The sequence below is a fragment of the Eubacterium maltosivorans genome (assembly GCF_002441855.2).
Classification (GTDB): domain Bacteria; phylum Bacillota; class Clostridia; order Eubacteriales; family Eubacteriaceae; genus Eubacterium; species Eubacterium maltosivorans.
Genome location: NZ_CP029487.1, coordinates 3,163,304 through 3,220,974 on the forward strand (window position 1 = coordinate 3,163,304; position 57,671 = coordinate 3,220,974).

The 57,671-nt window shown below is 53.3% G+C and carries 53 protein-coding genes and 1 tRNA gene (1 of these 54 cut by a window edge); 46 read left to right on the top strand and 8 right to left on the bottom strand.

Going from position 1 to position 57,671, the window contains the following annotated elements; translation table 11 throughout:
• Positions 1–529 precede the first annotated feature (529 nt).
• Positions 530–892: a hypothetical protein gene (locus tag CPZ25_RS14625; RefSeq protein ID WP_133067063.1), complete on the top strand. Its 363-nt coding sequence runs from the start codon at positions 530–532 to the stop codon at positions 890–892.
• A gap of 78 nt (positions 893–970) precedes the next feature.
• Here CPZ25_RS14625 and CPZ25_RS14630 read toward each other — a convergent pair whose 3' ends face one another.
• The 4 genes from CPZ25_RS14630 to CPZ25_RS14645 all read right to left on the bottom strand — a co-directional run bounded on the left by CPZ25_RS14630 (position 971) and on the right by CPZ25_RS14645 (position 5,599).
• Entirely contained in the window at positions 971–2,482 is a 1,512-nt protein-coding gene (locus tag CPZ25_RS14630; protein ID WP_096919109.1) for an FGGY-family carbohydrate kinase, read from the bottom strand.
• Positions 2,483–2,520: 38 nt separating this feature from the next.
• Positions 2,521–3,411, bottom strand: a complete 891-nt coding sequence (locus tag CPZ25_RS14635; protein WP_058696045.1) for a class II fructose-bisphosphate aldolase — start codon at positions 3,409–3,411, stop codon at positions 2,521–2,523.
• Between the two features lie 41 nt (positions 3,412–3,452).
• Complete coding sequence (locus CPZ25_RS14640; RefSeq protein WP_096919110.1) at positions 3,453–4,493, bottom strand: 2-hydroxyacid dehydrogenase; 1,041 nt, start codon at positions 4,491–4,493, stop codon at positions 3,453–3,455.
• Positions 4,494–4,648: 155 nt separating this feature from the next.
• Positions 4,649–5,599, bottom strand: a complete 951-nt coding sequence (locus CPZ25_RS14645) for a sugar-binding transcriptional regulator (protein ID WP_058696043.1) — start codon at positions 5,597–5,599, stop codon at positions 4,649–4,651.
• Between the two features lie 159 nt (positions 5,600–5,758).
• Between CPZ25_RS14645 and CPZ25_RS14650 the strand changes: the two genes are divergently transcribed.
• The 15 genes from CPZ25_RS14650 (at position 5,759) to CPZ25_RS14720 (ending at position 18,233) form a co-directional block, all read left to right on the top strand.
• On the top strand, positions 5,759–6,544 hold the full coding sequence (locus CPZ25_RS14650) for an HAD-IIB family hydrolase (RefSeq protein ID WP_096919111.1): 786 nt from the start codon (positions 5,759–5,761) through the stop codon (positions 6,542–6,544).
• 864 nt (positions 6,545–7,408) lie between these two features.
• Entirely contained in the window at positions 7,409–8,338 is a 930-nt protein-coding gene (locus CPZ25_RS14655) for a transglutaminase-like domain-containing protein (protein WP_096919112.1), read from the top strand.
• 11 nt (positions 8,339–8,349) lie between these two features.
• Positions 8,350–9,402 (top strand): type II secretion system F family protein, encoded by a 1,053-nt coding sequence (locus CPZ25_RS14660; protein WP_096919113.1) that lies wholly within the window; start codon positions 8,350–8,352, stop codon positions 9,400–9,402.
• A gap of 30 nt (positions 9,403–9,432) precedes the next feature.
• On the top strand, positions 9,433–9,738 hold the full coding sequence (locus CPZ25_RS14665) for a hypothetical protein (RefSeq protein ID WP_058696038.1): 306 nt from the start codon (positions 9,433–9,435) through the stop codon (positions 9,736–9,738).
• 14 nt (positions 9,739–9,752) lie between these two features.
• Positions 9,753–10,268: a DUF4860 domain-containing protein gene (locus CPZ25_RS14670; protein ID WP_096919114.1), complete on the top strand. Its 516-nt coding sequence runs from the start codon at positions 9,753–9,755 to the stop codon at positions 10,266–10,268.
• Positions 10,265–10,702: a hypothetical protein gene (locus CPZ25_RS14675; RefSeq protein WP_058696036.1), complete on the top strand. Its 438-nt coding sequence runs from the start codon at positions 10,265–10,267 to the stop codon at positions 10,700–10,702. Before CPZ25_RS14670 ends, CPZ25_RS14675 begins: the two co-directional genes overlap by 4 nt.
• Entirely contained in the window at positions 10,702–11,142 is a 441-nt protein-coding gene (locus CPZ25_RS14680; RefSeq protein ID WP_096919115.1) for a hypothetical protein, read from the top strand. The genes CPZ25_RS14675 and CPZ25_RS14680 overlap by 1 nt, the downstream gene beginning before the upstream one ends.
• Before the next feature lie 3 nt (positions 11,143–11,145).
• Positions 11,146–12,213, top strand: a complete 1,068-nt coding sequence (locus CPZ25_RS14685; protein ID WP_058696034.1) for a type IV pilus twitching motility protein PilT — start codon at positions 11,146–11,148, stop codon at positions 12,211–12,213.
• Positions 12,214–12,283: 70 nt separating this feature from the next.
• A complete protein-coding gene (locus CPZ25_RS14690; RefSeq protein WP_013378785.1) occupies positions 12,284–12,646 on the top strand; it encodes an ArsR/SmtB family transcription factor in 363 nt (120 codons plus the stop codon).
• A gap of 187 nt (positions 12,647–12,833) precedes the next feature.
• Positions 12,834–12,908: transfer RNA gene (locus CPZ25_RS14695), tRNA-Gln, on the top strand.
• A 289-nt stretch (positions 12,909–13,197) separates the two neighbouring features.
• Positions 13,198–14,013: an ATP-dependent sacrificial sulfur transferase LarE gene (gene larE, locus CPZ25_RS14700; RefSeq protein WP_074618395.1), complete on the top strand. Its 816-nt coding sequence runs from the start codon at positions 13,198–13,200 to the stop codon at positions 14,011–14,013.
• Positions 14,010–14,759, top strand: a complete 750-nt coding sequence (larB, locus tag CPZ25_RS14705; RefSeq protein ID WP_058696032.1) for a nickel pincer cofactor biosynthesis protein LarB — start codon at positions 14,010–14,012, stop codon at positions 14,757–14,759. The genes larE and larB overlap by 4 nt, the downstream gene beginning before the upstream one ends.
• Positions 14,760–14,770: 11 nt before the next feature.
• A complete protein-coding gene (larC, locus tag CPZ25_RS14710; RefSeq protein WP_096919116.1) occupies positions 14,771–15,925 on the top strand; it encodes a nickel pincer cofactor biosynthesis protein LarC in 1,155 nt (384 codons plus the stop codon).
• A gap of 333 nt (positions 15,926–16,258) precedes the next feature.
• Complete coding sequence (locus CPZ25_RS14715; RefSeq protein ID WP_013378791.1) at positions 16,259–16,606, top strand: phasin family protein; 348 nt, start codon at positions 16,259–16,261, stop codon at positions 16,604–16,606.
• A complete protein-coding gene (locus CPZ25_RS14720; protein WP_096919117.1) occupies positions 16,572–18,233 on the top strand; it encodes an ABC1 kinase family protein in 1,662 nt (553 codons plus the stop codon). The genes CPZ25_RS14715 and CPZ25_RS14720 overlap by 35 nt, the downstream gene beginning before the upstream one ends.
• Before the next feature lie 156 nt (positions 18,234–18,389).
• On the opposite strand, the gene CPZ25_RS14725 is transcribed toward CPZ25_RS14720, so the two are convergent.
• Positions 18,390–18,872: a TspO/MBR family protein gene (locus tag CPZ25_RS14725; RefSeq protein ID WP_096919118.1), complete on the bottom strand. Its 483-nt coding sequence runs from the start codon at positions 18,870–18,872 to the stop codon at positions 18,390–18,392.
• Between the two features lie 157 nt (positions 18,873–19,029).
• Between CPZ25_RS14725 and CPZ25_RS14735 the strand changes: the two genes are divergently transcribed.
• The 18 genes from CPZ25_RS14735 (at position 19,030) to CPZ25_RS14820 (ending at position 39,164) form a co-directional block, all read left to right on the top strand.
• Positions 19,030–19,614 (top strand): sugar O-acetyltransferase, encoded by a 585-nt coding sequence (locus CPZ25_RS14735; RefSeq protein ID WP_096919119.1) that lies wholly within the window; start codon positions 19,030–19,032, stop codon positions 19,612–19,614.
• A gap of 194 nt (positions 19,615–19,808) precedes the next feature.
• Positions 19,809–20,432 (top strand): recombinase family protein, encoded by a 624-nt coding sequence (locus tag CPZ25_RS14740; RefSeq protein ID WP_058696027.1) that lies wholly within the window; start codon positions 19,809–19,811, stop codon positions 20,430–20,432.
• 189 nt (positions 20,433–20,621) lie between these two features.
• Positions 20,622–23,081 carry a helix-turn-helix transcriptional regulator gene (locus tag CPZ25_RS14745; RefSeq protein WP_096919120.1) on the top strand — a complete coding sequence of 820 codons (2,460 nt, stop codon included), beginning with the start codon at positions 20,622–20,624 and terminating at the stop codon, positions 23,079–23,081.
• A 95-nt stretch (positions 23,082–23,176) separates the two neighbouring features.
• Complete coding sequence (locus tag CPZ25_RS14750) at positions 23,177–23,800, top strand: HD-GYP domain-containing protein (RefSeq protein WP_096919121.1); 624 nt, start codon at positions 23,177–23,179, stop codon at positions 23,798–23,800.
• Positions 23,801–23,912: 112 nt separating this feature from the next.
• Positions 23,913–24,677 carry a hypothetical protein gene (locus tag CPZ25_RS14755; protein WP_096919122.1) on the top strand — a complete coding sequence of 255 codons (765 nt, stop codon included), beginning with the start codon at positions 23,913–23,915 and terminating at the stop codon, positions 24,675–24,677.
• Positions 24,678–24,707: 30 nt separating this feature from the next.
• On the top strand, positions 24,708–29,843 hold the full coding sequence (locus tag CPZ25_RS14760; RefSeq protein WP_096919123.1) for a hypothetical protein: 5,136 nt from the start codon (positions 24,708–24,710) through the stop codon (positions 29,841–29,843).
• 105 nt (positions 29,844–29,948) lie between these two features.
• Positions 29,949–30,620: a hypothetical protein gene (locus CPZ25_RS14765; protein WP_096919124.1), complete on the top strand. Its 672-nt coding sequence runs from the start codon at positions 29,949–29,951 to the stop codon at positions 30,618–30,620.
• A 42-nt stretch (positions 30,621–30,662) separates the two neighbouring features.
• Entirely contained in the window at positions 30,663–31,283 is a 621-nt protein-coding gene (locus CPZ25_RS14770; protein WP_096919125.1) for a hypothetical protein, read from the top strand.
• A 31-nt stretch (positions 31,284–31,314) separates the two neighbouring features.
• The gene (locus CPZ25_RS14775) at positions 31,315–31,950 is read left to right on the top strand and encodes a hypothetical protein (RefSeq protein WP_133067064.1); all 636 of its coding nucleotides are present in this window, start codon (positions 31,315–31,317) and stop codon (positions 31,948–31,950) included.
• A gap of 30 nt (positions 31,951–31,980) precedes the next feature.
• The gene (locus CPZ25_RS14780) at positions 31,981–32,649 is read left to right on the top strand and encodes a hypothetical protein (protein ID WP_096919127.1); all 669 of its coding nucleotides are present in this window, start codon (positions 31,981–31,983) and stop codon (positions 32,647–32,649) included.
• A 39-nt stretch (positions 32,650–32,688) separates the two neighbouring features.
• A complete protein-coding gene (locus tag CPZ25_RS14785; RefSeq protein WP_096919128.1) occupies positions 32,689–33,147 on the top strand; it encodes a hypothetical protein in 459 nt (152 codons plus the stop codon).
• Positions 33,144–34,394: a dockerin type I domain-containing protein gene (locus CPZ25_RS14790; RefSeq protein WP_096919129.1), complete on the top strand. Its 1,251-nt coding sequence runs from the start codon at positions 33,144–33,146 to the stop codon at positions 34,392–34,394. The genes CPZ25_RS14785 and CPZ25_RS14790 overlap by 4 nt, the downstream gene beginning before the upstream one ends.
• Before the next feature lie 19 nt (positions 34,395–34,413).
• Positions 34,414–36,147: an MBG domain-containing protein gene (locus CPZ25_RS14795; RefSeq protein ID WP_120785060.1), complete on the top strand. Its 1,734-nt coding sequence runs from the start codon at positions 34,414–34,416 to the stop codon at positions 36,145–36,147.
• Between the two features lie 249 nt (positions 36,148–36,396).
• Positions 36,397–36,780, top strand: a complete 384-nt coding sequence (locus CPZ25_RS14800; protein ID WP_074618159.1) for a hypothetical protein — start codon at positions 36,397–36,399, stop codon at positions 36,778–36,780.
• 364 nt (positions 36,781–37,144) lie between these two features.
• Positions 37,145–37,885 (top strand): phage antirepressor KilAC domain-containing protein, encoded by a 741-nt coding sequence (locus tag CPZ25_RS14805; RefSeq protein ID WP_096919130.1) that lies wholly within the window; start codon positions 37,145–37,147, stop codon positions 37,883–37,885.
• Positions 37,872–38,333: a hypothetical protein gene (locus tag CPZ25_RS14810; protein ID WP_096919131.1), complete on the top strand. Its 462-nt coding sequence runs from the start codon at positions 37,872–37,874 to the stop codon at positions 38,331–38,333. Before CPZ25_RS14805 ends, CPZ25_RS14810 begins: the two co-directional genes overlap by 14 nt.
• A gap of 58 nt (positions 38,334–38,391) precedes the next feature.
• Positions 38,392–38,589: a hypothetical protein gene (locus tag CPZ25_RS14815; RefSeq protein ID WP_074618161.1), complete on the top strand. Its 198-nt coding sequence runs from the start codon at positions 38,392–38,394 to the stop codon at positions 38,587–38,589.
• Positions 38,586–39,164: an RNA polymerase sigma factor gene (locus tag CPZ25_RS14820; protein ID WP_096919132.1), complete on the top strand. Its 579-nt coding sequence runs from the start codon at positions 38,586–38,588 to the stop codon at positions 39,162–39,164. Before CPZ25_RS14815 ends, CPZ25_RS14820 begins: the two co-directional genes overlap by 4 nt.
• A gap of 15 nt (positions 39,165–39,179) precedes the next feature.
• On the opposite strand, the gene CPZ25_RS14825 is transcribed toward CPZ25_RS14820, so the two are convergent.
• A complete protein-coding gene (locus CPZ25_RS14825) occupies positions 39,180–41,423 on the bottom strand; it encodes an ATP-binding cassette domain-containing protein (RefSeq protein WP_096919133.1) in 2,244 nt (747 codons plus the stop codon).
• A 133-nt stretch (positions 41,424–41,556) separates the two neighbouring features.
• On the opposite strand from CPZ25_RS14825, the gene CPZ25_RS14830 reads away from it, so the two are divergent.
• The 7 genes from CPZ25_RS14830 to CPZ25_RS14860 all read left to right on the top strand — a co-directional run bounded on the left by CPZ25_RS14830 (position 41,557) and on the right by CPZ25_RS14860 (position 45,647).
• Complete coding sequence (locus CPZ25_RS14830; RefSeq protein WP_167495246.1) at positions 41,557–42,444, top strand: AraC family transcriptional regulator; 888 nt, start codon at positions 41,557–41,559, stop codon at positions 42,442–42,444.
• A gap of 134 nt (positions 42,445–42,578) precedes the next feature.
• Positions 42,579–42,806, top strand: coding sequence for a DUF1659 domain-containing protein (locus CPZ25_RS14835; protein ID WP_074618162.1), 228 nt, complete (start codon positions 42,579–42,581; stop codon positions 42,804–42,806).
• Positions 42,807–42,824: 18 nt separating this feature from the next.
• A complete protein-coding gene (locus CPZ25_RS14840) occupies positions 42,825–43,055 on the top strand; it encodes a DUF2922 domain-containing protein (RefSeq protein WP_096919135.1) in 231 nt (76 codons plus the stop codon).
• Positions 43,056–43,105: 50 nt separating this feature from the next.
• Entirely contained in the window at positions 43,106–43,654 is a 549-nt protein-coding gene (locus CPZ25_RS14845) for a YcbK family protein (protein ID WP_096919136.1), read from the top strand.
• Between the two features lie 126 nt (positions 43,655–43,780).
• Positions 43,781–44,149 carry a GntR family transcriptional regulator gene (locus CPZ25_RS14850; RefSeq protein WP_058696008.1) on the top strand — a complete coding sequence of 123 codons (369 nt, stop codon included), beginning with the start codon at positions 43,781–43,783 and terminating at the stop codon, positions 44,147–44,149.
• Entirely contained in the window at positions 44,149–44,847 is a 699-nt protein-coding gene (locus CPZ25_RS14855) for an ABC transporter ATP-binding protein (protein WP_038350993.1), read from the top strand. The genes CPZ25_RS14850 and CPZ25_RS14855 overlap by 1 nt, the downstream gene beginning before the upstream one ends.
• Positions 44,841–45,647, top strand: a complete 807-nt coding sequence (locus CPZ25_RS14860; protein ID WP_058696007.1) for a hypothetical protein — start codon at positions 44,841–44,843, stop codon at positions 45,645–45,647. Before CPZ25_RS14855 ends, CPZ25_RS14860 begins: the two co-directional genes overlap by 7 nt.
• Before the next feature lie 62 nt (positions 45,648–45,709).
• Here CPZ25_RS14860 and CPZ25_RS14865 read toward each other — a convergent pair whose 3' ends face one another.
• Positions 45,710–47,119, bottom strand: coding sequence for an MATE family efflux transporter (locus tag CPZ25_RS14865; protein ID WP_096919137.1), 1,410 nt, complete (start codon positions 47,117–47,119; stop codon positions 45,710–45,712).
• A 239-nt stretch (positions 47,120–47,358) separates the two neighbouring features.
• Here CPZ25_RS14865 and CPZ25_RS14870 point away from each other — a divergent pair, with 239 nt between their 5' ends.
• From CPZ25_RS14870 to CPZ25_RS14885, 4 genes are all read left to right on the top strand, one after another.
• Entirely contained in the window at positions 47,359–47,898 is a 540-nt protein-coding gene (locus tag CPZ25_RS14870) for a DUF2284 domain-containing protein (protein ID WP_058696003.1), read from the top strand.
• A 363-nt stretch (positions 47,899–48,261) separates the two neighbouring features.
• The gene (gene glmS, locus CPZ25_RS14875) at positions 48,262–50,088 is read left to right on the top strand and encodes a glutamine--fructose-6-phosphate transaminase (isomerizing) (protein WP_096919138.1); all 1,827 of its coding nucleotides are present in this window, start codon (positions 48,262–48,264) and stop codon (positions 50,086–50,088) included.
• Positions 50,089–50,331: 243 nt separating this feature from the next.
• Positions 50,332–50,988: an HAD family hydrolase gene (locus CPZ25_RS14880; protein WP_096919139.1), complete on the top strand. Its 657-nt coding sequence runs from the start codon at positions 50,332–50,334 to the stop codon at positions 50,986–50,988.
• 179 nt (positions 50,989–51,167) lie between these two features.
• Positions 51,168–56,018 carry a SpaA isopeptide-forming pilin-related protein gene (locus CPZ25_RS14885; RefSeq protein ID WP_096919140.1) on the top strand — a complete coding sequence of 1,617 codons (4,851 nt, stop codon included), beginning with the start codon at positions 51,168–51,170 and terminating at the stop codon, positions 56,016–56,018.
• Between the two features lie 35 nt (positions 56,019–56,053).
• Here CPZ25_RS14885 and CPZ25_RS14890 read toward each other — a convergent pair whose 3' ends face one another.
• Positions 56,054–56,728, bottom strand: a complete 675-nt coding sequence (locus CPZ25_RS14890; protein WP_058695989.1) for a histidine phosphatase family protein — start codon at positions 56,726–56,728, stop codon at positions 56,054–56,056.
• 182 nt (positions 56,729–56,910) lie between these two features.
• On the opposite strand from CPZ25_RS14890, the gene CPZ25_RS14895 reads away from it, so the two are divergent.
• Positions 56,911–57,671: the 5' portion of a UDP-N-acetylmuramoyl-L-alanyl-D-glutamate--2,6-diaminopimelate ligase gene (locus CPZ25_RS14895; protein WP_074618175.1), read on the top strand. The gene runs 721 nt beyond the window's last position; the window shows 761 of its 1,482 coding nt (coding positions 1–761); its start codon is at positions 56,911–56,913; the stop codon falls past the right edge of the window.

The following is a 57,671-nucleotide window of genomic DNA, read 5'->3' on the forward strand; positions in this document are numbered from 1 at the left end:
CTCCCCAAATTTTACTCTCCCTTTTAAAAGTCTCCGGTCCTGAATCGGAGGCTTTTTTATTTCAGGCATAAAAAAAGACCAGACAGCGCTGGACATCAATCAAATCTAACAGGTTTGTCTCAGATGGCTGCGGTCTACTAAAAAAGATAGGGGTAGTACCGTGCTCTGAGAAAAACGTTAGACTTCTAATTACTTTTTTATTATACCACATCAGCGTCCATTATGCAAAAATTCTTAAGACATGCCTAAAAGAGATCAAAAAGAAGAGCGTATGTTTAAACGCCCAGGCCAGGGGTATAAATAGTTTTGAACACACATACCTCTTACTTAGATTAAGCGAAATACCTAATCTCCCCCAATACTTTTCCTTTCAAGCGCCCCCGGTTTTTAAGCCGGGGGTTTTTTGTTTGAAAAAGAGGCGCGGAGAGGACAGGAGGGTAGCTTTTTTATTAGGACAGATATAAAAAATGTGTTAAAATAACAGAAAAGGGGAGCGTTGACAGCGCCCTATAAAAAGGCGGTATACTTCATGAATTATAAGATCATTTATTTTGAGGGCGAGGGCTTTACCTCGCTGGCAGATTTTAAGAAGGCATATATCCTTGACATCGACCGGATGCCCACCATCATTGCCTATGACAAGGGACAGCGGCTTGAGTTGCGGAATATCCGCAGCGTTACCACCGAGGAGCTGAAGGATTTCGGCACCCTGCTCAAAATCACGACAAACCGCCAGAGTGTTTACGCGGCAGTTGTGATCGTCAGCTTTAAGGGCGGCCTGGCCGTGGCCCACAACGTCAAAACCGCCAACCTGAAGGTCCAGCTCGAAAAGCTGGCCGGTCTGGACGATTCGGTGGAGCGCTACGGGTATTATGAGGTCCGGAAGAAGTAGAATCAGCCTGAAGAAAGCAAAGAAAGCCACCATCCTGCCGCATGTGCAGGATGGTGGCTTTCTTTTTAGTATGAATTTTTATTGTTCGTTCCAGTAAATATTCATGATCTCAATCAGACGTGACCAGTTCTGGTAGCGCTTTTCATAGAGCTCGAAGTTTTCAGTGTGCGATGTGACAGGCGGGTTGATCTTAACGGCCTGCTCAAAAGCTTTCTCGTAGCTTTTGTACAGACCAGTGCCAACCCCTGCGGTGATGGCGCATCCCAGGGCACCTACTTCATTGCAGTCTACGGTCTCGATGGGAAGCTCGATAATGTCGGCAAAAATCCTTGCCCATACCTGACTTTTGGCGATGCCGCCAGTCAGACGCACCACATCCGCTTTACAGCCCGAGTCCCGCAGAAACCGTATGTGGTAGCGGTGCATAAAAGCAACGCCCTCGGCCAGAGCGTAGGCCAGCTCGGCATAGGTGGTGTTCTGGTCGATATTGAAAAATTCAGCCTTTGCATTTGGGTGGACACTTGGCTGAGCAACAAAAGGAAGGTACATAACTTTGGATGTCTCAATGGGAACTGATGCGATCAGCTCGTTTAAAACCTCGTAGTAAGAGCCGCCCTGCTTTTCGGCAATGTATTTTGCTTCCCCGCCCATAGCTTTGCAGAACCATTCATAATTTGAGCCGGAGGCACCTGTGAAGGCGCAGTTTAGATATTCCCCTTTTGTGAGGTAAGGCATATTTGCCGAAGCGCCTGGGATGATCTGCGTGGAATGAGTCTCATTGATACACCAGGTCCCCGCGACGGCAGTTACAATACCGTCTGCTGTGGCTCCAGCCCCCACCAGGCAGGCCAGGACATCCATCATACCGGCAACCACTGGCGTGCCTGGATTCAGGCCAGTTTCGTCTGCGGCCTTTTCGGTAACCGTGCCGACAATCTGTGAGGAGGCGGTTGCGAGCTCAGGTAAAAAAGGCTCAATTTCTGGGATACCGTACAGGTTCAGGAGCTCTGTGGAGTAGTCGGTGGTCGTCAAATCCAGCATGGCCGAGCCGCCAAAAATATTGGCGTCGGTTGCGAATACGCCGGTCAGACGATACATCAGATAATCCTTGAATAAGAGAATTCCGCCTATTTTTTCATAGACTTCTGGCTTCTGGTCTTTAAACCATCGCAGGATCGGTCCAGGTTCCCCCGCATAGAGGGTTCCCTTAATAATATCGTTGATCCGGTCAAAGGAGCCTTCGCGCTTGTAGCCTTCGACGATGCTGTTGGCCCGGTAATCCTGGGAAAAAACACCGGGCGCGATGGATTTTCCGTCTCGGTCTAAAATGATCAGCCCGTTGCCAAAAGAGCACATGCCAATGCCGGCAATTCTCGAAGGGTCGACGGCGGCTTTAGCAAGCATGGATTTGATGCTGGCTGAGGTGGACGCCCAGAGCCGGTCGACGTCAAACGTCTCAAAGCCGGGCGTGTGCGATTCCAGACGCATCGTTGGGTTAGACGCGCTGGCAATTTCTTTTCCACATTGGTCAAACAATACGGTTTTAATCGAGGTGCTTCCGCCGTCGATTCCAATTAAATAGCTTTCCATAGTGATTCCCCCCTGTTTTGATAATCAAAAGATCAGTGCTAAGCGCGGTTGTCTGAACCCAATAACACGATTTTTTTGCTTACGGCTTCTTTTAGCGCGTTAAGCGGACGAAGATTGGCGGTTGAAGGCCAGATGGCCATGTTTTCCATTTCGTTGAGCTGCTTTTTCATTTCGCGGTAATAGGCGTCAATGATTTCTGAAAAAACATTGAGCTTGCAGATACCAAGGCGGACGGCTTCCCGTACCTGTTCGTCGGGAGTTCCAGAGCCGCCGTGCATAACCAGAGGAACCGATGAGAGTTTGTTCAGTTGCTCGAGCCGGTCAAAATGCAGCCTTGGCTCGTGGACATAGACACCGTGGGCTGTGCCTACGGCAACCGCCAATGCGTCCACATTAGTCTCTTCGATGAAAGCGCTCATTTCATCTGGATTAGTCAGTGAATCATCTGGATTGTCGTAGGTGCCATCCCTGTTTTTCTTCACGTCGGTTTCTGAACGGCCGACAATCCCATCGCCGACATGGCCCAGCTCAGCCTCGACCGATACGCCGTGGGTATGGGCGTACTCGGTTACTTCCCTTGTGTTTTTAACATTTTCTGCAAAGGGCAGAACAGATCCATCGTACATGACAGAGGTAAACCCGCTGTCAACAGCCTTCTTGATAAAGGCTGTGTCTGTGGCGTGGTCGAGGTGCAGACAGACAGGGACAGAGGCGCGGCTGGCCATTTTACGGGCGCCGTCAAGCCAGTATTCCATTTTGTCGCCCTCAATGTCGACACATAAGGCCATGAGAATAACAGGAGAGCGCAGTGCTTCCGCTGTCTCTAAAATAGCGAGGGTCATGTCATTATTGCTGGTGTCAAAGGCGGCGACGCAGTAGTGGCCATCCCTCGCGGGCTTCAAAATTTCAGATAAGGTTACGAGTGCCATTTTTATTCCTCTTTCTGTGGTATATTTTTTGACAACAAGGCTTACAAAACGTCAGGATTGACCAGGAAGCGGGAGGTCTTATCCTCCGGAAAAGACAGCATCTCACGGGCCAGCATTCCAGGTGACTGGGTAAAGGCGTCACGACTGCCGCCGGCCATGTGAGGGCTCAGGGTCACGTTGTCAAGCGTGACCAGTGGGTAGTCCTTTCCAGGCGGCTCTCTGTCGTATACATCCAGCGCTGCGCCCATGATTTTATGGTCTTTTAGAGCCTGCCACAAAGCCTTTTCGTCGACAAGGCCCGATCGGGAGGTGTTGATGAAGTAAGCGGTGGGCTTCATGAGGCTTAGCATATGCGCGTCGAAAAGTCTCTCCGTTTCCTGTGTAAGACGGCAGTGCAGGGTGACAAAATCAGAGCGCTGCAGAAGTGTCTCCAACGAGACCAATTCGATGCCTTTGGTTTCCGCTGTCGGTTTAAAGTAAGGGTCATAGACCAGCAGCTCCATCTCAAAACCCTTCAGGCGCTGGGCCACCTTTTTTCCGATGGCCCCAAACCCCACAATACCGGCAGTTTTTCCCGAAAGGTCGGGCATTGTCTCCTTGTTGGTATAGTCCCGTACCCAGTTTCCAAGCTTTAAGTTCATATGTGCCTTTGCGATGTTTCTGCACTCAGCGATCATCAGCCCAACCGTGTAATCTGCCACAGAGTTGGCGTTCCGGCCCGGTGTGTTATAAACCGCGATGCCCTTCTGGGTGGCATAGGCGACGTTGACATTGTCATAGCCGCCGCGCAGAACACCGATGGCTTTCAGGTGGGGACAGCGGTCGATCATGTCTCGGGTAACCGTACAGAATTGTGTGATGATAATATCCGCGTCCTCAACGGCCTTTTTAATTGCCTCGGGCGGCTCATAAGCCTCGCTGCCACCTGTCTCTACCGCGAGGTTGATAGCCTGCAGCGTATCATAGCTGTCGCACTGCCATTCAACGGTTTCAATGACCTCGCCTCTTTCAGCAAAGGCAGCAAAGCCCCTTTTGATATCCTCTCCAGATATCCAGACATCTCCAATACCCACGATTTTCATTTTTCTCACCCCTTCATATTAAAGTTATCTCAATCATATCACCGTATATAACATTTGTCAATTACAAATGTTATATACGGTGGTGCAAAAAAAGACTGGAGGGCCAGTCTCATTGCAGAAAATAGTCAAATAAGAAAAAACAGGTAAGTTGTCTGTCAGGAAAGCCTTTCGATGATGCCCTCCGCCAGGGCTTCATCGATGATGATGTCTGTTACAATGCCCAGCTTCAGTGCTCCGGTTACCGCGTCGATTTTTTCAGTTCCATTGACAAGCGCCAAAACGCGTTTAACCTTTGCCAGATTTTCAAAGGGAATACGAATCATGGAGGCAGCGCCGATGGTTTCGGTGATCCTGCCCTGGAGGTCAAAGTAATGGGTGCAGATGTCGCCGATGATATTGGCAGAGTCTTCGGCGAGGAGCTCGCTCTCACCCGGGTAATATGAGCGGTGCTTCAAGTTGCCGATAGCGCCGATACCGATCACTGCGAGATCAATTTCCTGCCATTGGTCCAATATTTCGGCGTAGGCCTGGGTCCTGGTAAAAAGCTCATAGTCCTTTGGGGACAGGGGGCCCAGGGGAAGGTTGATAAAATGGGCTGTGCCGCCCGTTTTTTCGGAAAGCATCCGTACCATCTCGTTGATCATAAAGTAGGCGGCGGCCTGATTGCTGGCGCCGACCAGCGGGAAAATATCTGCCCGCTGTAAAAGGCTGCTCTCGCTGCACTGCTCGACAAAGCTGTAGACAGAACGGCCCCAGGAAATACCGATTTTATGCAGCCCTTCGCGGCAGAGGTCGTCAAAATAAAGGGCGGCCCGCTGCGCAAGCATCTTCCGGGCCAGCGCGTCATCGTTAAAATGGCCGGGGACAATGGTGACATTTTGAATTGGGAAAATTTCCTTTATCCTTTGGGCGGCTTTGCTGAGGTTGGTCTCGACATCATTGATCTTAATTTCGACGATGCTGCGTTGGCGGGCCTCGCTCAGCATTTTTGATATACTCTGTCTTGTCGTACCAAGTTTTTTTGAAATGGCCTGCTGTGTCATGTTTTCTTCGTAGTAGAGCCGGGCGACCTGGACCAGCTTCTGTAAGTACTCGGTATCATTCATTGATGTTTTCTCCCGTTTGACGATTCATTTTAGACCATTCTATCACAGTTTGACAGAGGGGACAATTTTATTTTAAACTGTGCTGCCGCACAGCATTTTTGTTTTAGACTCCAGCCGTGCTATAATAAAGAAAACAATCCAAACGAAAGAGGAAAAGATATGAAAAAAAAGATCCGCGTCGCTTTTTTTGATATTGACGGCACGCTGGCCAGCCATAAGGTGGAGAGCAGCAATTTTCTGGACAGGGTGCCGGTCTCGGCGCGCCGGGCGCTGTCTGCGCTCAGGGAGAACGGCATTCAGCCGGTCATTGTGACGGGCCGCGAGCCCAGTGTGATCCGGAGCTTTGTGGCGGATCTGGAGATGGACACCTATATTGCGGCTAACGGGCTGAGTCTGACCCACGGCGGCGTGGAGGTCTGGCGGCAGCTCCTTGCGCCGGAGGTGGTCGCCGCGCTGCTGCGTGAGCTCAGGGATGTCCGCGATGTGGCGGTCGTGCTTGAGAGCACTGCCGGCAATGTGCTGTGCTGGAACGAAAGCCCCTACGCCGTTGATTTTGACGTGAGCATTGAGGGTGCTCTGGGGCGGGCCTGTGAGTACAGCGTGTACCAGCTTGCCATTATCGGCGACGGGCTGAAGGGCCGTGTCCGGACAATGCAGGAGGGGCTGAAGGCGCGGGTGGTGGCGCCGCGGGTGCTGGATATTCTGCCTGATGCGGTGTCTAAAGCGTCGGCCATCGAGCGGATGCTTGACCTGCTGGGGCTTGACCGCTCACAGGCCATTGCCTTTGGCGATGAGGAGAACGATCTGGAGATGTTTGGCGCGGTGGACTACACGGTGGCGATGGGGAACGCCATCGACGCGCTCAAGCAGACCGCCACCTATGTGACCGACAATGTGGATGAGGACGGCATCTACAACGCATGCCGCTATTTTGGCCTGATTTAGTGTCAAAAAAAGGTAAAAGCCCTTTCGGGCTTTGGGTAGGAATCTCAAAGATACAGGCGGTTTGAGCAGAGGATTGCCTGTTTTTGAGATGAGCAAAATTGGCAATTAAATACGATGATTCCTGTTTCTTTGGAGAATGGATTCGGATGTTGTTATGGATAGAACATAGAGTTAGGCGTGGGCTGAGGATTGGGGAAATCGTCTGCCCGCAAATCAAACAGAGGAGTACTGTTTCGACTGATGAAAAAAACCATCCGAAAAAGGTAAAAAAACTTTATCAGGATATTTTCTTGCGCGCATCATATTTAATTGAATTAATATTATAATAATTGCATGGGTTTGTCAACGATAAAACTGTAATTGATTACGAATATAAAACCAAAAAGGCATTCTTTTTGATCCCAAAACAGGCTGGACTTTGTTTGATAAATGTTTATCAAACATAAATAGCGTTAAGAAGGTGTTTTCCGCTTGTAAAAATATAAAAAAGAGTGCTAAACAAAGCAAAAAATAAAGGGAATTCCGGTAAAAAATAGAGGGTTTTAATAAATATTAAAGTTATTTTTAGATTTTAAAGATTATCTTTAATTGAATAAACAAGATAATAGAGTTACGCTTATTAAGTGATTTTAGAAAAAAGCGGTGCTTTTTGTTGCCTTTTTTACAAAGCGGGCAGGGTGGCCCGAAAATGAATTTTGTAAAATAAGCAAAAAAACGGCATTAAAAACGAATTTTTTCCAGTTTATAGGCAATTTACTTTAAGAGTGTTTATTAATCCGTATAAAATATGCTATAATGAAAGCAAAAAATAACTAAAAATACTTTATATCTGCGCGGTGGCGTGTGCCTGCGGGGCGGAGAGGGATGGTGAGACCCATAAAGACAATTAAATATGTTCTGACTGTTTTTTTATGCCTTCTGATGGGTCTGGCCGGTGTGGGCTGCGGCGGTTCGGAGGCGTCGGAAAGCGGCACCTACACGCTGCCGGAGCTGGTGATCCCGGCCTATTCGGGCGCGGACACCTCGAGCTGTGATGTGGGCGGCTTTGACACCACGGGCGCGGACAGCGGCTATGTGATGGCAAGCTACACGGGCGGTGTGCCGGCCAAGCTTCAGGTGGTTAAGGACAGCGTGAAGTACAATTACGATATACTGGCCACGGGCGAGTACACGATTTTTCCGCTCCAGATGGGAAGCGGTACCTATTCCATACGGCTGTTGGTGAGCGTGGGCGATAACCGCTACACCGCTGTGCTGGAGGAGGATGTGGACGCCGCTGTCGCCAGTGAGTTCGCGCCCTTTGTGGTGCCGAACCAGATTGTGGATTACAACGCGGACAGCGCCTGCGTGACCTTTGCCAGAGAGCAGGCCGCAGGCGTGAGCTCGGACGCGGACGTGGTCAAGGCTGTCTATGCCTACATCAAGGACCATGTGACCTACGACGTCGCCAAGGCCCAGTCCCCGCCGGCAGGCTATATCCCGTCGGTGGACGATACCTTTTTAACCAACACGGGCATCTGCTTTGACTACGCGTCGCTGGCGGCGGCCATGCTGCGGTCCTGCGGCATTCCCACCAAGGTGGAGACGGGCTACATATCGCCGTCGGGCATCTACCATGCCTGGAATGAGGTCTACGTGAAGGATTCGGGCTGGATCGAGGTGGGCTTTAAGATTGACGCGAATACCTGGACGCTGCTGGACCTGACCTTTGCGGCTGGCTCCTCGAAAGGCGACCTGTCAAATTTTATCGGCGACGGCAATGAGAATACCTATGAAACGCAATATACCTATTAGGGAGGTACAGAATGGGAAGAGTAAATAAGAAGCAGGCCATGAGCTCCGCGGAGCTGTCCGCGCTGTTTACCAGCATGTCGATGGTGCTGGATTCGGGCGTGACCGTGAACGACTGCCTGTCAATGATGGCACAGGACGCGGAGGACAGCCGTTTTAAGCGTGTTCTGGATTCGGTTGAAAAAAATCTGCTGGAGGAGTACTTCCTTTATAAAGCCATGGAAAAAACCGGTGGTTTTCCGGAATACGCGCTGGGCATGATCGAGGTTGGCGAGACCTCGGGCCGTCTGGCAGAGGTGCTGGGCGCTCTGGGCGATTACTACCTGCAGGAGGACGGCATCAAGAAACAGGCCAAAAGCGCGGTCCTGAGCCCGCTTTTGCTTATCGCCATGATGGCGGTGGTGGTGCTGTTTCTGGTGTACGCCATTATGCCAGTGTTTAAGGATGTGTTCCGCCAGCTGGGGGTGGACCTGAACGGCGCCTCGGGCAACGCGCTGGCCTTTCAGGCTGGTAATATCATGATGATCGTGGTGGGCGCTGTGCTTGTTTTGCTGCTGGGCTGTGTGCTGTTCTACGTGTTCAGCCCGGCGGGCAGGCGGCTCTTTAACGGGCTGGCGGAGCGGTTTGTGGCCACGCGGGATATTTTTTACCGGCTGGACGCGGCCCGCTTCATGGGCGCGCTGTCCATCCTCATGACCAGCGGCATCGCCATGGAGCAGGCTCTGGGGCTGGCCAGGCAGACGGTGTCGAGCGAGGCCTTCGGCGGGAAGATCGACGCCTGCATCGTCTCGGTCGGCCAGGGCGAGCCCTTTGAGGAAGCGGTGTTAAAAAACGGCCTGCTTAAGGGCGTTTACGCCAAGGTGCTCATGGGCGGCAGCAAGAGCGGCTCTTTGGACCGGGCGGCCGCGCGCATTTCAAGGATTTATTTTGAGGAGGCTCAGGATAAGATTGACGGGCTGATCGCCGTGATCGAACCGGCGCTGGTTTCGCTTTTGTCCATTGCCATCGGCGTGATTCTGGTCGCGATTCTGCTGCCGCTCATCGGTATTATGGCAGGTATGGGCTGACGGGCAGCTTTATGAAAAGAGGGAATTTTAATGGAAACGAAAAAGAATAAGATACATTTTCTGCCCTCGGTCATCATCTTTGCGGTCATTGTGCTTTTGGTGTGGCTGCTGTTCAGCCGGGCGTCTGCCAGCATGGATACGGACGGCGGCCAGACGCTGGAAACGGCCCTTGAGAACTCAGCGGTGCTGTGCTATTCCCTGGAGGGCTTTTATCCGCCGAGCTTAGATTACCTGAAGGATAACTACGGCGTGGTGGTGGATCAGGATCACTACATTGTCCACTACGATGTCTTTGCGTCCAACATAATGCCGGACATCCGTGTGGTGCCCAAATAGGAAAGGAGCGGGAAATGTTTCATAATAGACAAAACGAGAGCATGCTGTCATCCTTTGTCCTGCCGATTTCACTGGTCTGCCTGTTTGCCCTGTCGGCCCTGATCCTCACCTTTCTGGGCTCGGAGAGTTACAAACACATCAAGGCCAACTACGACGACACCGCGGAAGCCACTGTCGCGGTCTCCTACCTGAGCACCAAGGTGCGCCAGAACAACCGGGAGAATGCCATCACAGTGGTCCACAGAGGGGACGGCGACCGCCTGGAAATACTGGAGCACATCGGAGAAAAGGCCTACCGGACGGTTATCTACTGCCAGGACGGCGTCCTGTATGAGAGCACCTTTTTGGACGGGCAGCCAGACGGCCTGGCAGCCAACGCCATGCGCGTCGCAGATCTGGACGCCCTGCGTGTGCGCGCGGAGGGAAGCGGGCTCCTGAAATTTGAGGTGACGGGTAAGGACGGCGCGGTACACGCCTTTTCGCAGAGTGTTGTGGGAGTGGGCAGCCTGGAAGCGGGTGATGCACAGTGAAACAGCGCTTCAGATCATCAGGCTTTTTTGTGGAGCTTATCATCACCATTGTCTTTTTTGCCATTGCCTGCTGCATCATCGTGCAGCTCTTTGCAAAGGCCGGGCTCATGAGCAGCGAGGCTTTAGACAAACGCGGCGCGGCGGCCCAGTGCCAGACCCTGTGTGAGACCATCAAGGGGACCGGCAGCCTGGACAGCGCCCTAAAGGACGGCTGCTATGAAAAATCCGGCGGCAGTGTCCGCGTTTTCTACGACAGGGACTGGAAAATGACAACAAGGGATGCCGCGGTGTTCAGTGTTACTGTGACCACGGAGGCTGTGGCCCAGACCGCGGGGAGCCTTGAGAAAATGCGTTTTGAAGCCCTCAAAGGCGCCGCGCCGCTCTACACCATGTCCGGCGCTCAGTATTTTAAAGAACCAGCGGAGGTGCAGTGATGCGTAAGAACAGGCAGGGCATGAGCGTGGGCGTCGTGTCGCTCATTATGATTTTTGTGGTCTTTCTGCTGGTGAGCCTGGCGGTCCTGAGCCTGACCACCGCGTCGGCCAACGCGCGCATGGCGGACAAATCCCTGTCCATGCAGAGCGCCTACTACGAGGCTGACGCCAACGCCCAGGAAACGCTGGCGCAGATCGACGGCGTGCTGAGGGCCAGCGGCCCAGACCCGGGCGCTCTCGAAGCCCTGAACCGGGGCGTCACCTACGATCCGGAGAGCGCCACGATCCGGTTTGACACAGAGATCAGCGACACCGCTACCCTGAAAAGCGAGCTGCGCGTCGAGGGGGACAGCGTGTCCGTAATCCGGTGGCAGACTGTGCCGGACGGCGAGTGGCAGACAGACAGCGATACTAAGAATTTATGGAAGGGAGGCGTTTAGTCAATGGAATTACTGGATTATCTGGAGGAGTCAGTGGCCCGGAAGGCTTCGGATATTTTCATCATCACCAATTTTCCCTGCTCCTACCGCATTGACGGTAAGATCGTCCGGGGCGGGGGCGAGGTGTTCACCCCTCAGGAGACCGAGCGCCTGATCCGTGAAATCTACGACCTGACCGGCGGCCGCTCCATTGAGAAATTTGAGGAAAACGGCGACGATGACTTCTCCTTTGCCCTGAAGGGGATCGGACGTTTCAGAGCCAATGTGTACCGCCAGCGCGGCACGCTGGCAGCGGTGATCCGGGTGGTATCCTTTGGGCTGCCAGACCCGGCGGCGCTGTCGATTCCGCAGACGGTGCTGGATCTCAGCCAGAAGAAAAACGGGCTGGTGCTGGTGACTGGCCCCGCGGGCAGCGGGAAATCCACAACGCTGGCCTGTATCATCGACAAGATCAACCGTGAGAAGAGCGGGCACATCGTGACCATGGAGGACCCGATTGAGTATATCCACCGCCACAACCAGTGCATTGTGACCCAGCGTGAAATCCCCCACGATTCCCAGAGCTACGTGACCGCGCTGAAGGCTGTGCTGCGGCAGTCGCCGGACGTTATTCTCCTGGGTGAGCTCAGAGACCTTGAGACCATCGAGATCGCCATGACAGCGGCCGAGACCGGGCAGCTGGTCTTTTCGACCCTGCACACCACCGGCACCGCCAACACCATCGACCGGATCATTGACGTGTTTTCCGCCAACCAGCAGCACCAGATACGCACGCAGCTTTCCATGATTCTGCAGGCCGTGGTGTCCCAGCAGCTGGTGCCCACCGTGGACGGCAGCCTGACGCCAGCCTTTGAGATCATGCTGGTCACGCCGGCCATCCGCAACATGATCCGGGACGGCAAGGTGCACCAGATCGACTCGGCCATTTTCTCGGGCGCCAAGGAGGGCATGTGCACCATGGACGCCAGCCTTCTCGAGCTGTACCGCCAGGGCCGCATTACCGAGCAGACAGCCCTCATGTACAGCCAGAACCACGAGACGCTGGCCCAGAAGCTTAAGGCGGCTAAATAAAAAACTTTACTTTTCAAGCTGCCTTCGGTACAATATATATGAATGATCATTCATATGAAAGGAAGAATCCATGATTGATAAAAATGGCATTGAGCGCTGTGATTTTGCCCACGCGCATGAAGATATTGTGAGAACCGTCATGGACCGGATGCCCGACGAGGAGACCCTTTACGACCTTGCAGAGCTGTTTAAGGTTTTTGGGGACTCCACACGGGTCAAGATTCTCTGTGTTCTCTTTGAGGCTGAGATGTGCGTCTGCGACATCGCCGAGCTTTTAAGCATGAGCCAGTCCGCCATCTCCCATCAGCTCCGGGTACTCAAGCAGTCCAAGCTGGTTAAAAACCGGCGGGAGGGAAAAACGATTTTCTATTCACTGGCTGACGAGCACGTCCGCGCGATTTTTAACCAGGGAATGGAGCATATAATGGAATAGGGGTATGGTCTGGAACGGACCGTACCGCTTTTTTAATGGAAAATGGAGCGCTATTCGCTGCGCAGCATGTGTGCCGGGGGAGCTTTTATTCCAGCAAAATATTTTTGAGAAAAATTGGAAATATTTTCTTGACAAATCCTGTAAAAAAAGCTAAAATAAGTATCGTGCTCAGAACGGAGTACGCTGTAGGGGTGTCGCCAAGCGGTAAGGCAATGGACTCTGACTCCATCATTCGCAGGTTCGAATCCTGCCACCCTTGCCATTTTGTTTATCGGATCAGCAATGCTGGTCTTTTTTCTTTTTTTGCACACCCGTGTCAACATTTGGCCGTGAGAAATATTTTGACAGGCTTTCCTTTCTGTGTGATCAGGCGTATAATATTGCCATTCTATGGAAACGGAGAAGCTGCGGCTCCAGACCAGCTGTTATCCGGCTCTGACTGGGGGTGAGTGAAAGAAATGGGCAGATATAAGATCAGCTTAAAGCTGGTCTTTTTTTTATGGTCAGGAAAGCGTATAATAAGGGTATTATGATAATCAGGAGAGAGAACAATGAACACTTTAGATAAAGCGCTGGCCAAAAAGCTGGACAGCCTGAAGGATGTGATCCGGAGCTATGAAAAGCCGTGTATCGCTTTTTCCGGCGGCGTGGACAGCACCCTGCTGCTCCGGGTGGCAGTGGAAACCCTGGGCGCGGCGGCGGTGCCGATGACGGTTAACGGCAGCATGATGCCGCGGTCTGAGTTCGGGGACGCAAAAGCGCTGGCCCAGAGCATGGGCGCCGCGCTGTGTGTGCTGGACGTGGACGTGCTTTCAGTGCCCGAATTCGTGGAAAACGGGCCGAAGCGCTGCTACTTTTGTAAAAAGAATATCTTTACCCAGATCAAAGGCCATGCCCAGGAGCTGGGCTGCGACGTTATTTTTGACGGCTCTAATCTGGACGACCTGGACGATTACCGCCCGGGCCTGCTGGCGCTGGAGGAAATGATGGTGGTAAGCCCCTTTATAAAAGCCGGCCTTACCAAGCAGGATATCCGCGACCTTTCCGCCTTTTACGGGCTGTCCACAGCCCAAAAGCCCGCCATGGCCTGCCTGGCAACCCGTATCCCGGGAGGCGAGCCGATCACGCGGAAAAAGCTGCTGATGGTGGAGCAGGGCGAGGAATGCCTGAAGGTGCTGGGCCTGCGCCAGTACCGGCTGCGCTATATCGGCAGCATGGCCAAGATCGAGTGCGCCGAGGAAGATTTTGAGCTGCTCATGGACAGGCGGCAGGAGCTGGTGAGCAACCTGAAAGCCATTGGCTTCAAAACCGTTACCCTTGACCTTTCGGGTTACCAGTGCGGCAGTATGAATGAGGTGAAAAAATGAACGCAGAACAGCTGAAAGCCCTGCTGACGCAGGTTAAAAACGACGATACGAGCGTTGAGGACGCGCTGGAGCAGCTTAAGGAGCTGCCCTACCACGACCTTGAATACGCCAAGGTCGATTACCACAGGGAGCTGCGCAACGGCTTTCCCGAGGTGATCTACAGCCCGGGCAAAAGCCTCGGCCAGATCCGCGGCATTGTGCGGGATATGCTGGCCCGCACGACCGGCAATATTCTGGCCTCCCGCGCCAGTGAGGAGGTTTATGAGGCCATCCGCGAGCTGACGCCGGATGCGGTCTACTATAAGGAAGCCCGGTCTGTGGTGGTGAAGCGTGAGCCCTACCGCGTATCCGAGGGCACCATCGCAGTGGTGTCTGCCGGAACATCGGATATTCCGGTGGCAGAGGAGGCCGCTGTGACGGCCGAGGTCATGGGAAACCGGGTAAACCGTCTGTACGACGTGGGCGTGGCCGGCATACACCGGCTCCTCGACAACGTGGACGTTATCAACCATGCCCGGGTCATCATCGTGGTGGCTGGTATGGAGGGCGCGCTGGCCAGCGTGGTGGGCGGCCTGACCGATAAACCAGTGGTCGCGGTGCCCACCAGCATCGGATACGGCGCCAATTTCGGCGGCGTCTCGGCCCTTCTGGGCATGCTGACCTCCTGTGCAGGAGGCATCGGGGTGGTCAATATCGACAATGGCTTTGGGGCGGCCTGTCTGGCCTCAAAAATCAATCAACTTTAGCAGGAGGGACCATGAAAGTATTATATTTTGACTGTTTTGCAGGCATCAGCGGCGACATGACGCTGGGCGCCTTTCTGGACATTGGCGCAGACCCCGCGCACCTGGAGCGCGAGCTGGCCAGGCTGGGCGTGCCGGGCTTTCATCTGGAGATCGAGAAAACCCAGAAGCGGGGCATCACCGGGACCAAGTGCCACGTGGTCATGGACCGTCACGAGCATGCCCACCGCCATTTCGGTGACATTGTGAAGATCATTGAGAGCAGCGGCCTGGACGAGGCGGTCAAGAAAACGGCCATCGCCATTTTCAGGCGTGTGGCCGAGGCCGAGGGCAAGGTTCACGGCGTGCCCATGGAGCAGGTGCACTTCCATGAGGTGGGCGCAGTGGATTCCATTGTGGATATTGTGGGCGCGGCCATCTGCTTTCACGATATTGCGCCCGACGTGGTGTATGGCTCCGCGGTGAACGCGGGCCAGGGCTTTGTGAAATGCGCCCACGGCCTGCTGCCAGTGCCGGCGCCCGCCACAGCGGAGATCATCGGAAAAACCGATTTTCCCATTTACGCGAAGGGCGTGGACGGTGAGTCCGCAACCCCGACGGGCATGGCCATCCTCGCCGAGCTGGCCAGCTATTCGGCCGGCTTTCCGCAGATGGCGGTGGACACCGTCGGCTATGGCTTTGGCGACCGCGAGTTTGAGATCCTGAACGGCCTGCGCCTTTTTGTGGGACACACCCACGAGGCGGACAGTGGTATCCTGGTCATGGAGACCAACATTGACGACATGACCGGCGAGACGGCCGGCTACGTGCTGGAGGGCCTCTTTGAGCAGGGTGTGCGCGACGCCTTTTACACGCCCATCTATATGAAGAAAAACCGGCCGGCCATCAAGCTGACCGTGATCTGTGACGCTGAGAGGGCAGAGGCGCTCACCCGCTATATCTTCGCGCAGACCAGCAGCATCGGCCTGCGCAAATATCAGGTTGACCGCGCGGTCATGAACCGGGCGATCGAGACGGTGGACACGCCCTTTGGCCCGGTCCGCGTCAAGTCCTGCACCTATGACGGCATTGCCAAGCGCAGCCCGGAATACGAGGATCTGAAGCGGATTGCCGGAGAAACGGGAAAATCCTTTATGGAAATTGAGGCCGCTGTTTATAAATATCTCTAGAGGGGTAAAATTAAACTGAATTTAAAGAACGCTGTGTTATAATGAAATAACAGCAAACGGCAGAAAAAGGCAGTGATGAAAAAGATCGTGAAGCGGTAAATTGCAATAAAGAGGCTTTTGCAGTTGAAAGTTGAAAATGGAAAGTGGAAAGTTCAGGAACAAATGTGCGCTGCACATTTGATTGGAAGCGGCCTGCGGCCGCTGCCTGAATCAAAAACCTTCCACTTTCAACCTTCCTGCTTCCACTTGTAAAGTATTTTGCGGCTTTGCAGCGCATGACCATTTTATCAATGTTTTATGATTCAAGATTTCCAAAAGCAAAGGAGAATTAAAATGGCAAGTTTTAACTTAGGCGAAGAGCTGAGAAAAGTACTGTTGGCAGGCGTGGGTGCAGTGGCGACCACTGCTGAGAAATCTCAGGAGCTCATCAACCAGCTGGTTGAAAAGGGCGAGCTGACTGTGGAGCAGGGCAAGGTGATGAACGAAGAGCTGAAGCGCAACATCCGGGACAAGGTCAAGGAAAACGTGACCGTTGTCGTCAAGGACGATGAGCCATCTGTGGATAAGGTGGTTGAGACCATGGACAAAATGAGTCCGGAAGAATTACAGGCCATCAAGGACAAGCTGGCCCGAATGGAGCGTGAAAATGCAGAAGACGCAGAGGTCAAAGACGCAGAATAACCCATTAAACCATGAAAAAGAGCCCTCAGGCGCTGGAAAAGCAAAAGAATACAACAGACAGCGCCTGAGGGAAATCATGGCGATACTGGCTAAATACGATATTGTCAAAGGCATCACACCGGTCAAGCTGCGGCTCATCATCGAGGATCTGGGCCCGACCTTTGTCAAGCTTGGACAGGTGCTTTCCATGCGCCAGGACATCCTTCCGGCTGAGTACTGTCGTGAGCTTACAAAGCTCAGAACCGAGGTGCGTCCCATGGACTTCGAGGACGTGGTGGCGGTCATCGAGGAGGAGTATGGAAAACCCCTGAACGAGATCTTTACTTTTCTGGACCGGAAACCTCTGGGTTCGGCCTCCATCGCCCAGGTGCACCAGGCAGAGCTGAAGGACGGCAGCTCTGTGGTGGTCAAGGTGCAGCGCCCCGGTATCAAGGACACCATGGCCCGCGACATCGGGCTGCTGGACAGGGCCGCCACGCTGCTCAAAATCGCCGGCGGCACCGGAAACGCCATCGATTTTAAGATGGTACTGGACGAAATGTGGTTTACAGCCCAGCAGGAAATGGACTTTTTGATCGAGGCCCACAACGCCGACGAATTTTACGAGCTCAACCGGGACATCGCCTATGTGACCAGCCCTGTCATTTACCATAAGCACACCACCTCCAGGGTGCTGGTGATGGAATACATCGCCGGCGAGGAGATCGACCAGACTGGCCGGCTCACGGAGCTGGGCTACGATCTGGACGAGATCGCCCTCAAGCTTTCGGAGAACTATGTCAAGCAGGTCATCGACGACGGCTTTTTCCACGCCGACCCGCACCCGGGCAATATCCGCGTCCGCGACGGCCAGATTGTCTTTATCGACCTGGGCATGATGGGCACCCTCTCCTCAAAGGACAAGGACCTGTTCAAGCAGGCCGTGGAGGCCATGGCGACAGGCGACGTGGACGCCATGAAGAACGTGGTGCTGTCCCTTGGCGTGCACACCGGCCGGATCAACCACGCCAGGCTGTATTCCGATATTGACAATATGATGGACGAGTACGGCAGCATGGAGCTGGGCAGCATAAACATCGGCACCATGATGGAGGACCTGCTTCAGCTGGCCAACGACCATCATATCGCCATGCCAAAGGGCGTGACCATGCTGGCCCGCGGTTCGCTGACCATTGAGGGCGTGCTGAGCATGCTGGCCCCAGAGACCAACGTGGTGCAGATCATGATCAACCATATGTCCGCCGAGCGCCTTGAGAACCTGGACCCCAAACGGGAAGCCCTTGAGCTGGGGCGTGAGCTGTACGGCGCGGCCAAAAGCACCCTGAGCCTGCCCGGCCAGGCGCTGGATCTGCTGCGCATGACAGTCAAGGGGCAGACAAAGATCAATCTGGAGATTACCGGCTCCGAGGAGCCGCTGAACACCATTGACCAGATGGTCAACAAAATTGTGAAGTGTATCATCGCCGCCGCGCTGCTCATCGGCTCCAGCTTTATCAGTACCACGAATATGGAGCCAAAGCTGCTGGGCATCCCCGCCCTGGGCACCATCGGCTACATTGTGGCCCTGATTCTGGGCGCGAATTTGATTTACAGCATTCATAAAAAGAAAAAAGAGATCAATAAATGAGGTAGGGTCTGTTTCAGACCCTACCTCATTTTGGTTCTATGGGCTGCGGACAGCGGCTTTCAGTAGAGATGAAAATTTATTTTAAGATTAACAGCGTGTGATAAGGAAAGAAAACAAAGCGGCAGCAGGGTGAAAAATGATCCCTTTTTTACCGCGCTAATTGAGAATGGCGAACGCGATGTTCAGATAGGTGGCGAACAGAATCCAGAGGAGGTAGGGCACCATGAGGCCCGCTGCCAGGGTGGAGATTTTTTTAAACCAGACAATGCAGGCGATGACGGCCGCGTCCAGAAGCAGGATGATAACAGCCGCCAGCCAGAAGGAGCTGCCGCCGAAAAAGAGGATACTCCACAAAAAGTTGAGGAGCAGCTGAATGACAAACAGCCCGATAGCGGAACGCTTGAGCCGGTCGTCCGTATTGGTCCGTAAAACCAGAAAAATGGCGACGCCCATGAGCAGGTAGAGCACAATCCAGACCGGCCCGAATACTGAGCCGGGCGGGGACAGGGGCGCCTTGTTGAGCATGGCGTATTTGCCGGCGATGTCTCCGGCCAGAAGTGAGGAGCAAAAGCCCACCAGCTCGACAACGACAATGGCGAGAATCAGCTGAAGAACCGGGATCAATTTATTTTTAGTCATGATAGTACCTCCTATAAGGCTTTAGTTTTAATTATATTTATCCATAATCCCGCCTGCGAAACAAAAAACAGCCGCGGCTCTGTGTATCCATTGGCGTTCAGATGTGCTAAGATAGGGATATCTGCTGTAGAAGATAGAATGAAATGAGGTGAGCAAAATGACCGAAAGAGAAAAAATGCTGGCGGGTGAGCTGTACGACTGCAACGATCCGGAGCTGCTGGCGCAGTGGCACAAAGCCAAGGACCTGGTGCGGGCCTACAACCAGACCGCCTCAGAGGCGCTGGAGGAGAAGGACCAGATTCTGACAGCGCTGCTGGGAAAGCGTGGTGCAAACCTGTGGATAACACCGCCGTTTTATGTGGATTATGGCGTCAACATCTGCTTTGGTGAGAACTGCGAGGTCAATATGAACTGCACATTTTTGGACGATAATAAAATCGTCATCGGGGACAATGCCCTCATCGCGCCCAATGTTCAGATATACACCGCCTTTCATCCGACCAGGGCGGCGGACCGGTTTGGGGAAGCCAGGCAGGACGGGAGCTTTGCCTTCTGCAAGACCCAGACCGCGCCGGTTGTCATCGGCGACAATGTCTGGATCGGCGGCGGGGCCATAATCCTGCCCGGTGTCACCATTGGCGATAATGTGGTCATCGGCGCGGGCAGTGTGGTGACAAAGGATATCCCATCAGATAAGGTTGCGATCGGAAGCCCCTGCCGGCCCGTCCGGGAGAATACTTAAAATGGTCAAACAGCCTGCTGAAATCCCTCAGGGTTTCGGCAGGCTGTTTTGTTTTCTGCCTTACGGGCTGTTTTGGCATTGATTTAAGGTATCATTAACAGGGAAATTTAATTTTAAATGGAATATATTGAGAAAGAGGTTTGTTATGGAAAAGGTAAAAAATAAAGGCGATTAAAACTGAAAGGAAACAACGCATGTATCGGTTAAAAAAGAAAGACAACACTCATAAAAAACAGGTATATGGCTATGCGCGCGTCTCTACCGTAGGGCAGAATTTAGACCGTCAGATAGATGAACTAAAGGAGAAAGAAATATCAACTAAAAATATATTCTGCGACAAACAAAGTGGAAAAGATTTTGAGCGAAACGCCTATAAGCGGCTGGTGAGAAAATTAAAAAAAGGCGATCTTCTCATTATTAAAAGTCTGGACCGTCTGGGACGCAATTATGAGGAGATCATCGTGGAATGGCGGCGCATTACCAAGGAAATTGGCGCAGATATAAGGGTAATGGATATGCCGCTGCTGGACACCAGCCAGTACAAGGGACTTATTGGCACCTTTATCAGCGATCTCGTATTACAGATATTATCCTTTGTGGCGCAGCAGAATCTGGATTATATTCATCAAACACAACAGGAGGGCATTGCCAAAGCGCGGGAAAAGGGTGTGAAATTTGGACGTCCTAAAATAAGGACCGAGCATAACTTTAAAGCAGTTTACAGCCGCTATTGCGAAAAGGAAGTATCGGCACGCCAGGCAGCTGAGCTGCTGGGGGTCAGTGTGCGGACCTTTTACCGGCGTATTCATGAAATGTGAGACTCAAAATGTGCCAAAAAGTATACTTTTTGACACAGAGAAATTTTAATAAAAAAATGGAATATAAAGAATATCGGTATGATTATAACATGCTTATATAAGTTTTTCAAATATTGTTTTAACGCTTTTTAATGTGTCAAAAAGTATGCTTTTTGGCACAACGTTTAAACCATCGTATAAGAGAGGATAATGGTTATGTTAGAAAACGCGTTTAAACCCAAGATGCTGGAGCGTCAGAAATTGCAAAAGCTGCTGCTGCGGAGCAGACAGAAGCCGCTGGTGTACCTGTATGGTCTCATGGGATCAGGAAAAACGACCAGTGTGGAAATGTACCTGAAAAAGTCCGGAGGCCCGCCGGCAGTCTGGTTTACCTGTCCAGATGAGGTTATGGATGAGCAGTGGGCCTGGGGAAGATTTGTACAGACGCTGGGGCAGAGACTGCCAGAACTGGCGTCAGCACTGTCAGAGGCGGGAATTCCCCAGAGCAGCAGCGATGTGGGCAGGATCATGGATATTCTGACCCAACAGCTTAGTCAGGATATCCTGCTGGTCATCGATGATTTCCATCTGGTGCAGAATCTGCACCTGAAACGCCTGGCGGCGATCATCGCAAAGGAGCAGCCCCAAAATCTGCGGCTCATCCTGATCTCCCGAAACCCGCCGGAGCCAGTGTTCTACGAGCTGGAAATCAAGGGACGCTGTACCATCATCGGCCAGGAAAGCCTTAACTTTACAGCAGGAGAAATACAAATTTTTTACAGGCAGAATGGCTTTCCTCTTGAAGGCGAGGCGGTAAGAAAGCTGAACGCCTACTGCGGCGGCTGGACGGCGACCGTCTATTTATCGCTGCTTCAATACGCAGAAACCCACAGGCTGGACGCTATTGATAAGGCAGAAAAATTTGTATGGACAGCCATCTGTGAAAAGATGGGACAGGCCGAACAAAAGATACTGGTTCAGCTGTCTCAGCTCAACACCTTTACCCTGGAGCAGGCATCCTTTGTCACGGGTGCGCCTGAAGCAGCCGCCGTAGTGCAGCAGATGCTGCGCAAAAACTGCTTTATTCACTACCATACCCAGAGCAGAACCTACCAGCTGCACACCATTTTAAAAAACGTGGTAAATCAGCAGAATCTGCTCAGTCAGGCAGAAATTCAGGAGCTCAACCGCCAGAACGGTGTGTGGTATCAGCGGCAGGAAAAGCCTCTGGAGGCGATTAATGCTTACCGCAGAGCAGGAAACGACGACGCTATCCTGGAAATCATGGAGCAGAAAGGCGCTACTGAGCTGCTGGATCAGGCTCCGTCACTCATTATTGAGAGCTTTAAGGCGATACCGCCATGGAAAAGACTCAGCCACCCGCGGGCATATCTGTCCTTTCTGTGTTCTTATCTGGTGGTGGTAGACGCTGAGAGAGCGTTGGAACTTCTGGAGGAGGCAAAGGCTGTTTATCGGAAAAACCCCAACCTGCCCAATAAAAAGCGCATCCTGGGTGAGATTGCCCTTATCGAAAGCTATGCGGTATTCAATGATCTGGAAGAAATGTCGATACGACACCGGCAGGCTTACGAGGCCTTTGAGGGAGGCGAATCCCAGATACAGTGGAGCCAGATGGATTTTACCTTTGGCTGCCCCAGTATCCTGTACTTATATCACAGCCGCTTTGGCGGCCTGCGGCAGATATTAGACCGGCTGAAAAAGGATGGCTGGTATTATACCCATGTTTCCGGAGGGTGCGGCGCTGGACATGAGTATATCCTGGAGGCTGAGTATGCCATGGGGCTTGGGCAGTGGTCCAAGGCACAGAATGCCATCGAAAAGGCCCAGATTAAGGCAAAAGAAAAAAAGCAGAAAAGCATCCTTATTTCAGCCCTGTTTCAGCAGATGCGGCTTGAGCTGTATCTGGGCGATGAGAAAAAAATCCGCAGCTGCCGTAAAAAAATGGAGGAAGCCGCTGCAAACAGCGATATTCCAAGCCAGCGCCAGAGCGCAGAGATCGCTCTTGGCTTTGTGAGCGCCGTGATGGGACGCTCAGACGAGATTCCCGTATGGCTGAAAAAGGGCGACACCGAATACTATACAGCGCCGCCTCAGGGCAAGGGTATCATCGCCATTGTCCACGGCATGGCAGAAATTCTGGAGAACAACCCCATCAAGCTTGAGATTCACGCCGAGCTTCTGCTGGAACATTCCAGACGGAACCATTTTATCATCGGCGAGATCTACGCCCGTCTGTTCAAGGCCATTGCGGTCGAGCAGCAGGGAGGGGACGGCGCACCCATATTAAAGAGCCTGCTCTCGGATATGCGGCCAGATGGATACTACAGTCCTCTGATCGAGCTGTCCCCCCATGTTCTTGCCATGCTCTGCCGCTTGAAACCGGAGGATGCAGAGCCTGTGCTGGAGGACTGCCGCCATTTTAATGATTTGTATGAGAACTATCACGGCATCTGTGCCGCGGGTCTTACAGTCAGAGAAAAAGAAATACTGACCTTGCTGTGCAGGGGCTACGCCCGCAAGCAAATCGGAACAGAACTGAAAATTGGCCTGCCGACTGTCAAGACCCATATTCGCAATATTTATAATAAGCTTCAGGTATCCAAAAAGGCTGATGCCATCAAAAAGGCTGAGAAACTCAGTCTGATATAAATCATCCCTTTTGGTCGATGCCCGATATTTTGGAGAAGGTTATACTGTTAACAGAAAAGACAGTATAACTTTTTTTATTGGAGGAGAGGAAAAGCATGTTGGAAAAAAAGCTGAATGAGAGCTTTAATACATGCAGCAAAGCCGTAAGAGACCACTGCAGACGTACCGGTGACCTCGTTCGCGAGCTGCTGGCTGTACTGGAGTGGCAGGAATTTGAGGAGATCTGGCGCTGGCGTGGAAAGCTGCCCTTTTACTACCACGATATCGGCAAAGCCATGTGCAGCGACAAGAATATAAAAGAACATCCGGAAAAGGGAGGCACTTTTTTCAGCGAATTGTATCGCCAGGCCAGAGAGGATGAGAGAGATGAACAAAGCATTGTCTTTTTTAGCATTGCCAGCGATGCCTGTCTCTACCACCATGAATGGCTGAACGGTTTTGGCTACCCTGCCGGACGAAAAAGTCAGGAAATCGTCCTGGTAGGCCGGCTCTGCGCCGTCGCCGACACCTGGGATAACCTGACCCACGAAACACCCGGCTGCCCAGCCCTTACCGAGGCAGCGGCCAAAGAAATAATGGAAGGAAAACGCAATATCCAGTTTGATGACTACCTGGTTAAAGCGCTGTTCCAGATTAATGGTTTCATGACAGAGAAGGAGGAGGAGGATATCATCGTCTCCCCCATCACCAGAAAGCGTCATTTCTGGAGTCTGAAATAAAATGCTGAAAAGCATATCTTTTTTTACCCTATTCCACCCGCGGCGGGGAGCGCCAAAAACCCCCGCCGCGGCTCTCTCTTGAGAGAAAGCTTTTTAAAGGAGAAGTATAAACGTGAGTACACAGTTAAAACAAGAAAGTAATTACGGTGGCCGGTATACCGATCCCGCCACGGGCTATACCACCGGCTACTATACCTTAAAACAGATGAAAACCCTCTATCCCCAGGGCGGCTATAGAGTGGCCGGGGGGATTGGAAAAATAAAAGAAGGCCAGTACACGGTTGCCCAGCGGCTGGAAGATAGCGAGGGCCACCAGATATCCGTGTACCGAGGCAGTGAATTTAAAGGCCTTATCAACAGCGTCGTTGGCTACGCGAGAGTCGATGACGATGTTTTTGTGGCCGTTGTGGGGAAACGCAGCCATAAAACACTGGTGCTGGCCCTGTTGGGCGTCGCGCTGCTGGCGGCAGCAGTATACTGCGCACTGAACTGGAACACCTGGTTCCCGCAGAAGCTGGACATTGACCCCAGCGCCGCGGCTGTGCCTACCCAGAACGTACCCCAGCGTGAAAACATTAACATTCCCGGCTATACGGTCATCACTGCCAATACCGACGGCAAAACCAAATGGAACCTGGTGAACCCAGAGGGGAACCCTTGCTATTTCCAGGTAGTCGTGAAGACAAAAGACCGAAACCGGGTGATTTACGAGTCCAAGCTCATGCCTCCAGGCAGTGAGATCAAAGACCCTGAGCTCACACGGAAGCTGAGCCCAGGCACCTATGACATTACCTTGCAGTACAACACCTTTGAGCTGGAGGGCGACCATGACCCCATGAACAACGCTGTTACCGAGGCACAGCTGGTGGTTGAGTAAAAATAAAGCAGAATTAGAGGAGGAACCGCCATGAATAGAAAAACCCCAATTTTAAGACAGATTGTTCCCGTCCTGCTGGCGGTGGTGCTGACATTGGGAACAATACAGATGCCCATCAAAGCAGAAGCGGCAGGGGGAAGCGGGACGAGGGCCGCGGTCTCCACCAATGATATCACCGTAAAGGCAGCTGTCAATGATGACACCTGGCTGGATAACACAGCCTACTATGATACCAGCTGGTATAACGCGGGTGCGACCGATTATCATATCGCAACGGCCGAACAGCTGGCAGGCCTCTCAAAACTGTCCTATGACGGCAACACCTTCAAAAATAAAAACATTTACATAGACCGGGACATCGACCTGTCGGCACACTACTGGGTGCCGATACGGTATATGTCCGCTTCGCTGTTTGACGGCCAGGGGAACGCCATTACGGGTCTGCGGCTGAATGACACCAAACTGGGAAAATATGAGACACAGCTGAATACGCCGCTTTGGGAAGGTTTTACAGACCATACAGGCTCGCTGGGTTTTATCAATGAGTATAACTCCATGTGGTGGCTGGAGGACGGGACAGAGGTCTGGGATGAGGTGACCTTTTCAACGATTAAAAATCTAAATTTCATAGATGCCAGCATGTACACCAGCAGTCAGAATAACAATGCGGTGCTCATTGCCTGTGGCACGCACCTGAAGATTGAGGGCTGTAGTGTCAACGACAGCGAGATATCCGCAGGCGGCAGTCCCTATTCGAGCAGAAACATGAGCCTCTTTAATGTCAGCTTTATCTGGGGAACGGCCGATTACCCATACGATAAGGGAAAAACCATAGGAGATATACGTGACTGCCATACAAACGGTTCTTCCATCTACATGCGGGATTTTGACCTTAGAAAAAATAGCCTAGCTCAATTTACACAGGGAATGATTTTTGGTTTTCTGTCCGGCGGCTACGAAAATCTAAGTGTTGTCAATATCTATAACAGTTCGGCTAAAAATGGCGGGATTTATTATCAAAACATCCAAATAGGCGGTGACGATGGCAAAGGAGACGGAATGTGTGTCAGTGGCTGTATTGCCGGCAATGAGGGTAATTCGCTCGTTAATATGTACGGCTGTGAAGCCGACATTGATTATGTCATGGATAACGTCAAAAGGATTAATTTATCCTATTACTTGGGCGGAATTGGCGGAAAGGTCAATGAGATTCAGAACTCAATCCATAAAGGAAGGTTTGAAATCACCAACATCACCGCAAAGGACAGTAATGGTTACATCGGTGGTGTGGTGGGAAAATCTACTAGCGATGTGATCAACACTGCGAACACCGGGGACATCATCGTTGATAATTTACATGATGCGGACGGCAACAGCCTGATGAGTGGGATGAACGTCGGCGGTTTCTGCGGCCTGTTGGCTTCCAACTCAGGAACAGACAAGCCCTACACGATTCAAAACTGTTACAACCTGGGCCGGGTGTCCTGTGAGACCCCGAATCCGGGGGACAACAAGGGTGGTTTTGTTGGGCTGGTGAACAATAACATCAGCGAGTTGATTTTCAAAAATTCCTTTGCCCTAAACTGTTACAAAGATGTCGGCACCTACCAAAAGGAAATTGCGACAACGTATGAGCCAGCCATCACCCTGGCGCAGATTGAGGAGAACGGAGCGGCTAAGACGGTCATCCAGACAGGTGACGACAACGCCTATATCAAACAAGGGGACCCGGCCCAGTTCGCGCCATTGAAGACAGCCGATACGCTGGGCGAAAACTTTGAGATTATTCTCCCGCATATTTCAACCTTCAAGAGCAGCAACGCGGATGCGGCCAAGCTGAATTATATGGTCAATCCAGACATGCCGTGGACGGGGGATCTTCAAATCAAGACCTCAGGGCTGAAGGGCGGCGATACGCAGTTCAGCGCGAAAATGCAGGTAAAACAGAACAAGCTGATCAATGGCAAATTTCAAGGTGCGGTGGAGAGTTTTGAGGCGGATTTAACCCTGAATTTAAAAGTGGTCAACGTGGATATGACGAACCAGACCCGGACCAGTGCCATCAACGGCGAGACTCCCTATGAGCTGAAAGCGGATTTGCAGGCTTACAGCGGCGGTGTGGCACTGGATCAGTATGACTACATCTGGCAGTATTCTGCCAACCCCCAGGAGACAGCGCCGGCCACCGGAGCCGCGGGGGATACGGGCGCCCAGACATTAAGCGGCCTGACAGCCTCCGATTCATGGACTGCCGGAGGGGCGGCGGGCAGTACATCCAGCACCAGGGCGGCGCCCAATGATAAATTTACAAAAGCGACTGACCCGGGCTGGTACCGGCTGAAAAGCACCCAGACCGCGGCCGATCAGGCCAGCAAAGGGTACGGCCCCTTCAATTTCTATTCGGAGTGGGTGTATCTCTCACTGGATGACCTGATGCTGATCCAGTCGGATAAATCCGGGCTGCTGGAGTTCAGTCAGAACAGTACGGCGGATGAGCTGGCCTATTTTAACGGGAACAAAAACCTGTCCGCCATCATTGAGATTTCACCGAGTTTTAAGGGCAGCATGGACTGGCAGTGGTATAAGAACAATACGCCGGTTGACGGGGCTGCGGGCACATTAAAAACCGCGGATTTTTCAACCGAAACCTATAAAAAAACGCTGGAATACACATTGGGTGAAAACTACGCAGAGTCCTTATCCGGCGAGTATGAGCTGAGGGTCACGAAGATCACCTATGACGACACCAGTATCGGGGAGGGCGGTGTCCGGGATATAAGGAGCCCGCAGGTCAAGGTGAAAACCTACGCTGCCAGCTTTGGCAGCACAGAACAGAGCGGACCGTCTTACGGCAATACGGAGTCCAAGCTGGAGATGACAGGCATCCGTCTCAGCAGTGATATGTACGATGCTGAGAACCAGGTCTTATTGGCAGACGCCTACTGGATCAAGAATGGGGATTACGGGCAGATTGCAGCGGCTTCGAACACAGACACCGTGCGCCACGCCACCCTGACGGATAACGGAGACGGCACCTATACTGCCACGTCCCAGTTCACACTGCTGGACGGCATGCAGGGAGATAATTACCAGCTGGTCATTTTTCCGCTGGGGCTCACCCGGAGCGCGGACACGACCCCAAGCATGCGTTTTATTAACAGCGCACAGGATAAACTGGCGCTCTATGGCATTACGGAGCTTGAGTATAAAACTAAAAGTGAGGACAACCGTTATGTCAACACGAAATTAACACCGGAGGTGCCATTTATGGATGCCGCAGAAGTAACTGGTAACAATCCTGCGGGAAGCGTTACCTACAAAATGGCGCAGGGAAACAGCAAATTTAAGGTTGACGCTGACACAGGTGCGATTTCCTGTCTGGATCCGAGTGGCTTAACCGCAGGGCAATACAGCCTGGTTATCGAAGTGACCGAGTCAGGCTTTAAGTTGGTTGACCCGGAAACGGGGCAGGAGACAGGGCCTCTGATCACAGGGGATAAGACCACCTACCAGAAAAATCTGACGCTTGAGATTGTCGTTTCTCTGGAGTATGACTTTTCAGATGCAGTAGCGGTTAATAAGGACTTGTATATATACAAGGACGGATTTATCTTCAGTGATTCCCTCATTGATGAAAGCGTGGTGGTCGAAACAGAAGGTTATAATACCTTAGGTGGGAAGGCGCTTACGCTGAAGTCCAGTGATCTGACAAAACCGTCTGCACACCGGGTTATTGTGGTATCCGGCAACCATGTGGGCGCAACGGCCATCAATGTTGACCAGCTCACCCTAAGCGGGAGTGACATCCCGTTACAGATCAAAGGCGGGGCTACGGCAGAGTTCAGCCTGAAGGAGGGCAGTGTTTCCAGCTTCAGCGGAACAACAACCGGTCTTTTGAGCGAAGGCATCAGCACCTTTTCGGGATCGGGAACCTTGAATCTTTCAGGCCCGGCCGGAGCCTCCGGAAGCGGCAGCCTGAGCCTGAACGGCGCCACCGTAAACGCCACCGGCAGTGCCGGCGCAGGCATCGGCACCAAAACCATCAGCATTGAGTCCGGAAAAGTGACAGCTGAGGGCGGCGGCACCGGCGCGGGCATCGGCGGTGTGCCGGACGGTTCGGTCACCATCGGCGGGACCGCCATGGTCACAGCCAGAGGTGCAGGCGGCGGCGCAGGCATCGGCGGGGGAAACACCCAGCTGGCTGGAGAAATCCGGATTAACAGCGGCAATGTGGCGGCTGTGGGCAGCGGCGGCTCGGATGGTATCGGCAGCGGGGCAGGGGCAAATACCTTAGCCCACAAGGCCACCATCATCAACGGCGGCTCGGTGACAGCACAGGGCAGCGGCGCCAATGTCCGCAACCCGGTTAACGATACCGCCCAAAACGGCAGCGGGAAGATTCCCCTGCACCGTGTGGTGCTGAAGGTGGGCGAAACACCAGAGGCTTACGCAGGACAGCGGGTCAGCGGGTCCACCATCTGGTATGGGGATACGGGCACCGCGGCGTCTCCGGCAGTCAGCTGGTCGGCAGCGGTCTCCGGACCGGATTTCCAGGTCGATGGGGCGTCGGGCGGTTTACTGAGTATGTATCTGCCTTATACGGCTGCTTCGGCTGTGTCGGAGGACGCTTATTACGCCAGTGTTTCGGCAGAACTGCCCGACGGCAGTGTCTACCGGAGAAAAGTGCGCGCCAACGCGGATGACAATCTGACAGCTTCACTGCTGGCGGATATGACTTATCAGCTTGGAATCCCGGCTGAGATACAGGCCGGAACGCCTGAAAATCCAGTGATCATCGGGCATGGTGTCAAGGCAGATTTCGATTTGTCCGTGGAAAGTAATATTCAGGAGGGCCGGACAGTAGAGGTCAGTCTCTCGCCATCAAAGGGAGCCATGGGCGCCTGGGGTACCTTCATCATGAACAACACCGCGGCCAGCCACAATGGTTTTACCCCGCAGTACCGGGTGCAGACTCCCGGCGGCGTTCAGCTCTACACCGAAGGGCCCTTCTGGACCTTCAGCGGGCAGGACGAAGCTGAAAACGGAAAACGGGTGAAACAGGGATCGGTGCTGCTCTCAGGTTCTCAGACCCTTTACGCGGGCAGCTATACGGGCAATATGACCTGGCACGCTGTCTGGGACGATCCGGTGGTCGGCGGCGAGTAAGCTCTGGCCCCTGGTCTGCTAAGAATGGTTGTAGGGGAAACGGCTCTGCTGCGGGCAGTTTCCCGACAATAGATTACAAAATTCACACAGAAAGAGGTAGAAGAAATGAGCATGAAGAAAAAGCTGGCCGCAGGCGCGGCAGCCCTCGCGGTGACGGCGATGTGCTTTGGCACAACGGCCTTTGCCGCGGAAACAAACACCATTTACAGTGACGGAACAGACAACTCGGCTCCGGTCACATCGGACAACTCGAATTCGACAGAAATTGAAGTCACCACCATCAAGGAGGGGGACGCCACCTGGTCGGTGGAAATTCCGAAAAAGCTGTCCTTCAGCAATGTGACAGCCACCTCCGCCACGGATTTCATCCAGGAGCTGCCCCTCAAGGCAACCATCCTGAATGTGAACACGAGCGATGAGGCTCTGGAAAACCAGATTGCCAACCTTGTGGTAAAGGTCGGCGACAGCTTCAAACCCACCCTGGCCCTGACCACCGATGCAACCAAAACCATTGCAAACGCCTATAAGGTGAAGGATCCGTCAAAGGCCGACGTGACCGATGGCAAAAACCCCATCGCCACCCTGACCCAGGCATCCGACAGTGCCACTGGTTTGGTTGAGCTGGATAAAGCGAGCTTCAACGGCAAGGACGCCGGTACCTACACAGGTAAGCTGACCATGAAGATCACACCGACCCGCGTGACCGTGCCTGATCCTGAACCCGATCCGACACCGTCACCAGAGCCAACGCCAGATCCAAGCGGTCCGGTTGAATAGGCATTCAGCACAGGATATTTTAAAAGAAAGAGGTAAAGAAAAATGGCAATGAAAAAAAGACTGGCCGCCAGTATGGCCGCCATCATTGTAGCAGGCATGTGTTTTGGCAGTACCGCTCTCGCGGCAGATGAGAACAACACCCCGGTCAACGGGACGGGGACAACAAACAGCGTGACCGATGAAAACACCGAGGTTAAGATGACCCTGGACACCACAGCGGCCGACCCCACCTGGTCGGTGGATATCCCGCTGGAGGTTTCCTTTAACAGCATCAGCGTCAACAGCCCGGATTCGGCCTTGGAAAAGCCTTTAAAATACAGCTGCGCCATCAATAATGCGGTGGAATCAATCCCAGAAGGAAACAAAATTAAAAGCCTGACCGTCAAACTGGGTGATAACCAGATGTTTGACATGTACAAAGCGGACGAACCGACCACCAAGCTGAAAAGTGTTTTTGGTGTGGTGGCTGAAGGCAGCACGGACGGCAATTTTGTGGAAGCAAAGGGTAAGATTGTGACCATGACCCCGGATAAAATCGATGGCGAGGGAAAAATCAAGCTGGATAAGAGCGTTTTATCCGCCGGCGGCGTTGCAAACGGCAGCTATAAGGGAAACCTGTCTGTGGTCATCACCCCTGAAAAGGTTGGCACGCCGGCTTCCTGAGAGTTAAAAAATTAGAGAGGATATTAAGAAAATGGCTATGAAAAAAAGAGTAGCTGCCAGTATGGCAGCGGTTTTAATGACAGCGTTATGTTTTGGCTCCACCGCCCTGGCGGCAGACGCAGACAATCCGGTAAACGGCAGCGGGGACACCGCTACGCCGGACAGCCAGACAGAGGTAAAATTATCCTATAAACTGGAAGACGGAGCACCAACCTGGTCGGTGGATATTCCGCAGACCATTGCTTTCAGTGATATTTCAGTAAACAGCCCCCAGAGCGCTCTGGTCAAGGATTTGGCTTACAGCTCTGTGATCAACAACAATGTGGCTGATGCGACATCCAAGATCACCAAGCTTGAGATCAAGCTGCCGGAGGGCGATGCTGCGAACACCTTCACCATGTTTAACGCCGATGCGGCGGGAGACCCTGCGAAGGTAGCGGGAGCCTACGGCGTTGTGGCCGCGGGCGCAGCTGCCGATAAAGACGGCCTGTTCACAACAGTGGCTGCTGGCGGCACCATTGTCACCATGACCGAGGATGTGGCCGACGGAACCGGTAAGGTACAGCTGGACAAGACAAAACTTAAAGATTTTAAGGACGGTAATTACAAAGGGAACCTGACCGTTTCCATCACACCGACCACAGAAGCTGTAACACCAGCACCGTGACATTATAAAAGGAAAACGAGGTAAATAAAAATGGCAATGAAGAAGAAAATCGCCGTGGGCTTAGCGGCACTCACCATGACGGCCCTATGCTTTGGCACCACTGCTTTTGCGGCAGGTGAGAGCTATCCCATCAACGGGAGCGGCAATGACACCACTGCGGGTGCGAATGACGTCACCACAGACGGCACCGAGGGTAAGAACCAGACCGAGCTGGAGCTCTCCTTCAAGGAAGTGACCCCGGGTGAAGCGACATGGTCGGTGGATATCCCCCAGAAAATCACCTTTGAACAGATCTCTGCCACCACAGACCCCAGCAAATTAGTGAAGGAGCTGTCCTACTCCTCCTATATCCACAACGGAACCGAAGCTGATGTGCAGGACGGGGAGAAATACTACACTATCGAAAATCTGGCGGTAAAATTAACGGACAGCAACAAGTTTAACATGACCAATGTGAAGGACCCGACCGTCATCGTAAAAGATGCCTACAAAGTGATGGACGCAGCAGATAAAGAACTCGAGAAGGGAGACACCATCGTCACCATGACCGAGGACGTTAAGAGCGCTGTCGGAAAAGTAAAACTGGACGACACAAAGTGGAATGGCTACACGGAACCGGGAAAATACAACAGTCAGCTGACAGTCACCATCTCACCGACGGTCACAGAGAATACCAAGTCAACGACCCCTGCGAGTTAACTGCCGCCGCCATTCATTTTACAGAAAGCAGGTCCTGCAATGAAAAAAAACTTAATCATCACCCTGGTACTGGGCCTGCTTCTTCTCACTGGGCCCGGTGTCTCAGCGGGTAAGCTCAACAATTTTTACCCTGAGGGCTCGGCTGAGATGGAAGTCGAGCTGATGCCCGGGTACATGCTGGAGGTACCTGCCGGGGTCGATATTCCCTATAATCAGGAGGATACCGACGCCGGGACAGTGTGCGTCTCCATGATGGTGCTGGAACCCGGGAAACAGCTGAAAATCAGGGGTGAACTGGAAAACCTGAAGACAGAAAGCGGCCAGACCCTGCCCTGCACCATGGATTTTACAGACGTGGACGTGACCGACAACCGGGCTTACCCCATCAGGGTGCATATCGGCAAACAGGACTGGGCTGATGCGCCTGGGGGCGCCTACCAGGCCAACATGACGTTTTGGGTAGAGATGCAGGATGCCGGCTCAGGAGGGACAGAATGAAAAAACTAAAAACCCTATTGTCGTTAAGCCTCATTTTGTGCCTGCTGGCCGCACCCGCCTCAGCCGCTGCCGAAAAAGGCGGCAGCACCCCCATCACCGCCACCGTGCCGTCCAGCCACCAGGTATCGGTTTATTACAATCGGGGCGGGGGCGTGAAAAAAGACAATGCCGATGTAGATTCTGGGACGGCGCTGGAAATCCCGCGCCATCAGGACGCCGTTTTCACGCTGGAACCCAAAACCGATTATAAAATTCTATCCGTGTTTTATCAGGGAAACGATGTGACGCATCAGGTGAAAAACAACCGTCTGAGCTTACCCAAAATCAGCGATGACGGGACCCTTCAGGTCAGTTATATCCCTTCAGACGTCTCTCAGGATGAGAACTACCGCTTTGTGGTGAGAGGCCGGATCGTCCGAAACGGCGAGCCGCTGGCCAACACGGACATTGAACTGCACTCAGAGGTTCAGCAGACACGGACCGATGATAACGGGCAGTTTGTTTTTAACAGTGTGCCCGAGGGAGCGCATGAGCTCTTCGCGATGGAAAACGGCCAGGTCATCGGCACGGCGGATTTCCGAATCGACCGCACCGGGAACCTCGACGGCGTTGAGATGGATACCCTGCCAGACGGGACTATCCAGCTGGTAACGAATATCCATATCAAAACCATCGAGCTGAACCTTATCCTGCGGGAGGAAGACAGCAGGCTTGAGATCGAGAGCGCGGATACCCCAAAGGGGAACCTGATTTATAAAACCGTGGATAAAGACGGAGCCGCTTTATCGGTTGAGGACTGCGGTATTAAAGCAGACACGGACGAGCGGGAGCTGAAAGAAGGCGATACGGTCTATCCGGGAATGACGCTTGAGATTGCAGCGTCGGGGAATATTGCGGAGAGAGCGTATGTCCCTTATGCCACCGCGGTTTCCGAAAACAGGGCGGAGCTGGTTTCCAAACCCACAGCGGTTAAACGGGAGTACAAAACCCGTTATACCGTCACTGAGGAGGATCTGGCCGATGGACAATGCGCCATTGTATCGAATTATGTGCTCCTGGGGGATGTGACCTTTGATGGGCGGATCAATGCGCAGGATAGCGGGAAATTAAAACGGATCATTTTGGAAACAGATCAAAAGTCGGAATTGGAAACAACCGCCATTGATGTCAATTTTGATGGCCGGATCAACTCTCAGGATGCGAACAAAATGAAACGTTATATTCTTGAGACAGATAAAGTCTTTTAAAAAGAAGTATGGAGGAAGAATGGAGAATAAACTTAAGCTTAGACGGACAGCTGCTTTAATGTTGTCGGTAATGATTCTGGCTTGTTTCAGCTTAACATCGGCCATTATGCCGCAGAAGGTTAAAGCAGAGGAAAACAAGGTAATCTTTACTCTGGATCAAAAAGTGCCGGTTACAAGGGGCAGTGAGGTGACCATCAATGCGGTCATGGATTCAACAAAACAACCTTGCAGCAACCTTCAGTATTACATTGACTATGAAGCTGACACGCTGGAATTTATCAGCGGGACTCAGGACAGCACGCTTTGGGAGGGCGGTGTAGCCGCAGTAAAAGCCAAAAGTGCAAAAATATCAACAATTAAAGGTTTTGTTAATTCAAACAGCGGTGAAAATGAAGCGATCAACAAGCCGATTATGACCTTTAAGTTTAAAGTTAAAGATGATGCGCCTTCTGGGATCGCTGAACTGGCTTTTAGAGCAGATGTCGCAAATTTCCCTGAAGTCGTCGGTACTAGTGATGGCGGAACTGTGCCATTTGAGTTTAACAACGGCTCCGTCCTGGTGGTATCCCCCATCACCGGAGTGACCTTAAACAAGGAAAAACTATCCCTGACAGCAGGCGGCAGCGACACCTTAACCGCCACCGTGAACCCGGCCGACACCACCGATGACAAAACCATCGCCTGGTCTGCGGGTAATGATAAGATCGCCGCGGTGGACAATACCGGGAAGGTCACCGCAATCAGCGCGGGAACAACTGACATTACCGCTACCACTGTCAATGGCAAAACTGCCAAGTGCAGCGTGACCGTAAGCCCAATGGGCACAACAGCCGCCCAGGCGCCAACAGCCACTGGTATCACCTACGGCCAAAAGCTGGACGAAAGCACTCTGTCCGGCGGCAGTGTTAAAGGCGCGGACAATGCGGAGGTAAAAGGAACCTGGCAGTTTGAAAATCTGGACGCGATCCTGAGCGCGGGCAGCCAGAAAGCGACAGTAGTCTTTATTCCGGCCGAACCGGGCAAATACAGCCAGTGCGAAGCAGAAGCGACTGTGGAGGTTGCGCAGCTGAACATTACAGTAACACCGGCGGCTCTGGAAGAAGGCAAGGTTTTAGGAAAAACCTTTGGCGAAAAAGACGGCGAGCTCACCTACACGCTGTCACCCGCTCTGGTGGGCGATGATAAAATGACGGGCACTCTGGCCCGCGGGGCAGGTGAAGACGCCGGCACTTATCCGATTAATTTGGGTACCTTAAGCGCAGGGGACAACTATACCCTTACCCTGGCTGAAGGGGCGGTTTACACCGTCAACAAGGCTCTGCCGACCTTTGATCCTGCGCCTCAGGTCAAAGACCCGGTGGACAAGGGGATTTCCCTGAAAGAGGTTAAGTACACGGAGGGCAAAGCGCTGGACATCAACGGCAAGGCTCTTAAAGGTACTTTTGAGTGGGTGGATTCTGACCTTAAGGTGGAAAAGAGCGGCAATTATAAAATGCGCTTTATACCTGACGATCCCAATTACGCCACCATGCTTATAGATGTTACGGTCAAGGTAAAGGGTGATGACAGCAAGGTTCCGACGCCAGGAGCGCCCACACCGGAAAGTCCTCAGCCGCATGTAACAGGCGGCAACCCGAATACCGGTATTTTAAATAATCCGGCAGTTCTTTATCCCATGGCAGCGATGATGCTGGCAGCGGTAAGCGGCTGCATGGTTCTGTATTTTAAACGGATAAAGGTTGGAAAACACTAATATCCATATAAAACTATTTTATTATAACGATAATCAAGTTCTTTATTAGCACACATTTAACACAGCCGGGGCCTTGTCCCCGGCAAATTTTTTATTACCTGGAGAAAAGGTACCTATTAACAGCCTTAATATTTGAAACGTCTGGAGCGGATGCTCCGGCGCTGCCGCAGGGCAGCGATACAAAAGGGTCTGCTAAAATCATTGTGATTTTGGCAGGCTCTTTTTTTATAAGAAAAAGGAGTAAACGATATGCATTTAACACGTGAGGCAATGCACACCTATTTAGTGGAACGGGGGCTCATGGCTTTGGCGCCTGAATACGGCCCGGCGGGCGAAAACGGCTGTCGCCTGTACTTTAAGGACGGCGGGAGCTGCTGGCTGCACAAGACCACCGAGGCTTTTAAAAATAAGGCCTGTGAATTTTACCGCATCGACCGGGCTGCCCGCAAGGCGGACGACAGAGCGCTGCTGGGCGGCAGGGAAATGCTGCCGCTGTGGCTGCATGCCAAAATGATTCTGATGCCCTGCAAAATGCGGACCTCGGTCCTGATTGACAGTGACGGCCATTACGGCGACGTCAATCTTTTTTTCTCTACAGGGGAATTCGCTTTAAGGAGAAAAAGATATTACTGAGAGAAAACCAGGCCCTGTCCTACTGTATGGAACGGCGGGCCATGAAAAAGAAGCTCCTCCAGGCTGAGCGGATTCTGGATTACTATGATCCGGAATGGGAGATGCCCAGCCTGAAGGCGCTTTTTTTAGAGATCGGCGGGGTGTGAAACAACTGGTCTGGCGCAGGCGTTTTTTTAAAATCTGCCCTTTGGCGCAACCAGGCCGTCCGACAGACCCCGAAAATCCGCAAAAAAGAGGACTTTGGCGCAACAGAATGCTGCGGGCCTGTCTGAGACGGGAAAGCAGGGATTTTTGAAATCCGGTATCATAAGAGTCACTTAAGTGAGTGAAGCGCGCTTCGAATAATGGATTCGGAGGAAGAAAAATGCAAGCAATGATACAGGAATTTGTCGATGAGCGGTTTGGCCGCGTGCGTGTGCTGGAGGAAGGAGACGGTACGGTTTTGTTCTGCGGGGCCGATGTGGCGAGAGCCCTTGGTTACCGCAATACCCGCAGCGCCATCAAGCGCCATTGCCGGTACGGTGTGAAACGGACCGTACCCCACCCGCAGAACCCGAGGCGGCTGCTGGACATGTTTTTTCTGCCCGAGGGCGATCTGTACCGCCTGATCATCGGCAGCAAGCTGCCGTCAGCCGTGGCTTTTGAGAAGTGGGTCTTTGACGTGCTGCTGCCCGGGTTGAGGGCGGCGGGCGGCTATACGGTCAGACGGCCGGAGATCTCGGCGCTGCTGTTTGAAAAGGAACGCCAGGTGCAGGCCCTGACCGCCCAGCTGGCAGAGCGAAAGGATCTGGAGCTGTTTGCCAGCCAGCTGATGCGCGCCGGCGGGGGCGTCTCCATGCTGCGCATGGCGCGCCTGCTGCAGGACGCCGGCGTCCGGACAGGGCGCACCCGCATGATGGCGTGGATGAGGCGGCAGGGCTACCTGTGCCGCTCCAAAAAGGAGGACAACATTCCCACCCAGCGGGGCATGGCCCTGGGCCTGTTCGTGGTGGAGGAGAGCCTGTACGCCCCCAGGCCCGGCGTGGTGCTGCTGAACCAGACCACCCGCGTCACGCCAAAAGGGCAGCAGTATTTTCTGAAGGTGTACCCGCGTGAACTGGATTAAGGAGATCAAATATTTCTATGACTGGCTGAGGGATCACGCCCTCAGCCATGGCGCCCAGGCCCTGTGGTTTTACCTGATGTACCGCAACAACGCCTGCGCCCTGCCCACCACCTCGGGTGAGTGGCTGTGGCGCGTGGAGTTTACCGTGCGGGTCGAGCATCTGGAGCAGGCCCTGGGCTGCGATTACCGCTCGGTTATCCGGTACCGGAAAGAGCTGGCAGACGCCGGCCGCCTGAAATACCAGAAGGCTGTCAAGGGCCGCCATCCGGGCATCTACACCATGATTCCCTTTGTGAAAAACCTGGGCCCCGTCACCCGCGAAAACCTGGGCGGCGGGCAGGCGCTGGTTTATGATTATGTGGGCGGCATGCACGACACCGCTGTCATCAAAAACAGCCAAAACGGAAGAATAGCGGCAGATGAAACGACAGCCTTGTCGTCCTTTTAATAATACTTATTAATAATATACGTTTCTATATTAAGTAATTCCTGAGGAGGTAAACAACATGATTGGAACAGGCAGACCTTTGGTGAGGCGCAGACGGCCTTATCTGGTAAAAGCGACCTGTAATGTGCGCCTTGGCTTCTGGGCCAGAGACCCCGAGGACGCGGAGGACCAGTTTAACGAGTATATGGACAGCGTGCAAAGCCGCTATCCTGAAATAGTGCTTGACCTTAAAAGCATCCGGGAGGATGACGAATGAACCATTATGAAGTGCTGGAGGCGTGGATCACCCAGGCCAGGGCAGGCGACCAGGAGGCCAAGCTGCGCCTGCTCACAGCCTACCGGCCGCTGATTTTGTCCATGGTCACCCGCTACGTCTATGACCGGGACAGCCTTGAGGACAGCATCCAGGAGGGCAGCCTCATCTTTCTGGAGGCGGTCAAGACCTATGAGCCCGAATCCGGCGTCTATTTTCAGACTTACGCCAAAAAGCGGCTGTTCTACGCCTTTGTGCAAAAGGCCAAGCCCAGCCGCCAGGTCTCGGCCCGGGCGGAGCTGTATCTGGAAATCCCCACCGGGGAGGACACCACCCTCATGGACAGCCTGGCCGACCCTGCGGCCGATACCGGGGCGCGCATCCTAAGGGCAGAGGAACACGCCCGCCTGATGAAAGCGCTGGAAACCCTGACCGACGCCCAGCGCCGCGTCATTGACGCCTACTATGTGCGGGGGATGGACTGGGCCGAGATCGCGTCCCGGGAGCAGGTGAAGCTGGGAACAGTGTGCAGCCGCATGGCCCGGGCCCTGAAGCGGCTGAGGGAGGCCCTTGAGTGAGGCGGCCCGCCAGGCTCAGACGGACATGCCGCCCCGCAGGCTGTCAGCGGTCAGGCTGTTTGCGCAGCAGAGCAGCCCGGCGGGGGTGCCCTCAAACACGACCTCGCCGCCGTGCCTGCCGCCGTCCGGCCCAATGTCGATCACCCAGTCTGCCTGCTTCACCACATCCAGGTTGTGCTCGATGACCACCAGCGTGCCGCCCCGGTCCACGATGGTGTCAAAAAGAGCCAGGAGCCTCTGGATATCTGAGGGGTGCAGGCCTGTGGTGGGCTCGTCCATGACAATGACGCTGCCCTTTTGGCCCAGCTTCTTTGCCAGCTTCAGGCGCTGGCGCTCCCCGCCCGACAGCGTGGCCAGAGGCTGGCCCAGCGTGAGGTAAGCCAGGCCCGCCTGCCGCAGGCGCTCAAGCGGACGGGTGATCCTGGGCGTATCGAAAAAGTCCAGGGCTTCGGCGGCGGTCATGGCCAAAAGCTCCACGATGTTCTTCCCGCGGAGGGTGCGGGACAGGGCTTCAGGGCTGTACCGGGCGCCGCCGCAGGCCTCGCACACAGTGACGACCGGGTCCATGAAGGCCAGCTCAGTGACAATGACGCCCCGGCCCCCGCAAACCGGGCAGGCGCCTGAGGAATTGAAGCTGAACAGCCCCCTGTCCGCGCCGGTCTCACGGGCCATCACATTCCGGATCGCGTCGAAAAATCCCAGGTAGGAGGCGGGGGTGGAGCGGTTTGTGGCGGTGATGGGTCCCTGATCGATGAGCGCCACGTCGTCTGCGTACTGTTTTGCGAAGACTTGAGTGATGAGGGTGCTCTTTCCAGAGCCCGCCACGCCTGTGACAGCCGTCATGACCCCAAGCGGAATATCCACGTCAATGTTTTTCAGGTTGTGGAGGCAGGCCCCGCGGACAGGCAGCGTTCCTGCGGCCCGCCGGGGCTTCTCCTTGACAGGCAGCGGCCTGCGCAGCGCGCGCCCGGTCAGGGTGTCCGCCTTCAGCAAAGCGTCATAGGTTCCGGAAAAGACAATCTCTCCGCCCTGGCGGCCAGCCTGAGGCCCAACCTCCACCACGTGGTCGGCGATGGCGATCACATCCCGGTCGTGCTCCACCACCAGCACGGTATTGCCCTTATCCCGGAGCTGCCGGAGCAGGCGGTTCATGCGGTAAACATCCCGTGGGTGCAGGCCGGCGCTGGGCTCGTCAAAAATATAGGTCATGCCGGTCAGACGGCTGCCCATGTAGCGCACCAGCTTGAGCCGCTGTGCCTCGCCGCCGGACAGTGAGGCCGCCGCGCGGCCAAGGTGCAGATAGGGCAGGCCAATGTCAATCATCCGATCCAGTCCGTCGAGCAGCGTCTGAACCACCACCGTGACTCTGGGATCGTCGATCCGGGCCAGCACAGCCCGAAGCTCCGTGAGCTCCATACCGCACAGGTCCGCGATGGAGCGGCCGTCGATTTTACAGGCCAGGGCCGCTGGATTCAGGCGCTTTCCGTGGCAGGCAGTGCACTCAGTCTCGGTGATAAGGTGCGCGGCCTTTTTCTGGGTGTGGCCGCTTTTGCCGCTGATGTCCCGGTTGAGGAGGGTGCTGCTGTACTTGTGGTACAGGCCCGGAAGCTTTGGGTTTTCCGGCGCGCCCTCGCCGCTGCGGGAGCCGTAGACCAGAAGGTTATACACCTCGCGCGGATAGTCTTTGACCGGCAGGTCCAGATCGAACAGGCCCGATTCGGCGTACTGCCGCCAGTACCAGGCGCCAGGCTTGTAAAGAGCATCCCGGACACAGCCCTCGTTCCAGGACTTGTCCGGATCGATGAGCCCCGCGATGTCAATGTCTGTGATTTTTCCAAGGCCTGAACAGGTTTTGCACATGCCGTTGGGATCGTTGAAGGAAAAACAGGACGCTGTGCCCGCGCGGGGCACCCCGATCCGGGAGAATAACAGCCGCAGGGCTGCGTAGAGGTCGCTGATGGTACCCACTGTGGACCGGGCGTTGCCGCCAAGGGGCGCCTGGTCCACAATGACTGCGGGCGTCAGGTGGTCGATGAGCTCGGCGTGAGGCTTGGGGTGCTTGGGCAGCCGCGTCTGGACAAAGGCGGGAAACGTGGCGTTTAACTGCCGCCCCGCCTCGGCCGCGATGGCGTCAAAGACAATGCTGGATTTTCCTGAACCCGACGCCCCCACAAATACGGTGATCTTTTCCTTTGGAATCGTGAGAGAAATGTTTTTGAGGTTGTTTTCGGTCAGTCCCTTAATGATAATGTCTGTCATGAGAACCCTTCCTTTCCGGGGCGTCTGCCCACACAGGGTATTATAACCGGAGCGCTGCGCCCATTCATGATCATTATTGCGAAACCAGAGCGTCTCCTGTGGTATAATGGAGCCAGAAGAGGAGGGATGCCCTGTGGATTACCTTGCGCCGCTCACGCGGACTGTCGAATACATTGAGAAACATCTGAATGAAAAAATAACACTGAAGGATCTGGCGAAAATATCCGGCTATTCGGCCTACCATCTGATCCGTATTTTCACAGCCGCCACCGGCGGGACCATTGGCGGCTACGTCAGAAAGCGCCGCCTGGCAGTGGCGGCCGAGGCGCTGCTGAACACTGAAAGGCGCGTGCTTGACATTGCCCTGGACAGCGGCTTTGGCTCGTCTGAGGCTTTCAGCCGTTCCTTTAAATCCGTCTGCGGACTCAGCCCCCACGCCTACCGGAAAAGAGGCGTGGCGCACTACGTTGGCTTTGAGCGCCCGCTGGACAGAATTTCGCTGTGCCACCGGGCCAGCGGCGTTACCCTTCAGCCGCGCTTTGTGACGCTGGGAGAGATTTGGCTGGCCGGTATCCGGGAAAGGACGGCAGCGCCAGGTACCGCCCTGCCGGCACTCTGGAGCAGATGGAACCGCCTGCGCGCCGGCGTGCCGTGTCTTGCGGGCGGGCGGTCCTTTGGCGTGTGCGAGACGCCGGCGGAAGCAGCGTGCCTTGAGGCGGACGGCAGCGTCCCCTATATTGAATTTGTGGGCGCGGAAACCAGCCCGTTCCCGGAGCTGCCTGAGGGCGTGCTCGCCAAAACCCTGACCGGCGGCCGCTACGCCGTGTTCACCCACACTGGCGCTGCCGCCTCCCTGGCCCAGACCTATGATTACATCTGGGGCAGCTGGGCGCTGACCGCCGGCGAGACCCTGGACGACCGCGAGGATTTTGAGGTTTACGACAGCCGTTTCCGGGGTCCCGAGTGCCCAGATTCACAGATCGATCTCTATATTCCAGTGAGGCAGTCAATGGAAGGTTGAAAGCTCAGGAGCGGTAAGCGCTCATAAAAAGCCGTGTGATGCGGCTTTTTTTATTTTTTGCATTTTTTTGGGACGAAAAACAGAGATACGGCCATTGTATAAGTGTAAGACAAAACGCCAAAGGAGGTTAAGAGATGGCAATTCAGAAAAATGTGACCGCTGTGGACATGAAGACCGTACTGAACTATGGGGAGCAGCCAGACGGCAGGATTATGAAAAAGACCAAGACCTATGGAGATGTCAAGACAGACGTCACCGACGAGGCATTCATGAGCACCAGCAAGGCCATTGCAGCCCTGCAGGAGCCCATCATGGAAAAGCGGCAAATGGTCCGGACCGAAGAATTGACGGAAACCGAGTAGAGGAAAGGAGTGTAGAAAATGGCAGAAAAAACAAGCAGAGATTTGGTCATGAGCTTTGACCGCGCAGACGGAAAGAACCACAACATCACCATCCCGGATTACCGGGAGGACATCACCGACGCCGAGGTAAAAACCGGCGGGCAGACCATTGTGGCCGACGGCATTTTTGAGCCCGATGGCGCGCCGCTGACCGCCTGGACCGGCGCTGTAAAAGTTGTGACCACTAAAACCGACGTACCGGCAGAGTAATGCATTGAGCGGAAGGCCCGCCCTTCCGCTTCTTTTATAGAGAGGATTTTATGAAGCGATTTAAGATAATCTTTACCGGCCTTCTCGCCGCCAGCTGTGTGGCGGCCAGTGTGATTTTTGCCTGCGGAGACGCGGGGGCGCCCCCGCAGCCAGCCCCTCCGGCAGCGGAAGCGGCGCAGGAGCCCTCCGCAGAAGCGCCCCAAGAGCCGCCCGCCCCGGAGGAAACAACAGAGTCAATGGCGGCCGCCCCCGCCCCAGAGCCTGTCATGGCCTCGCCTCATTTCGCCATGGAGGAATACCGGTGCGACTGCGCAGGCCATTGCGACGGCTGGCCCGCGGCCATGGACCCAGAGCTGCTGGCCATGATCGAGGAACTGCGCTGTGCCTGCGAAAGCCCAGTCATCATCACATCCGGCGTGCGGTGCGAAGCGCGCAACGCGGAGGTGGGCGGTGTCGCCTGGTCTTTCCATAAGCGGGGCCACGCGGCCGATCTCTACTGTCCGGGCATGCCCGTCGGCCAGCTGGCCGCCCTGGCCCAGGACGTTGGGCTCAATATCCTGCCCTATTACAGCAGCGGCTATATTCATGTTGAAAACTGAGAGCGGTTCAGCCGCGCTTTTTTTATTTATGAAGAATTTCTTAAGGGTATTGACAATGGATCTGGATGCGTGTATTATTGTATTAAGTTCTTAGTACAACAATACAGTAATATAAAGGAGGACACTATGGAATGGATCATCGATTCCGACCGGCCGGTATACAAACAGCTCATCGAGCAGATAGAACTCCGGATCGTTTCCGGTCTTTTCGCCCCAGGCGATAAATTGCCATCGGTCAGAGAAATGGCGGCAGAGGCTTCAGTCAATCCGAACACCATGCAGAAAGCACTTTCGGAGCTGGAGCGGACAGGCCTTGTGTATGCGCAGCGGACAAGCGGCAGATTCATAACGGAGGATCATAAAATGATACAGGAAACAAAGGAAAATTTGGCAATCAAGGAAATTGAAAACTTCCTCGAAAAAATGGAAAAGCTCGGATTTAAGAAAGAGGACATCATCACACTGATGGAACGTGAGGATAAGGAGGGAAAATAATGAACCCAATTTTAGAATGCATTGACCTGACAAAGAAGTTCGGCACCAAGGAAGCCTTGTCCGAAGTGAACTGTCAGCTTCCAAGAGGCCGCATCATCGGGCTTTTAGGCCCCAACGGCAGCGGCAAGACCACACTGATCAAGACAGCGACCGGGCTGCTGACCCCCACATCCGGACAGCTTCTGGTGGCCGGTATGGCCCCCTCGGTCGAGACCAAGAAGATCGTGTCCTACCTGCCAGACCGCACCTATTTAAGCGACTGGATGACCGTCACCCAGCTCATTGCCTTCTTCGACGATTTCTACGACGACTTTAACAGCGTGAAGGCCTACAACATGATCAGCGACCTGGGCATTGACACCAAGGACCGCATCAAGACCATGTCCAAGGGCACAAAGGAAAAGGTTCAGCTGATCCTGGTCATGAGCCGCGACGCAGAGCTGTACCTGCTGGATGAGCCCATCGGCGGGGTCGACCCGGCCGCGCGGGATTACATCCTGGGGACCATCATTACCAACTACAACGAAAACGCGACCGTGGTCATCTCGACCCATCTGATCGCGGATATTGAAAAGGTGCTGGACGAGGTGGTGTTCATCAACCAGGGGCGCATCGTCATGAATGCCAGCGTGGATGAAATCAGAGAAAAACAGCATAAATCCGTGGATGAGCTGTTTAGAGAGGTGTTCAAATGTTAGGAAAACTCATGAAATATGAAGTCAAGGGAACGGCCCGCCTGCTGCTGCCTGTCTACGCGGCGCTGCTGGCCATGACCCTGATTAACAAAATATTTTTGTCCATTAACTCAGAGGCGACAGGCTTCATCATGACAACCGGTATCAGCATGGCGCTCTATGTCTGCATCATCATCGCTTTGGTCGTCATGACCTTTATCGTCATCATTCAGCGTTTTTATAAAAACCTGATGACCGACGAAGGCTACCTGATGTTTACGCTCCCAGTGCCTACCTGGCAGCAGATTGTCTCCAAGCTGGTCATTGCCCTGATGTGGACCTTTGTGTGCGGTATTGTCATCATACTGTCCATTATGATTCTGGCCATTGACGGCACCAGCCTGCAGTATATGGGCGAGTTCTTCCAGGAGCTGGGACGTGCCTTCAACTCACCCGAGGGCGGACAGGCTGCCCTGATCCTGATCGAGCTGTTCATCCTGATGATCGTGGGCGTCTGCTGCAATGTTCTTCAGGTGTATACCTCCATCTCAGTGGGACAGCTCTTCGGCAAGCATAAAATCATCGGCGCTTTCGTGACCTACATTGCCATCAACATTATCCTGCAGATTGTCTTTACAGTGATGACCGTCAGCTTTGCCCTGACCTCAGACACCAGCATGCTCAACGCATTCTTCAACAACATGGACCCTGTGGCCGCGGTTAACTGGATGCTGAACATCGGAACCCTGGGCAACCTGATCCTGTCAGTGATCTACTTTGCAGTCACCAACTATATCCTGAAAAACAAGCTCAACCTGGAATAATCCAGACAGAAACTTAAAAACCCGGTACGGTCCGTCTCAGACCGTACCGGGTTTTCTTTGTTTTACTCCACCGTCTCCGCCCGAGTCCCCAGAACAGGGAGGGCGTCGGGAATGGGGCGTATCTTCTGACGATAGATGCGCCGTAAAAAGGCCGCGCTGAAGAGAACCGAAGCGATCTCAGCGATGGGGAAGGACCACCAGATGGCGTCCAGGCTGCCTGTGAGCGACAGCAGATAGGCCGCGGGCAGCAGCACCACCAGCTGGCGGGCCACCGAGACGATCAGGCTGAGCACCGCGTTGCCAAGCGCCTGGAAAACCGACAGCGAGATAATACAGAAGCCCGCGAACAGAAAGCTCAGGCTGATGATGCGCAGCGACACCGTGCCGATGGCCAGCATATCCGGCGAAGCGTTAAAAATGGACAGAAGCGCGCCCGGGAAGAGCTGGAACACCAGAAATCCGACGACCATCAGTCCCACGGCGTACAGCATGCTCAGCTTGATGGTTTTGACGAGCCGGTCCTTTTTCTGGGCGCCGTAGTTGTAGGCGATGATGGGCACCATGCCGTTGTTCAGCCCCATAACCGGCATAAAGATAAAGCTCTGGAGCTTGAAGTAAACCCCGAAAACGGCAGTGGCCGTCGAGGTAAAGGCCAGCAGAATCTTGTTCATGCCAAAGGTCATGACCGAGGTGATGGACGCCATGATAATGGAGGGTACGCCCACCGCGTAAATGCGCCGGATGGTGCCGCCATTGGGCCGGAAGCCCCTGAGCTTCAGGGTGAGCTCGTGGTTTTTTCTGAGGTTCAGGATACAGGCGAACAGCATGGCCACCACCTGGCCGATGACCGTCGCGGCCGCCGCGCCAGCCACGCCCATTTTCGGGAAGCCAAAGAGCCCAAAGATCATGATAGGGTCCAGAATCAGGTTGATGATGGCTCCAGTGGTCTGGGTGCACATGGTGAGCAGCGTCTTGCCCGTGGCCTGAAGCAGGCGTTCAAAGGTAATCTGCCCGAAAATACCAAAGGAAACCACCGAGCAGATCGTCAGATACTGGGTGCCGTAATCCACGATTTCGCCAATGTTTGTCTGAGTCTCAAAGAAAAAACGGGTAAAGAAAAGTCCGAAGATAATGAAAACCAGAGAGCTGAGAACAGCCAGAAAGACCCCGTTGTTGGCGGCCCGGTTGGCCTCCTTAAAATTTTTCTCGCCCAGGCTTTTGGACAGCAGGGCATTGATCCCCACACCTGTGCCAGTGGCGATGGCGATCATCAGGTTCTGTACCGGGAAAGCCAGCGATACGGCCGTCAGCGCGTTCTCGCTGATCATGGATACAAACATGCTGTCCACAATGTTGTAGAGCGCCTGAACCAGCATCGAGATCATCATGGGCAGGGCCATGGTGATCAGCAGGCGGTTGACCGGCATGACGCCCATTTTATTTTCCCCGGCAGGGCAGGTCTCTTGTCGCATAAAAATCACTCCTTTTTGAATATAAATTAATTTTTCACAAAATGAAGAGCAGTGTCCACCCCGAAAAACGAAGATGTCACACTGCTTTATACTATTATAATAATTACCGGCTTTAATGTCAATGAACGAAGAACGAAGGGCAGCGTGCCCGCCGTTTGCAAAATATGAATACGTTTAAGAAAAACGTGTTACAATAACCATGAGAAATCAGAAATGAAACATAAAGAAAGAGGAAAATTATGAACGAAGCATTGCGAGAGATGGTAGAGGCCTGCGGTTTTGAGGAGACCGTAGCCGTCGACCCCAGACAGATTCACATTACCCAGGACGTCCGGGACGCCTGTGCCAAAAACGACTGCGGCCATTATGGCCAGAATTACATGTGCCCGCCAGCCGTCGGCGATCTGGACCACTACCGCGAGGTGGTAAACAGCTACACAAACGGGCTTTTGTTTTCCCAGGTGTACCGGTTTAAAAACCGGCAGGATTACCGCCGGATGAACGAGATCATGGCTGGGTTTGAGAAAACTGTGGAAAAGCTGCACCGCGCCATCCGTAAATCCGATGTGGAGGGAACCGTCTTTTCAGCCGGCTGCTGCACCATCTGCAAGGAATGCGGCATTCTGACCGATGAACCCTGCCGTTTCCCGGATGAGGCCATGCCCTCCCTGGAGGCGTCCGGCATCGACGTGGTCCAGCTCACCAAGGATACCGGCCTGGTCTACAATAACGGCCCAAAAACCATGACCATCATCGGCCTGATTTTATACAACGCATAATAAAGTTTTAAGGAAGGACGGCCACCCAGGCCGTCCTTTTTTGCGCCCAGCAGCAGATGAAAACGTGAGCGGTTAGAAAAGGCGGCAGATTCACTTGTTTTTATTTGAAATTATGTTATAATATCCACATTGTACGTTCATGTAAAGTCATTCTGCAATCAGGAGGATATAAAGGCTCAGTTCACTTTACATCAATGCGACAAGAGCGCCAGAACTCATGCGTGAGCCCGTAATATTTGAGTTGACGAGGACAGGGAGTATCGAAAATTCGGCGGATGCCCTGAAGGGTGGCCTGTTAAAACAGCGGAGTGATCCGCTGCACAGAGCAGCCACCAAAATCTACTTAAATGAGGTGCATTTATTATGTGTGGAATCGTTGGTTATATTGGCCTAAATCAGGCCCAGAAAGTGTTAATTGATGGTCTCTCAAAGTTAGAATACCGGGGCTACGATTCAGCCGGTATCGCAGTGCTGGACAAGGACAATGCGATCAAAGTCAAAAAACGCAAGGGCCGTCTGAAAAATTTAGAGGACGAGCTTGAAAAAGAAGCCCTGGCCGGCACAGTCGGCATCGGCCATACCCGCTGGGCCACCCACGGCGAACCTTCTGATATCAACTCCCATCCCCATTGCAGCATCGACAACCGCATCGCGGTCGTCCACAATGGGATCATTGAAAATTATATCGAGCTCAAGGAAGAGCTGATCAAGAAAGGACACCTTTTCGTGTCCGATACCGATACCGAAGTCATTGCCCATCTGCTCAATTCCCTGTACACCGGGGACATGGTTGAGACGCTGCGCCTGGCCATTGACAAGATCAAAGGCTCCTACGCGCTGGGCATTCTCTGCAGCGAGGAACCCGACCGCATGATCGCCGTCCGCAAGGACAGCCCGCTCATCGTGGGCCTCGGCGAAGGCGAAAACTACATCGCCTCCGACATTCCGGCCATCCTGAAATATACCCGCAAGGTTTATCTGCTGGATAACGACGAGATCGCCATCCTGACCCGTGACAGCGTCACCGTGCTGGACGAATCTGGCCGTGAAGCCGGCAAGCAGGTCTTTAACGTGGACTGGGACCCAGGCGACGCCGAAAAGGGCGGCTACGACCACTTTATGCTTAAGGAAATCCACGAACAGCCAAAGGCGATGGCCGACACCCTGACCGGACGCTGCTTCCCGGATAAAATCGTGCTGGACGACGTCAACCTCGACGCAGAAACCATGAAAAGCATCAACCGTATCCAGATTGTGGCCTGCGGCACCGCCTACCACGCCGGAATGGTTGGAAAATACCTGATTGAAAAATTTGCCCGAGTGGCCGTTGAAACCGAACCGGCCTCCGAGTACCGTTATAAAGACCCGCTGGTCGATGCGCACACCCTGCTCATCGTCATCAGCCAGTCCGGCGAGACCGCCGACACCCTGGCCGCTATCCGGCTGGCCAAGGAAAAGGGCGCCCGCGTCCTGGCCATCACCAACGTGGTGGGCAGCTCCATCGCCCGTGAGGCGGACGATGTGCTGTACACCAACGCCGGCCCTGAAATCGCTGTGGCCTCCACCAAGGCCTACGTGACCCAGGTGGGCTGTATGATTTTGCTGGCCCTTCACTTTGGCCTCTTAAACGGCCAGGTAGACGAAGCCACCATGAAGCGCGTCACCAGCGGGCTGAAAGATACCTCAGCCCTCATCGAGAAGGCCCTGGGCGACCACGACAAGATCAAGGAATACGCCTACGACCACTTTAAGGTGGACGATATGTATTTTATTGGGCGCGGGCTGGACTACTACACCTGCCTGGAAGGCTCCCTGAAGGCAAAGGAAATTTCCTATATTCATTCCGACGCCTATGCGGCCGGCGAGCTGAAGCACGGCCCCATCGCTCTGGTCGATGTGGGAACCGTCGTCATTGCGGTCTGCACGCAGGAGAACGTCTTTGACAAAATGCTCAACGCCATCAAAGAGGTAAAGGCCCGCGGCGCCAACGTCATGGCCATTGCTAAAGAGGGCCATGACGAGATCATCCCCGAGGTCGATCAGGTTTTCTTCATCCCACAGATGGATGATGAGATCACCCCGATCCCAACTGTGGTCTACCTCCAGCTCCTGGCCTACTACCTGTCCGTCGCCAGAGGCTGCGACGTTGACAAGCCAAAGAATCTGGCAAAATCCGTCACCGTTGAGTAAAAAAGTAAAGCATGAAAATCAAAAAGAGGTACGGTCCGTTTCAGACCGTACCTCTTTTTAAACGGGGCAGAGAGAAACATCAAAAATTTACCCGCCCTCAAAACATCTACCGGCACAGGGGCCGGCGACGAAAATCTGCAACGGTTTAAAAGCCGGAAAAGCGTCCAGGCAATTGAATTGGCTGTGGGTTCACGTTATAATGTAGGAGCTAAAAAGGCTATTTAACAATGGAAGGGAAAACGCATGACAGAAGCAATCATTTTTGATATGGACGGTCTCATGTTCGACACAGAGACGATCTCGATCCCCAGCTGGGTAAAGGCGGGCGAGGTGCTGGGCTATCCCATTACAGAGGCCATGATTTTTGAACTGTTTGGGATGAACCCCGTGGCAGTGGACGCCTACTGGAAGGCACATTTCGGGGACGCTTTTGACTGCGGCGCGGCCATGAAGCTCCACCTCGATTATATGGAGGCGTATGTGCGGGAAAACGGCGTTCCTTTGAAGCCGGGGCTGGTCCGCCTGCTGGATTTTTTAAAGGAGCAGGGCTACCGGTTTACCATCGCCTCCTCCACACAGCGTCCCATGATTCAGATGTATCTGGAGCGCGCCGGGCTTGAGCGCTATTTTGACGATTCGATTGTGGGCGGCGATGAGATCGTAAATGGAAAGCCCGCGCCGGATATTTATTTCAAAGCCGCCCAGAAGCTGGAAACAGCGCCGGAACGCTGTATGGTTTTTGAGGACTCTCTGGCCGGGATCGAGGCGGCCTGGCGGGCCGGGATGAAGCCGGTGATGGTGCCGGATAAGGTACCGGCGGACAGTGTCACAGAAGAGCGGCTGTACGCTAAGTTAAAAACCCTGGACGAGGGGATTGGGCTGCTAAAAAAAGAAAGCTGAGGGAAGGATGCGCGTTGCGCTCTGCCCTCAGTTTTTTTATAAATATTTTTCGATTTGAACGGTTTTTGTTTAAGAATGCTTTAAGTGAAATGAAAACTTAAAACTTTCTGGGTATATATTACGCTAATTAATATGTGACACATACAACAAGAGTAATCGTCAATACAGGAAGGTTAATAATGAAAAAATTTGCAAGCATACTGATTTCACTAATCATGGTTTTACAGTTTTCGCTGCCCCAGGCAGTTATGGCTGAGGCTGCGGATACTGCCCGTTCAGATCCGCAAGCGGCAGCTCAGGAGCCGGCTGCGTCATCTGGAACACAGGCTGCCGGGACAGCAGCCGATGCAGCTGAGGAGGCCAAAACGCCGGAGGTCCAGCCATCGGCCCAGACCCCTGAAGACAAAGCGCCCGAAGCGGCAGCAGCGCCGGTCCCTGCGGCAGAAGAGCCGGCAGCCGCTCCAGACCCAACCCCCACAGCAAAGGCGGAGACGCCAAGAGACATCAAGGAAATTTTTAAGGAGCTGGGCTATTCAGATGAACAGAGCTCCATTCTGACCGGCGTGCAGATCAAGTATTATGATAAGGACGGCCAGGAAGTTACAACGCCCACCGTAGACGACAAAGTAAGGTTCGACATCGGCTTTGCCATTCCGGAGGATGTCCGGGAACAGATGAAGGGTGGCGACTATTACAGCTTTGAACTCCCTGAAAACATCATCATTGAAAATAACACCACCATCAATCTGGTCGACGAAAATGGCGTGAAATACGGCGAAGCCCTGGTGGGCAAGGATGGGGTGGTCACCCTTACGTTTACCGACGAGGTTACCAAAAGCTCCGATATCACTGGAAGTCTTAACTTCAGCGGAAGCTTTGACAAAAATAAAATCAACGGGCCTGGGGACACCATCATTAAATTTCCAAACGAAGAGAATATTCCGGAGCAGGTGGTGACCATCAAGCCCAAAGCGCAGAGCGCCATTGAAAAAAACGGGCAGTTTGACCGTGAAATGAACCCGGAAAAAATAACCTGGAATGTGGATATCAACAAAAGTCTGGATACCATCGACGGCGTTGTCGTGAAAGATACGCTGCCGCCAGGCCTGAGCCTGGAAAGCGTCCAGGTTTATGCGGTAGCGGTAGACCTCGACGGCAATGTCACGTCGGTCGATCCCACACCCGTCGATCCATCAGCGTACACAGTCGATGAAAACGGCAATGTCAGCTTTAAAAATCCCATCGATTCGGCTTACCGGATTGTATACGAAACCGCGATCAACGAAAGTGTAAAGCCTCAGAATGGCGGTACCGTTAAATTTACCAACAACGCGACCCTGAGCGCAGATGATCTGAAGGACATTACCACCAGCTCAACCGTTGACGCAAAATATGGAAAAATCCTTGAGAAAAACCGCACCGGCTACGACTCGGCGAACCAGATATTCAGCTGGGAAATCAAATATAATTACAATGAAACCAAAATTCCCCAGAACCATGCAGTGGTCACCGATAAGATCGGAGACGGCATGGACTATGTGGACGGCAGTCTTGTCTTAAACAAGATCGTTTTTAACGCGGACGGCAGTACGGCCACCGCCGGCGTGCTTGTGGAAGGCCAGGACTACACGCTCGAAAAGACCGCCGACGGCTTTAAAGTCGTATTTTTAAACGATGTGGACTATGCGGTGCAGATGACTTACAAAACACAGGTATCCGGCATTTTGGACGAAAACGGAACCTACAGCAACGAGGTCGAAATCGGAACCGGCCAGACATCTGGCTCAAAGGGCTCGGCCAAACAGCAGGGCGTTATCAAGAAAATGGTGCAGGCGGATGAGGAAAATAAACGCATCAGCTGGTCCATCGATGTCAATAAAAACCAGTACACCATGCACAACTGGTCGCTGACCGACACGCTGGGCATTGGGCTGACCTTAGATGAAAGCAGCGTTGTGGTCAAAACTAAGGCGGGTAAGACACTCGTGCGGGATACAGATTATACGCTGAGTTATGACAAGAACACCAACCAGTTTGTCATCACCTTGATTGGAAGCTACAACCCCACAAGCGACAGCCTTAAAATAACGTACCAGACGGATTATTATCCTTCTTATGACCTCTTCCCGGACCACAATATCATCTTTAACAATGACGCGGTATCTAACTGGACCGATGAGCAGGGCAATGACCACAGCAGCAAGGACCATGCAGAGTATAAGCCGGATCAAAGCACGCAGTATAACGGTTTTAAAAGCGGCAGCTACAATGCTGTCAATAAGAGAATTACCTGGAGTGTCGGCGTCAATTACAATAACTTTGATGTAAACCCCACGGCTGAAATCAACGATCCCATCACCGGCAATCAGGTGTTTGTGCCTGGTTCGGTCAGGATTTACCGGTTTAATATCGACGCAGACGGAAAACCAGTAAAGGGCGAGGAGATCTCAGCAGAAGAGTACAAGCTCGTCACCATTACAGAACCAGCCCAGAACAATAACGTTCTGACCGTGCGTTTTCCAGACCAGGCCACCGGAAAAGCCATTGTCGAGTTCCAGACCAGCCTGGAGGGCCAGGTGATCAAGGAGAGCGAAACTTATACCAACACTGCGACCTTTACCAACGGAAAATACACGCATACCCTCACCGGGACAGTCTCCGTCAACAATGGCGGAAAGCTGGCAGTGAAATCTGGCAAGCAGGACAGTGACGGCTATGTGCACTGGCATATTACAGTCAACCCAAGCCAGTCCGATTTAGCGGACGTGGTGATTATAGACAAGCCTTCGGATAATCAGCTGGTGGATATGGATTCGCTGACCATCTACGGAACACAGATTGATGAGAAGGGAAACCTCACACTCGACACCAATGTGGTACTGGTTGAGGGCGTCGACTATCAGGCCGACTATGCCATCAACCCCGAGACTGGCAAATATGAGCTGACAGTCAGCATGCTGAACCATATCGACCGGGCCTACATTATGACCTACCGCACCAAGGTTTTACTGGAAGAAGGCGGCGACAACAAGGTTTCAAATAATGTTACCATCAAGGGCAACAACGAACAGGTCATCGAGGACAACGACGATGAAGAGCTGGCCGTCAATGTCAACGACAGCGGCGGAACCGTCATTGGGAAGAAAGGCAGTATCACACTGGAAAAGGACAGCAGCAGCACCCATAAGCCCCTGGCAGGCGGCGTCTTTCAGCTTTACGACAAAAACGGCGTCAGGCTGGGAAGTCCGGTAGTCAGTGACCAGAACGGCCGCATCCAGTTTACAGGGCTGGTATATGGCAGTTATATTCTTAAGGAAGTAGAGGCACCGGAGGGGCACACCGTATCCGACGAGCTGCTAAACGGAAAGACCATCACCGTCAATGCGGAAACCACAGCGGCCGACAGTGTTGTCATTCTCGAAAATGACCCGACCAAGGTAACCCTGGTTAAGCAGGACGGAGAAGGAAACAGCCTTGCCGGCGCGGTGTTTAGTCTTGAAATCAACCAGAACGGCGCCTGGACGAGGATTCGGGAGGATGAGGCCCTGGTATCTGGACAGGATGGCTCGCTGGTGATTGAGGGCCTGGCCGAAGGCGACTACCGGATTACCGAGACGAAGGCGCCAGAAGACTATATCCTGAACCGTGTGCCAGTACTTTTCACACTCAGCAAAAATGAGGAGGGAAAGGTACTGCCGCTTGTACTGAACCCGATTCAAAATTATCAGGGCAGCATCGAGCTGATCAAGCAGAATGAAGCTGGAGAACCCCTGTCCGGCGCGAAATTTGAACTCCGGAAAACCGATGAGGAGAATAAGCTCATCGCGGAAATCACATCGGATAAGGATGGAAAAATTCATTACGAGGGGTTAGCGCCGGGCAGCTACGAACTGGTTGAGGTTGAATCCCTGGAGGGCTATATCCTCAACACCGAGCCCATCGCTTTCAATATTGAAGCCAGCGCCGAGGGCAGGCCCCAGGTCTTAAATCTGGGCGCCTTTGTCAATTATCAGGGAAGCATTGCCCTGATCAAAGAAAATGAGGGCGGCAGAGGTCTTGACGGGGTTCAGTTTGAGCTTCGGAAGCTCGACGAGCAAAACAGGCTCATCGCCACGCTTTTATCCGACAAAGACGGAAAAATTATTTACAGCGGCCTGGCGCCAGGACAATATGAGCTGACAGAAATAAAAGCACAGGACGGTTATATTCTCAATACCGAACCCATCGCCTTTACCATTGACGCCAGCGCGGCAGGCAGGCCAGAGGTTCTCGAGCTGGGGCAGTTTGTGAACGATCAGGGCGGCATTGAGCTCGTCAAACAGGATGAATCGGGCCGCGGACTGGAGGGCGCGAAATTCCGGATCATAAAGACCGATGAACAGAATAAGATTATAGATGACATTACCGCCGGAAAAGACGGAAAAGTCCAGTATGAGGGCCTTGCCCCAGGACATTACACCCTTTTGGAAGTTGAAGCGCCCGCGGGCTACCTGGTCAATACACAGGGGATCTCCTTTGAAATTCCCGAAGCCGCCGAAGGAAAAGTGCAGACCCTGGATCTGGGCACCCTGACGGATTATACCGGCCGGCTGGAAATCCTTAAAACCGATGAAAACGGAAAGCCGCTGGCGGGAGCAGTCTTCAAGATTCTCGACGAGAGCGGCAGCGTCGTCAGAGATCAGCTCACAACCGACGAGCAGGGATATGTCCATGTGACGGGACTCGCGCCAGGGCAGTATAAAGTCGTTGAGACCAAAGCGCCTCAGGGGTATCAGATCGATACGACTCCGGCCGTCTTTGAAATTGCGGCAAAGGCCCAGGGCGAACCTCAGGCTGTGCAGATTAAGGCAGTCAATAAAAAGGAACGCGTCGAGTACCATGTTAAGATGCCGGTTGGCCGTGGCGCCAGCCCATCAGGATTATCACCCTACACCGGGCTTGATGGCAGCAGCGCCGTAGGCGTTTTCGCGGTGCTGGCAGTTCTCGCCGGCGTGGCAGCCTTTGCGGTAAAAAGAAAAACAGACCAGTAAGCAATAAATAAAAAAAGCTGAAGGTAAGGAGCGTTTTACGCCCTACCCTCAGCTTTTTGTTTTTCTACCCGAAATTCAGGCGGCTGTTCACATTTCAGATCATCGCTCAGATGGCGGTCATCGTTAATATACTCGATCTGGAGACCACCCGCTGTGTCAAAGACAAACTTGCACACCGCGGTGTTGCGCAGGATTTCCTGCTGCATTTCCTCGAAGGGCAGGCCCTTCGCGTACCAAAGAAAAGTCTGAATGGCAAAACCGTGAGAAATACAGGCGATGGTCTTGCCGGCGTTTTCGGCCACAATGCGCGTGAGCGCGCTGGTAACCCGGTCGTAAACGTCGCGGGTGCTCTCGCCCCCGGGCGCCTGAAAGTTGGGAAGATCCGTCTTAAAGACCTCCATCAGACCCGGGAATTCCGCCTCGATCACCGCGATTTTTTTTGCTTCCATCAGCCCGCCGTCCACCTCGATGATACCCGGCTCCACCAGAATCGGAAGCTCCTTGCTGCCGCGCAGCCCTTCGGCGGTCTGCCGGGTGCGTGTGAGGGGCGTACAGTACAGCGCGTCCAGTTCAATGTTCTCAAAGCGCTTTCCGAGCGCCTCGGCCTGTCTGAGGCCCAGCTCGTTTAAGGGGAGATCCAAAACGCCCTGAAAAATGCCGTTGGCGTTGGCGTCGGTAGTGCCGTGACGAATCAGGTATAGCGTTGTCAATTTTATTCACCTCGTTCTTATTTTGTCACTGTTTATTATAACATATGTGACAAAAAAGGGCGGTTTAAATGTAACTTAAGTGTATTATTTTTGTATCAAAATGGCCTTTTTGTGGACAATTCCACAGAAGAACTGTATAATTAATAAGTTAATCGAATAAGAACAAATTGATCGAGGTACCCATGAAACTAAGTCGAATTTTAGAAAACCCGGAGATTGTGGAAGTAAGGAACAACAATCCCGAGATTGATATTGAACATATTGCCTATAACTCACAGAAGGTGATCCCGAACAGCATGTTCGTGGCCATCAAGGGCTTGAAAACCGATGGACATCAATACATTGGCGACGCCATCCGGCGGGGCGCCATTCTGGTAATTTATGAACACGATCTGGATGAATACCAGGATGGTATTATGTATGTCAAGGTAAAAAACGCCCGCCACATGCTGGGCACCATGTCCAGCCGTTTTTATGGCCATCCCTCCGAATCCCTTTCCATCACAGGGGTTACCGGCACAAACGGCAAGACAACCGTCACCTACATGCTTAAAAACATTTTTCAGAAGGCCGGACGCAAATGCGGCCTCATCGGCACCATCAATAACCAGATCGGCGATGAAATTATCGACAACGCCGGCCGTACCACACCCGATTCGCTGGAGGTACAGGAAATCATCTCGGAAATGGTGGAAGCCGGCTGTGAAAACCTGGTGATGGAGGTTTCCTCCCACGCGCTGGATCTGGACCGCGTCAACGGCGTAGCCTTTGACTATGGCATTTTCACCAACCTGACCCAGGACCACCTGGATTACCATAAAACCTTTGAAAACTATTTTGAGGCCAAGGCAAAGCTGTTTACCTATACCTCTAAGGCCAATATCATCAACTGTGACGATGAATGGGGCAAAAAGCTCTACAGCCGCTGCGCCGAGAAAAAAGG

Bases quoted from the DNA above. Each gene is read 5' to 3' on its own strand.
- CPZ25_RS14625 (WP_133067063.1), top strand. From the start codon at position 530: ATGAATTATAAGATCATTTATTTTGAGGGCGAGGGCTTTACCTCGCTG.
- CPZ25_RS14630 (WP_096919109.1), bottom strand. From the start codon at position 2,482: ATGGAAAGCTATTTAATTGGAATCGACGGCGGAAGCACCTCGATTAAA.
- CPZ25_RS14635 (WP_058696045.1), bottom strand. From the start codon at position 3,411: ATGGCACTCGTAACCTTATCTGAAATTTTGAAGCCCGCGAGGGATGGC.
- CPZ25_RS14640 (WP_096919110.1), bottom strand. From the start codon at position 4,493: ATGAAAATCGTGGGTATTGGAGATGTCTGGATATCTGGAGAGGATATC.
- CPZ25_RS14645 (WP_058696043.1), bottom strand. From the start codon at position 5,599: ATGAATGATACCGAGTACTTACAGAAGCTGGTCCAGGTCGCCCGGCTC.
- CPZ25_RS14650 (WP_096919111.1), top strand. From the start codon at position 5,759: ATGAAAAAAAAGATCCGCGTCGCTTTTTTTGATATTGACGGCACGCTG.
- CPZ25_RS14655 (WP_096919112.1), top strand. From the start codon at position 7,409: ATGGTGAGACCCATAAAGACAATTAAATATGTTCTGACTGTTTTTTTA.
- CPZ25_RS14660 (WP_096919113.1), top strand. From the start codon at position 8,350: ATGGGAAGAGTAAATAAGAAGCAGGCCATGAGCTCCGCGGAGCTGTCC.
- CPZ25_RS14665 (WP_058696038.1), top strand. From the start codon at position 9,433: ATGGAAACGAAAAAGAATAAGATACATTTTCTGCCCTCGGTCATCATC.
- CPZ25_RS14670 (WP_096919114.1), top strand. From the start codon at position 9,753: ATGTTTCATAATAGACAAAACGAGAGCATGCTGTCATCCTTTGTCCTG.
- CPZ25_RS14680 (WP_096919115.1), top strand. From the start codon at position 10,702: ATGCGTAAGAACAGGCAGGGCATGAGCGTGGGCGTCGTGTCGCTCATT.
- CPZ25_RS14685 (WP_058696034.1), top strand. From the start codon at position 11,146: ATGGAATTACTGGATTATCTGGAGGAGTCAGTGGCCCGGAAGGCTTCG.
- CPZ25_RS14690 (WP_013378785.1), top strand. From the start codon at position 12,284: ATGATTGATAAAAATGGCATTGAGCGCTGTGATTTTGCCCACGCGCAT.
- larE (WP_074618395.1), top strand. From the start codon at position 13,198: ATGAACACTTTAGATAAAGCGCTGGCCAAAAAGCTGGACAGCCTGAAG.
- larB (WP_058696032.1), top strand. From the start codon at position 14,010: ATGAACGCAGAACAGCTGAAAGCCCTGCTGACGCAGGTTAAAAACGAC.
- larC (WP_096919116.1), top strand. From the start codon at position 14,771: ATGAAAGTATTATATTTTGACTGTTTTGCAGGCATCAGCGGCGACATG.
- CPZ25_RS14715 (WP_013378791.1), top strand. From the start codon at position 16,259: ATGGCAAGTTTTAACTTAGGCGAAGAGCTGAGAAAAGTACTGTTGGCA.
- CPZ25_RS14720 (WP_096919117.1), top strand. From the start codon at position 16,572: ATGCAGAAGACGCAGAGGTCAAAGACGCAGAATAACCCATTAAACCAT.
- CPZ25_RS14725 (WP_096919118.1), bottom strand. From the start codon at position 18,872: ATGACTAAAAATAAATTGATCCCGGTTCTTCAGCTGATTCTCGCCATT.
- CPZ25_RS14735 (WP_096919119.1), top strand. From the start codon at position 19,030: ATGACCGAAAGAGAAAAAATGCTGGCGGGTGAGCTGTACGACTGCAAC.
- CPZ25_RS14740 (WP_058696027.1), top strand. From the start codon at position 19,809: ATGTATCGGTTAAAAAAGAAAGACAACACTCATAAAAAACAGGTATAT.
- CPZ25_RS14745 (WP_096919120.1), top strand. From the start codon at position 20,622: ATGGTTATGTTAGAAAACGCGTTTAAACCCAAGATGCTGGAGCGTCAG.
- CPZ25_RS14750 (WP_096919121.1), top strand. From the start codon at position 23,177: ATGTTGGAAAAAAAGCTGAATGAGAGCTTTAATACATGCAGCAAAGCC.
- CPZ25_RS14760 (WP_096919123.1), top strand. From the start codon at position 24,708: ATGAATAGAAAAACCCCAATTTTAAGACAGATTGTTCCCGTCCTGCTG.
- CPZ25_RS14765 (WP_096919124.1), top strand. From the start codon at position 29,949: ATGAGCATGAAGAAAAAGCTGGCCGCAGGCGCGGCAGCCCTCGCGGTG.
- CPZ25_RS14770 (WP_096919125.1), top strand. From the start codon at position 30,663: ATGGCAATGAAAAAAAGACTGGCCGCCAGTATGGCCGCCATCATTGTA.
- CPZ25_RS14775 (WP_133067064.1), top strand. From the start codon at position 31,315: ATGGCTATGAAAAAAAGAGTAGCTGCCAGTATGGCAGCGGTTTTAATG.
- CPZ25_RS14780 (WP_096919127.1), top strand. From the start codon at position 31,981: ATGGCAATGAAGAAGAAAATCGCCGTGGGCTTAGCGGCACTCACCATG.
- CPZ25_RS14785 (WP_096919128.1), top strand. From the start codon at position 32,689: ATGAAAAAAAACTTAATCATCACCCTGGTACTGGGCCTGCTTCTTCTC.
- CPZ25_RS14790 (WP_096919129.1), top strand. From the start codon at position 33,144: ATGAAAAAACTAAAAACCCTATTGTCGTTAAGCCTCATTTTGTGCCTG.
- CPZ25_RS14795 (WP_120785060.1), top strand. From the start codon at position 34,414: ATGGAGAATAAACTTAAGCTTAGACGGACAGCTGCTTTAATGTTGTCG.
- CPZ25_RS14800 (WP_074618159.1), top strand. From the start codon at position 36,397: ATGCATTTAACACGTGAGGCAATGCACACCTATTTAGTGGAACGGGGG.
- CPZ25_RS14805 (WP_096919130.1), top strand. From the start codon at position 37,145: ATGCAAGCAATGATACAGGAATTTGTCGATGAGCGGTTTGGCCGCGTG.
- CPZ25_RS14815 (WP_074618161.1), top strand. From the start codon at position 38,392: ATGATTGGAACAGGCAGACCTTTGGTGAGGCGCAGACGGCCTTATCTG.
- CPZ25_RS14820 (WP_096919132.1), top strand. From the start codon at position 38,586: ATGAACCATTATGAAGTGCTGGAGGCGTGGATCACCCAGGCCAGGGCA.
- CPZ25_RS14825 (WP_096919133.1), bottom strand. From the start codon at position 41,423: ATGACAGACATTATCATTAAGGGACTGACCGAAAACAACCTCAAAAAC.
- CPZ25_RS14835 (WP_074618162.1), top strand. From the start codon at position 42,579: ATGGCAATTCAGAAAAATGTGACCGCTGTGGACATGAAGACCGTACTG.
- CPZ25_RS14840 (WP_096919135.1), top strand. From the start codon at position 42,825: ATGGCAGAAAAAACAAGCAGAGATTTGGTCATGAGCTTTGACCGCGCA.
- CPZ25_RS14845 (WP_096919136.1), top strand. From the start codon at position 43,106: ATGAAGCGATTTAAGATAATCTTTACCGGCCTTCTCGCCGCCAGCTGT.
- CPZ25_RS14850 (WP_058696008.1), top strand. From the start codon at position 43,781: ATGGAATGGATCATCGATTCCGACCGGCCGGTATACAAACAGCTCATC.
- CPZ25_RS14855 (WP_038350993.1), top strand. From the start codon at position 44,149: ATGAACCCAATTTTAGAATGCATTGACCTGACAAAGAAGTTCGGCACC.
- CPZ25_RS14860 (WP_058696007.1), top strand. From the start codon at position 44,841: ATGTTAGGAAAACTCATGAAATATGAAGTCAAGGGAACGGCCCGCCTG.
- CPZ25_RS14865 (WP_096919137.1), bottom strand. From the start codon at position 47,119: ATGCGACAAGAGACCTGCCCTGCCGGGGAAAATAAAATGGGCGTCATG.
- CPZ25_RS14870 (WP_058696003.1), top strand. From the start codon at position 47,359: ATGAACGAAGCATTGCGAGAGATGGTAGAGGCCTGCGGTTTTGAGGAG.
- glmS (WP_096919138.1), top strand. From the start codon at position 48,262: ATGTGTGGAATCGTTGGTTATATTGGCCTAAATCAGGCCCAGAAAGTG.
- CPZ25_RS14880 (WP_096919139.1), top strand. From the start codon at position 50,332: ATGACAGAAGCAATCATTTTTGATATGGACGGTCTCATGTTCGACACA.
- CPZ25_RS14885 (WP_096919140.1), top strand. From the start codon at position 51,168: ATGAAAAAATTTGCAAGCATACTGATTTCACTAATCATGGTTTTACAG.